This window comes from Microcoleus sp. AR_TQ3_B6, assembly GCF_036702785.1.
In the GTDB taxonomy this organism is placed as follows: domain Bacteria; phylum Cyanobacteriota; class Cyanobacteriia; order Cyanobacteriales; family Microcoleaceae; genus Microcoleus.
The window spans coordinates 63,505-119,398 of the sequence record NZ_JAUBVJ010000015.1 but is presented as its reverse complement, the minus strand read 5'-3'; the positions used below and the strand labels follow the sequence as shown (position 1 = coordinate 119,398).

General features: G+C 46.2%; 44 protein-coding genes, 1 tRNA gene and 2 pseudogenes. 22 read left to right on the top strand and 25 right to left on the bottom strand.

Annotated elements, in window-relative coordinates; translation table 11 throughout:
• The first annotated feature begins 60 nt into the window (after positions 1 to 60).
• The 3 genes and pseudogenes from QUB56_RS10525 to QUB56_RS10515 all read left to right on the top strand — a co-directional run bounded on the left by QUB56_RS10525 (position 61) and on the right by QUB56_RS10515 (position 2,208).
• Positions 61 to 702 (top strand): hypothetical protein, encoded by a 642-nt coding sequence (locus QUB56_RS10525; RefSeq protein ID WP_332955091.1) that lies wholly within the window; start codon positions 61 to 63, stop codon positions 700 to 702.
• Between the two features lie 391 nt (positions 703 to 1,093).
• Positions 1,094 to 1,264 (top strand): annotated as a pseudogene (locus QUB56_RS10520) (precorrin-6A/cobalt-precorrin-6A reductase); the annotation flags it as partial.
• Between the two features lie 164 nt (positions 1,265 to 1,428).
• A complete protein-coding gene (locus QUB56_RS10515; protein ID WP_332955090.1) occupies positions 1,429 to 2,208 on the top strand; it encodes a calcium-binding protein in 780 nt (259 codons plus the stop codon).
• Positions 2,209 to 2,322: 114 nt separating this feature from the next.
• Here the strand turns inward: QUB56_RS10515 and QUB56_RS10510 are convergent, their stop codons facing one another.
• Positions 2,323 to 3,540, bottom strand: coding sequence for a CapA family protein (locus tag QUB56_RS10510; protein ID WP_332955089.1), 1,218 nt, complete (start codon positions 3,538 to 3,540; stop codon positions 2,323 to 2,325).
• Positions 3,541 to 3,699: 159 nt separating this feature from the next.
• Between QUB56_RS10510 and QUB56_RS10505 the strand changes: the two genes are divergently transcribed.
• On the top strand, positions 3,700 to 4,701 hold the full coding sequence (locus QUB56_RS10505; RefSeq protein ID WP_332955088.1) for a hypothetical protein: 1,002 nt from the start codon (positions 3,700 to 3,702) through the stop codon (positions 4,699 to 4,701).
• An 18-nt stretch (positions 4,702 to 4,719) separates the two neighbouring features.
• Positions 4,720 to 5,269: pseudogene (locus tag QUB56_RS10500) on the top strand (Uma2 family endonuclease).
• Between the two features lie 450 nt (positions 5,270 to 5,719).
• Here the strand turns inward: QUB56_RS10500 and QUB56_RS10495 are convergent.
• The 3 genes from QUB56_RS10495 to QUB56_RS10485 all read right to left on the bottom strand — a co-directional run bounded on the left by QUB56_RS10495 (position 5,720) and on the right by QUB56_RS10485 (position 9,868).
• A complete protein-coding gene (locus tag QUB56_RS10495; RefSeq protein WP_332955087.1) occupies positions 5,720 to 6,115 on the bottom strand; it encodes an SH3 domain-containing protein in 396 nt (131 codons plus the stop codon).
• Positions 6,116 to 6,196: 81 nt separating this feature from the next.
• Positions 6,197 to 7,990, bottom strand: coding sequence for an N-acetylmuramoyl-L-alanine amidase (locus QUB56_RS10490; protein ID WP_332955086.1), 1,794 nt, complete (start codon positions 7,988 to 7,990; stop codon positions 6,197 to 6,199).
• Between the two features lie 192 nt (positions 7,991 to 8,182).
• Positions 8,183 to 9,868, bottom strand: coding sequence for an NAD(P)-binding protein (locus QUB56_RS10485; protein WP_332955085.1), 1,686 nt, complete (start codon positions 9,866 to 9,868; stop codon positions 8,183 to 8,185).
• 372 nt (positions 9,869 to 10,240) lie between these two features.
• Between QUB56_RS10485 and QUB56_RS10480 the strand changes: the two genes are divergently transcribed.
• Entirely contained in the window at positions 10,241 to 10,855 is a 615-nt protein-coding gene (locus tag QUB56_RS10480) for a COP23 domain-containing protein (RefSeq protein WP_332955084.1), read from the top strand.
• 372 nt (positions 10,856 to 11,227) lie between these two features.
• Here the strand turns inward: QUB56_RS10480 and bchH are convergent, their stop codons facing one another.
• The gene (gene bchH / locus QUB56_RS10475; protein ID WP_332955083.1) at positions 11,228 to 15,058 is read right to left on the bottom strand and encodes a magnesium chelatase subunit H; all 3,831 of its coding nucleotides are present in this window, start codon (positions 15,056 to 15,058) and stop codon (positions 11,228 to 11,230) included.
• Between the two features lie 232 nt (positions 15,059 to 15,290).
• Here bchH and cobJ point away from each other — a divergent pair, with 232 nt between their 5' ends.
• Together cobJ and QUB56_RS10465 are read left to right on the top strand one after the other, a co-directional pair.
• Complete coding sequence (gene cobJ, locus QUB56_RS10470) at positions 15,291 to 17,087, top strand: precorrin-3B C(17)-methyltransferase (RefSeq protein ID WP_332955082.1); 1,797 nt, start codon at positions 15,291 to 15,293, stop codon at positions 17,085 to 17,087.
• 525 nt (positions 17,088 to 17,612) lie between these two features.
• The gene (locus QUB56_RS10465) at positions 17,613 to 18,398 is read left to right on the top strand and encodes a hypothetical protein (protein ID WP_332955081.1); all 786 of its coding nucleotides are present in this window, start codon (positions 17,613 to 17,615) and stop codon (positions 18,396 to 18,398) included.
• Between the two features lie 262 nt (positions 18,399 to 18,660).
• Here the strand turns inward: QUB56_RS10465 and QUB56_RS10460 are convergent, their stop codons facing one another.
• Both QUB56_RS10460 and QUB56_RS10455 read right to left on the bottom strand, forming a co-directional pair.
• Positions 18,661 to 19,437 (bottom strand): nucleotidyltransferase domain-containing protein, encoded by a 777-nt coding sequence (locus QUB56_RS10460; protein ID WP_332955080.1) that lies wholly within the window; start codon positions 19,435 to 19,437, stop codon positions 18,661 to 18,663.
• A gap of 171 nt (positions 19,438 to 19,608) precedes the next feature.
• Complete coding sequence (locus tag QUB56_RS10455) at positions 19,609 to 20,568, bottom strand: DNA polymerase beta superfamily protein (protein WP_332955079.1); 960 nt, start codon at positions 20,566 to 20,568, stop codon at positions 19,609 to 19,611.
• Between the two features lie 417 nt (positions 20,569 to 20,985).
• Between QUB56_RS10455 and QUB56_RS10450 the strand changes: the two genes are divergently transcribed.
• The 3 genes from QUB56_RS10450 (at position 20,986) to QUB56_RS10440 (ending at position 23,561) form a co-directional block, all read left to right on the top strand.
• Positions 20,986 to 21,519, top strand: coding sequence for a hypothetical protein (locus QUB56_RS10450; protein ID WP_332955078.1), 534 nt, complete (start codon positions 20,986 to 20,988; stop codon positions 21,517 to 21,519).
• 69 nt (positions 21,520 to 21,588) lie between these two features.
• Positions 21,589 to 22,410, top strand: coding sequence for a hypothetical protein (locus QUB56_RS10445; protein ID WP_332955077.1), 822 nt, complete (start codon positions 21,589 to 21,591; stop codon positions 22,408 to 22,410).
• Positions 22,411 to 22,706: 296 nt separating this feature from the next.
• Positions 22,707 to 23,561: a hypothetical protein gene (locus QUB56_RS10440; RefSeq protein ID WP_332955076.1), complete on the top strand. Its 855-nt coding sequence runs from the start codon at positions 22,707 to 22,709 to the stop codon at positions 23,559 to 23,561.
• Between the two features lie 258 nt (positions 23,562 to 23,819).
• Here QUB56_RS10440 and QUB56_RS10435 read toward each other — a convergent pair.
• The 6 genes from QUB56_RS10435 to QUB56_RS10410 all read right to left on the bottom strand — a co-directional run bounded on the left by QUB56_RS10435 (position 23,820) and on the right by QUB56_RS10410 (position 30,656).
• Positions 23,820 to 23,891, bottom strand: a tRNA-Val gene (locus QUB56_RS10435).
• A 125-nt stretch (positions 23,892 to 24,016) separates the two neighbouring features.
• Positions 24,017 to 24,229, bottom strand: a complete 213-nt coding sequence (locus tag QUB56_RS10430; protein ID WP_332955075.1) for a DUF2839 domain-containing protein — start codon at positions 24,227 to 24,229, stop codon at positions 24,017 to 24,019.
• A gap of 65 nt (positions 24,230 to 24,294) precedes the next feature.
• A complete protein-coding gene (locus QUB56_RS10425; RefSeq protein ID WP_332955074.1) occupies positions 24,295 to 25,803 on the bottom strand; it encodes a helicase C-terminal domain-containing protein in 1,509 nt (502 codons plus the stop codon).
• Positions 25,804 to 25,825: 22 nt separating this feature from the next.
• Positions 25,826 to 27,355, bottom strand: coding sequence for a pentapeptide repeat-containing protein (locus QUB56_RS10420; protein WP_332955073.1), 1,530 nt, complete (start codon positions 27,353 to 27,355; stop codon positions 25,826 to 25,828).
• 79 nt (positions 27,356 to 27,434) lie between these two features.
• Positions 27,435 to 28,997 (bottom strand): pentapeptide repeat-containing protein, encoded by a 1,563-nt coding sequence (locus QUB56_RS10415; protein WP_332955072.1) that lies wholly within the window; start codon positions 28,995 to 28,997, stop codon positions 27,435 to 27,437.
• Positions 28,998 to 29,093: 96 nt separating this feature from the next.
• Positions 29,094 to 30,656, bottom strand: coding sequence for a pentapeptide repeat-containing protein (locus QUB56_RS10410; RefSeq protein WP_332955071.1), 1,563 nt, complete (start codon positions 30,654 to 30,656; stop codon positions 29,094 to 29,096).
• A 38-nt stretch (positions 30,657 to 30,694) separates the two neighbouring features.
• Between QUB56_RS10410 and QUB56_RS10405 the strand changes: the two genes are divergently transcribed.
• On the top strand, positions 30,695 to 31,534 hold the full coding sequence (locus tag QUB56_RS10405) for a prephenate/arogenate dehydrogenase (RefSeq protein WP_332955070.1): 840 nt from the start codon (positions 30,695 to 30,697) through the stop codon (positions 31,532 to 31,534).
• A 67-nt stretch (positions 31,535 to 31,601) separates the two neighbouring features.
• On the top strand, positions 31,602 to 33,437 hold the full coding sequence (locus QUB56_RS10400; protein WP_332955069.1) for an APC family permease: 1,836 nt from the start codon (positions 31,602 to 31,604) through the stop codon (positions 33,435 to 33,437).
• A gap of 13 nt (positions 33,438 to 33,450) precedes the next feature.
• Here the strand turns inward: QUB56_RS10400 and QUB56_RS10395 are convergent, their stop codons facing one another.
• The gene (locus QUB56_RS10395; RefSeq protein WP_332955068.1) at positions 33,451 to 34,728 is read right to left on the bottom strand and encodes a transposase; all 1,278 of its coding nucleotides are present in this window, start codon (positions 34,726 to 34,728) and stop codon (positions 33,451 to 33,453) included.
• Between the two features lie 40 nt (positions 34,729 to 34,768).
• A complete protein-coding gene (locus QUB56_RS10390) occupies positions 34,769 to 34,885 on the bottom strand; it encodes a helix-turn-helix domain-containing protein (RefSeq protein ID WP_332955067.1) in 117 nt (38 codons plus the stop codon).
• Between the two features lie 575 nt (positions 34,886 to 35,460).
• On the opposite strand from QUB56_RS10390, the gene QUB56_RS10385 reads away from it, so the two are divergent.
• From QUB56_RS10385 to ccmS, 5 genes are all read left to right on the top strand, one after another.
• Entirely contained in the window at positions 35,461 to 35,892 is a 432-nt protein-coding gene (locus tag QUB56_RS10385; RefSeq protein WP_332955066.1) for an RtcB family protein, read from the top strand.
• A 99-nt stretch (positions 35,893 to 35,991) separates the two neighbouring features.
• Positions 35,992 to 36,198 (top strand): hypothetical protein, encoded by a 207-nt coding sequence (locus QUB56_RS10380; protein WP_332955065.1) that lies wholly within the window; start codon positions 35,992 to 35,994, stop codon positions 36,196 to 36,198.
• Positions 36,199 to 36,423: 225 nt separating this feature from the next.
• Entirely contained in the window at positions 36,424 to 37,230 is an 807-nt protein-coding gene (locus QUB56_RS10375) for an RtcB family protein (protein ID WP_332955093.1), read from the top strand.
• Positions 37,231 to 37,331: 101 nt separating this feature from the next.
• A complete protein-coding gene (locus tag QUB56_RS10370; protein WP_332955064.1) occupies positions 37,332 to 39,128 on the top strand; it encodes an ABC transporter ATP-binding protein in 1,797 nt (598 codons plus the stop codon).
• Between the two features lie 454 nt (positions 39,129 to 39,582).
• Entirely contained in the window at positions 39,583 to 40,017 is a 435-nt protein-coding gene (ccmS, locus tag QUB56_RS10365; RefSeq protein WP_332955063.1) for a beta-carboxysome assembly chaperone CcmS, read from the top strand.
• Positions 40,018 to 40,221: 204 nt separating this feature from the next.
• On the opposite strand, the gene QUB56_RS10360 is transcribed toward ccmS, so the two are convergent.
• The 5 genes from QUB56_RS10360 to QUB56_RS10340 form a co-directional block, all read right to left on the bottom strand.
• Positions 40,222 to 40,443: a HEAT repeat domain-containing protein gene (locus QUB56_RS10360; RefSeq protein ID WP_332955062.1), complete on the bottom strand. Its 222-nt coding sequence runs from the start codon at positions 40,441 to 40,443 to the stop codon at positions 40,222 to 40,224.
• 298 nt (positions 40,444 to 40,741) lie between these two features.
• Positions 40,742 to 43,534 (bottom strand): HEAT repeat domain-containing protein, encoded by a 2,793-nt coding sequence (locus tag QUB56_RS10355; RefSeq protein WP_332955061.1) that lies wholly within the window; start codon positions 43,532 to 43,534, stop codon positions 40,742 to 40,744.
• A 228-nt stretch (positions 43,535 to 43,762) separates the two neighbouring features.
• Positions 43,763 to 44,698, bottom strand: coding sequence for a fused MFS/spermidine synthase (locus QUB56_RS10350; protein ID WP_332955060.1), 936 nt, complete (start codon positions 44,696 to 44,698; stop codon positions 43,763 to 43,765).
• A gap of 519 nt (positions 44,699 to 45,217) precedes the next feature.
• Positions 45,218 to 45,826 carry an adenylate/guanylate cyclase domain-containing protein gene (locus QUB56_RS10345; protein ID WP_332955059.1) on the bottom strand — a complete coding sequence of 203 codons (609 nt, stop codon included), beginning with the start codon at positions 45,824 to 45,826 and terminating at the stop codon, positions 45,218 to 45,220.
• 6 nt (positions 45,827 to 45,832) lie between these two features.
• Positions 45,833 to 46,561, bottom strand: coding sequence for a response regulator (locus QUB56_RS10340; RefSeq protein ID WP_332955058.1), 729 nt, complete (start codon positions 46,559 to 46,561; stop codon positions 45,833 to 45,835).
• A gap of 452 nt (positions 46,562 to 47,013) precedes the next feature.
• Here QUB56_RS10340 and QUB56_RS10335 point away from each other — a divergent pair, with 452 nt between their 5' ends.
• Positions 47,014 to 47,373 (top strand): hypothetical protein, encoded by a 360-nt coding sequence (locus QUB56_RS10335; protein WP_332955057.1) that lies wholly within the window; start codon positions 47,014 to 47,016, stop codon positions 47,371 to 47,373.
• Positions 47,374 to 47,571: 198 nt separating this feature from the next.
• On the opposite strand, the gene QUB56_RS10330 is transcribed toward QUB56_RS10335, so the two are convergent.
• From QUB56_RS10330 to QUB56_RS10315, 4 genes are all read right to left on the bottom strand, one after another.
• Complete coding sequence (locus QUB56_RS10330; protein WP_332955056.1) at positions 47,572 to 48,477, bottom strand: ABC transporter substrate-binding protein; 906 nt, start codon at positions 48,475 to 48,477, stop codon at positions 47,572 to 47,574.
• Positions 48,478 to 48,502: 25 nt separating this feature from the next.
• Positions 48,503 to 48,697 (bottom strand): hypothetical protein, encoded by a 195-nt coding sequence (locus tag QUB56_RS10325; protein WP_332955055.1) that lies wholly within the window; start codon positions 48,695 to 48,697, stop codon positions 48,503 to 48,505.
• A 313-nt stretch (positions 48,698 to 49,010) separates the two neighbouring features.
• On the bottom strand, positions 49,011 to 49,796 hold the full coding sequence (locus tag QUB56_RS10320) for an ABC transporter ATP-binding protein (protein ID WP_332955054.1): 786 nt from the start codon (positions 49,794 to 49,796) through the stop codon (positions 49,011 to 49,013).
• 132 nt (positions 49,797 to 49,928) lie between these two features.
• Entirely contained in the window at positions 49,929 to 50,927 is a 999-nt protein-coding gene (locus QUB56_RS10315; RefSeq protein ID WP_332955053.1) for an iron ABC transporter permease, read from the bottom strand.
• Between the two features lie 217 nt (positions 50,928 to 51,144).
• On the opposite strand from QUB56_RS10315, the gene QUB56_RS10310 reads away from it, so the two are divergent.
• The 3 genes from QUB56_RS10310 (at position 51,145) to QUB56_RS10300 (ending at position 53,535) form a co-directional block, all read left to right on the top strand.
• A complete protein-coding gene (locus QUB56_RS10310; RefSeq protein WP_332955052.1) occupies positions 51,145 to 51,591 on the top strand; it encodes a SufE family protein in 447 nt (148 codons plus the stop codon).
• Between the two features lie 14 nt (positions 51,592 to 51,605).
• Positions 51,606 to 52,511: an alpha/beta fold hydrolase gene (locus tag QUB56_RS10305; RefSeq protein ID WP_332955051.1), complete on the top strand. Its 906-nt coding sequence runs from the start codon at positions 51,606 to 51,608 to the stop codon at positions 52,509 to 52,511.
• Between the two features lie 67 nt (positions 52,512 to 52,578).
• Positions 52,579 to 53,535, top strand: a complete 957-nt coding sequence (locus QUB56_RS10300) for a DUF6282 family protein (protein WP_332955050.1) — start codon at positions 52,579 to 52,581, stop codon at positions 53,533 to 53,535.
• 100 nt (positions 53,536 to 53,635) lie between these two features.
• Here QUB56_RS10300 and QUB56_RS10295 read toward each other — a convergent pair.
• Positions 53,636 to 55,894, bottom strand: a 2,259-nt coding sequence (locus QUB56_RS10295) for a right-handed parallel beta-helix repeat-containing protein (RefSeq protein ID WP_332955049.1), incomplete at its 5' end; no start/stop codon positions are given.

Below are 55,894 nucleotides of genomic sequence, written 5' to 3'. Positions count from 1 at the left end.
CTTTCTTGATAGTTGACCTTCATAAAATATCCCTTATTTTTCTGGCATTGTAGCACTTATTTGGCAAAATGGTATTACTATCCGTTTATTGCAGAAGGAAAAATATTGCCCCACTGTGCAGAATTATCGGGTTTTTCAAAAGAAGCGGTAAAGTTGAAAAATGGTTGCGAGATTCCATGCGATTTAGTCGTTCTATCTTTGGGTGCGCAAACGCCGATTTTTCCATTTTTGCCTGATAAATATCGAAAAATGTTGGAAACCGAACCCGATGGCGTGCAGTTATATCGCCACTTGCTTCATCCTCGCATTCCTGGCATTGCCTTTGCCGGATTCAATCATGGATTTATGCACGTGGCAGGTGTCGAGGTCGCCGCACAATGGCTGTGTGCTTACTTGCGCGGTGAACTTGAGTTACCTTCCAGCGAGAATATGGAAAAAAGTATTGAATATATCCGCCAGTGGAAACGCGCAAATATTCCATTTGAACCTTCGCGCTCCTGTGGCAGCAACGCTCGCTTTCAACAATATATTGACATCCTGCTTAAAGATCTGGGTGTTTCTCCTTATCGAAAATTGCCTAACATTTTCGCTGAGATATTCGGCAGATATGAAGCATCAGATTATCTTGGGGTATCGGAAGAATTTAATCACAAAAAGAAAAGTCGCTCTACTCCACTACACCCTCTGCCGTTGGATACATGATTGCTTCCAAAGCTTACCAGGGGTCAATTGAACTCAATTCCGGTTGCACCGGAATTATTGTTGATTGTTGACTGTTAACGGGCGGGCCGAAAAACTGAATGATAGTTGAGTATTGACTGTTGATTCGATTTTACAATTCGATTCCAACCAAACTAACCCGGTTACAATTAATACTGTAAAAAATGTGAAAACTGAGCGCATCATCGTTGTTGGCAGTTTAAACTTTACTAAACATATTATTAACCGAATTTGGGGGCGTTGCTTGGATAGTACCAGTTTCAAAAACGGTTGCTAATTTTGGGGGGACGGGGGATGCTGCTTCTTTGGCGGCAAGAGCGTCTCAAATCGCTGAAATCGAGGTGGTATCTTCGCTAGCAGGACGCACCCAACTGTTAGCAAAAACAGCGGGGGCGGCGCTACTTATGCGAAAATTGTTACGGCTAGGGAACTGGGACTTCCGGTGGTGATGGTGCAGCGGCCGCCGATTCCCCATGTCGATCGGGTTGCTGATGTTGAAGGGGCAATTTGTTGGCTAATTCAGCAGTTGAGTTCCCTAAAATGAGTGTCACTCAAATAAGCGACTGGTAGAAAATTTTTAAAATAGTTAAAGTAAATATAAGTGATTAAGGGAGAGCGATCGCGCTCTTAGATTTGGCCATCCCACTTCGAGGGCAATTTCGCTCGCACGATTTGCGATCGCTACTAGCAATTTAAGGAACTAAAACAATGGTTATTACTGGAACTGAAGAAGCAGACAGCTTGAGAGGCACCATAGAAAGCGATGTCATCTATGGGTTGGCAGGGGATGATTCTCTAGTAGGCTTGGGCGGCAACGACTTTTTGTACGGTGGCGAAGATAACGATACAGTCTATGGGGGTTTTGGCGACGACCAACTATTTGGTGAAAATGGCGATGATTTTCTCGACGGCGGCTATGGATACGACCAATTAAATGGGGGTAGCGGTAACGACGAACTGCGGGGCGGGTATGCGGATGACATCCTAATTGGAGGTAGCGGAAACGATAAATTAGACGGCGAGTTTGGAGATGATTTTCTCATCGGCGGCACGGGAAATGATTCTCTTTACGGCGGCGATGGAAACGACATCTTAAGTGATAGTGGCGTAGGTCGCGATGGCAGCGACTCTTTAAACGGCGGTGCCGGAAATGACCGAATAATTGCTTACGGTTACGGGACGGAAATTGATGCAGATACGCTGATGGGCGGGACAGGATTGGATACCTTCGTTCTCGGTGTGCCCGGTCAGGCTTTCTACAATGTTGGCGGCGATTCTGACTACGCATTAATTACTGATTATCTGCCCTTGAAAGACACAATTCAACTGCAAGGAAGTGCGTCTAACTACCTTTTAGATGGCTCTCCAATTGAGGGAATTTCTGGCACTGCTATTTACCGCGAAGAAAATTCAAATTACGAGCTAATTGCCATTTTGCAGGACATATCTTTAACTCAGAGCGGTCTAGGTTTGTTCACTTACGTGTAGGCGACACTTCTCAAAAAGAAGTGGTAGGTGGTATGTGGAATAGACTAAGTATCCAACCTAAAACCTAAAAGCTAGATAGAGTGCTATCCAGTCCCCCCCTGCTTAAGGGGGGGATTACTTGTTATTTTGAGGTTTATTTAAAGAATTAAGATGATTGTTCATATCCTGCAAATCTCTTTTGAGAACCGGATACTCCGAAGTTGCTAATAGCGGCTCTTTTTTATCGGTAACTGTTTTTGCTAGTGGCAAAACGCGGTAGTTTAATTTGTTGTTCAAGCTGTAGCGGTGCACCCAAGTAGGATGTGTTTTTACCTCTGTAATTTCTGTGGTTTTTTCGGGAAATTTTTTGCGAATATTTACTTGCAAAATTACGCCTAAGTCTGTATATTTTTTATTCTGACCGGAAATGAAGTTTCCCATTGAATAAATTGCTACAGCTTTGCGGCTTTTCCCATTTTGGCCGGGAAAATTAAAAATTTTGTAAGGTTGGACGACGTGGGGATGGCTGCCGAGAATGATGTCTGCACCGGCTTTTAAGAGGTTTTCCACTAATTGTTTTTGTTCGCTGTTTGGCTGTCGCTGATATTCGTTGCCAAAATGCAGGGAAATTGCGATAATATCTGCTCCTTGTTTTCGGGCTTTGGCAATGTCTTTGATTATCTTTTTTTCGTCTATTAGGGAAACTAAGTAATCTTTGCCTTTGGGTATGGGAATGCCGTTGGTGCCGTAGGTGTAGGCTAGCATGGCTAGTGAAATGTTGTTTTTGGTGCTGATTAAAGTACGATCGCCCGCAGCTTTCGATTCGGCTGTTCCTGTGGACGCAATTTTGCGATCGCTCAGATTGGCGATCGTCCTAATTACCCCTTTTTCTCCACGGTCTAAAGCATGATTGTTGGCGGTTGTCAAGATATTAAATCCGGCTTTTTTAGCCGCATCCGCTAATTGAGCCGGTGCGTTAAATAGCGGATATCCCGTATATCCGCCCGCATCTTCCCCCGCTAAAGGTGTTTCGAGATTTCCCGTTACCCAATCGCCTGTTGATAGGATACTTTTAACTGGTGCGAAGAAACTGTCAAAATTGTATGTTTTCTTTTTTGCGTCGTAGCCCGATCGCGTTTGGGTACTGTGCATCATGATGTCGCCGACAGCAATTAGTGTTGCTTCTTTAATCTCAGACTTTGGTTGGGCGGGAACAGGGGTTGCTATTGGCGATGGCGTCCCGCCCCGCAAGCTACGACTTTCTTTCGGCTGTGTGTTGGTTTTTGGCGTTTGGATATTGCAGCTTGCGATCGAAAGCATGGCAATTACCGAGAGCAACCGACGAAAATTCATGATTTTTGAGAGTGATTTGTCGGCTTATATGGTATCATAATTAAAACTTAAGTCAATAACATAAGTTTGTCATTGCAAACCGTAGTGAAGCAATCGCAGCATCTATTTTTACTTGGTTCTACGTAAGTCCCGATCGCTAAATTAGTTGGTATTAAATAAATGACTAAAAAATATCTAATTATTGCCTTTATTGTTTTTGTATCAATTACGGGTATTGGTGTTCTGACTTACGCTCAAAGTTCGGGCGATTCTGTCCGGGATAGCTTCGTTTCACAACCTTTTGAATTTGCCTTGATTGGCGATTTGCCCTACAGTGCCGAACAGGAAGCAAAATTTCCGAATTTGATGGCAGATATCAATCGATCGCCCGCAGCGTTTGTTGTCCACGACGGCGACATTAAAAACGGTTCTAGTGTCTGCGATGATGCAACTTTTGTCAGCCGCAAGCAGTTATTTGACAAATTTGAGATGCCGTTTATTCTTGTTTATGGCGATAATGAATGGACGGATTGCCACCGTTCAAATAACGGCAGTTACGATCCAGTAGAAAGACTGGCTAAACTGCGAGAAATCTTCAGCCAGGGCAATCAAAGTTTGGGAAAGCGCACCTTAACTCTCACCCGTCAAAGCGAAAACCCGCAGTTTGCTAAATTCCCCGAAAATGTTCGCTGGATTTATCATGGCGTTGTGTTTTTCGCGATTAATATGCCGGGAAGCAACAACAATTTTGGGCGCACTCCCGAAGGAGATGCAGAATATGCCGATCGCAATTGGGCTAACTTAGCCTGGATCGAAGAATGTTTTGCTTTAGCCAAACGCAGCAACAGCAAAGGAATTGTGTTAGTTGCACAGGCCAATCCGGGATTTGAATTCGAGCCGACGGACAAAAGAAGAAGCGGCTACAACGATTTTATCGCAACTCTGGAAACAGAAACACGCAATTTCCCAGGGCAGGTTGTATTCGTCCACGGCGATACTCACTATTTCCGCATCGATAAACCTTTACCCCGTTTTACCGATGAGACTCAATTACCGAGAATGAAAAATTTTACTAGAGTTGAAACTTTTGGTTCTCCCAACGTGCATTGGTTGCGGGCTTCTTATGACCCAGAAAATCCTAATTTGTTTGAGTTTAAGCAGCAGATTGTTCCGGAAAATTAGGCTATATAGCAATCCTAAATGATTCTACTCGTTACCAGGCTCTGCCTGGTAACGAGTAAACTGCCCGAAACTAAACCGGCTAGCGAATACATTGAGGGGGATATTATCCAAAAACCGCTGCCGAAAATAAAGCACAGCCGATTGCAATTAAGAACCTGCCACGAAATTAATCAGGTGACGGAAACCCCAAAGATAGCTTATGCGTTTCTAGAGTTGCGGTGTACGTTTGGCGGTCGATCGATTGTTCCAGATATTGCGGTACTATTGTCGAAATTCAATTTGATGAGAGCGGTGAACCAGTAGATGATGTGCTAATTGCACCGTATTGGGCGATCGAAATTCTCTCGCCACAGCAAAGCTCAAATCGCGTAACTAGAAAAATTATTCACTGTCTGCAACATAATTGTCAGTTGGGGTGGCTAATCGATCCAGACGATCGATTTTAGCGTTTCTGGCGAACCAACAACCGCAATTATGCGAAGGTAGCGATGTCCTTCCCGTGCCCGAAAAGATTCCCCTGAATATCACCGCCGAACAGGTGTTTAGCTGGTTGAGAATGCAAGAATGAATCAGGGCGATAGTCTTTTTTTACATCATATCGTTTCCGGTTACACCGGAATGATGTTGACGGTTGACTGTTGACGGTTGACTGTTCACGGCGTCAACAGTCAACCGTCAACAGTCAACTCGAATTTACTATTGCGATGCTAACGGATTTGATATCACATCCGGTTTTAAATCTCCTTTTTTTTAAAGTCTCGCGTTGCGCAGAGGCAAGGCAAGTGTAGTTGCGGTTTCAACCGCCGAACGATCGTAGGGGCGGGTTTCACCGACAATAATTATTAATAATCGACAATATAGTAAACCCGCCCCCACCCAACGGTAAATTCCCATATATTTTTTTATGCTGCGATCGAAATCAAGGTTGATGTAGGTTATTGGTGGTGTGGGGGCGGGCTTATATAGATTGTTTGTACTCGTTATATATTGTCTGTAAAACCCGCCCCTACGAAATTCCCTATTTCCGCCACCTGTCAAATTGGTCTTCGGAACAGCCATTAATAAATTGATTGCTGACCCAACCGTCAAGGATTGTCAAAGTTTCATTAGGAGGATTACCCGAAAATCTAGCCGCAATTTTCACCCAATTACCTTGTCTGCTGAGGGCCCTAACTCCGTCTCCCCTTTTCAATTTAGCAACAACCGGGTACTTATTGCCTGGGCCTTTACGAATGTTAACAGCGCCACCTTCACCTGTAATAAACGAGCATTGAGTTTGCTTTTTTAAAGCTTCGGCTTTTTTGGGAGCAAGACTTTGCTGCTTGCCGAAAACAGGAAAGCTGTAAAGTGAGAAGCTAAAAGTTGCAACGACTGCTGCAATAAAAAAGGCTTTTGATTGAGTAAAAATTAGCATTATTTCATTTCCTTGGATTGACCGAACTGAAGTTTTGACTGTGATTTTTTTGAGCAGGGCTTCAGTCCTTACTACTAACTGTTATTTGACAGAGGCAAACCATTCGGTAACACCTTGGGCAATCGCCTCGGCTAACTTCTTCTGTTCTGTCGGATTCACAATCCATTCAAACTCTTCGGGATTGATCATAAATCCCAATTCCATTAAAACAGATGGAGCAACGGCAGGACGAGTCATGGCTAAGTTGTTCCAGAATACACCATAGCTCGGACGGTTCAACTTGGCAACTAAATAATTGTGCAAAAACATTGCCAAACTGTGGGCTTGCGGGTGAAACCAGAAAGCGCCGACACCTTTAGTATTAATCGCATCGCCGTTATCCGGCAAAGCATTGTAGTGAATTGAAATTGCGATCGCAGGTTCTTCTTTTTGAATCATTTCCACCCTCGGCGGCAAATCCAAATCGACATCTTCCACCCGGGTCATTACCACATTCGCGCCCCGATTTACCAATTCCTCTCGCACCAATTTAGACACCGTTAAAGCTACTGTTTTTTCCCTAATTCCCGCTGGACCCACAGCACCTGAATCCTCCGGGCCGCCGTGTCCCGCATCGATGAGAATCTTAATTCCCGCCAGCGGTTTTGCTTGCGACACAGGCATCATGCTTGTATTCGCAGGCGGGTGTTTTAAAGACAGGACTAAAGTGGTGCCGTCGTATCTCAATTTATAGCCCCACTGCTGGGCAGATTTGAGATTAAAAGTATATTGTACTTGCAGCGGCGATATTTGTTGCCATGCCAAACGCGAAATTACCGGGTCATCGTCGAGGCGAATAATGTCAGTTTGAGCGGTGGTATTGTACAGCGTTAAAGTGAAAGTGCGTTCTCCTTCCTGCACGGTGACTGGGACGGGTATTTCTAAGGGAAATAAGACCTCTGTCCAGCCGGAAACTTGACGCGATCGCGCGCTGCGAATAATCGATCGCGGAGGCACTGCATCCTTGACAACTTGCACTTCCGATGATTTAATCCAAGCACCGTAATCTAGGCGAATCCATTCTCCCTCCCGGCCGATAACTGTTGCTCGCGTGCCCTTCGGCAGCGGTGTCATCCGAGAAAAATCCGTACTCGCCCCGGTTCTGGCAACGCCCGGATCTGCTGTGACTTCTGCTATTTCTAAGTCAGCGGGAGAAAGAATAGAAATCTTGCCAGTACCTTGTTGGCTGATAGTTCGATCGTTCATTGTTAGCTCAAACGAGGGTACGCCTAAATCCACTTTTTCTCCCTTAGATGAGAGGGAGTTTTCAGGGGTTTTCCCGCAGCCTTGATACTGTTGGCTGCCGCCTTTTTGGATCGGGGAGTTTTCACCTAACAGTACAGATTTGTTGTCGGGTAGTTCGACTTGCGATCGCACTTTTAAAGGAATAGTAACGCCCGCCAATTTTACCGAAACTTGAGCATTGGCTGGTGCGATCGCCCCAAAGCAAATATATTCCCCCGGCAAACTCGCCACATCGCCTTTGGGCCTCAGGGAATCTTTAGCAAAAGCCAATCCTACAGGGGCTTCCGGCTGATTTGACTGGCGCGTCACCTTAATTTTGACTTCCTGATTTTCGTAACGCAAGGTAAAGACATTTTCGCCGAGTTGCAGGGGAAAAGTCGGCGCGAAATGGCCGGCGGCGGTGCGCGAAATTTGGTTGCCATTTACCGATACTTGTCCAGGTGGGGGCGCTGTGCCGATTAAAAAGATGCGATCGGCTGTAGTTTTGTGGTTGGTGGGAGGATAAGCGAGGAACAAAGGTTGAGCGGCGACAGCCACAGAGGCGATCGCCACGATCAGCCCAAACACAACTAATCCTAAAAATTTTCTCATTCTAAATCGCAACTAATTGAGAGCCTGTTGGTTATTTATACTAGGACTTGCGCTCAGAAATCCGGGATAAATCTGGGAATAAATCGGGTTTCTGAGGATTAGCCGTAAGTCCTATTTACTATACAGGGCTCATTTTATCAGGTTTGTAGTTGCCATTGAGCGAGCTGCCACATAAATTCCCGCGTAAAACCATTAAGTTTTAATTAATTCCGAAGTTGTTCTCCACAGTAGATCCAACCGATTCGCCGGCATCGTCAAATACAAAACATCCCCCGCACTCAGACAACAATTCAGCAAATCCCAGCCGTGAATAGTTTGACACTTAGTTTCCGCATAAAGAGGCACAAAATCAGCAGACTTAGCAGCATCTTGAATGCGGTGGCCGCAGAAAGGATGTTTTGGGGTAATCAATGTTGCCAAGCAAACCCATAGACTATCAGCAGTCATTCCGTTGCCCAAAATTCTGCCTCCAATCGCCGCCGCCGCGAAAGCAGGAGCAGCCAATTCCGTCGGGTTCAAAACTCCTTCAAACTCAAAAACTTCCTGCACCATCAAAGCAAAATGTGGGTCTTGATTGCGGACAATAACTGATAGTTTAGGTGCCAATCCTTTAGCGGTTAAAGCAATTTCGACATTAGACATATCGCTGCTAGTCACAGCCAAAAGTGCTGCCGCTTGCTTAATATTAGCAGCTTCCAGAGTTGCGGCCAAACTGGCACTTCCCTGAATTACCGGAATTTTCATTGAGCGAGCCGTGCTTAGAAACCGGCAGTTCGGATCTTGCTCGATCGCCACAATATCGTAACCGTTAGTGTGCAATTCTTTAGCAATTTGGATACCCATTCCTCCGAGCCCGCAAATAATGTAATGATTGCGCTGCGGAACTCGCGCCACATCCCAATATTCGGTAAAGCGAGTTCCCAATACATAATCGTTGAGGAGTGCGTAGCAGATGCCGATGATGCCGGCTCCAACTAACATCATCACAACTGTAAATAGTTTAATGCTGTCGGGAGCTTGTTCTGCCACTTTTTCATGGCCTCCGGCTCCGGTAATCATCCCTACTGAAAAATAGAGAGAATCGACAATTGAGATCTGCTCGTCAACAGAAATATAGGTAGCAGTAGCAACAGCAATCATTGACAGCAGCGTCAGTACAACAATTACTGCTGCTTGGCTGTGCTGCTGAAATCTGTGCAGCCTAGTTAATATTTTGAGCAGTTTTTGAGTTAAAGTTTTTTGGGGACTGTGGATAGTCGGCTGAGTGGCAACAATTAGCCGATCGCCCTGCTGACACTGCCGATCGGCAAGCACCGCCGATACTAAATCAGTTTTGTTAGCAGCCGGGAGATAATAAATCAACATTCGCGATCGATCGTCCCACAATTCGCTGAGTTTTCGATTTTTCCAAGGATGTGTTTCATCGATATATTCTTCGTGAATCGGCCAAGTGCGATCGAACAAACGCAACTGTCCTATCGCCTGACTTCCGAGAGCCGCAAAAGCAAAAACCGGAGCCGCCAACGATGAAACGCTCATGGAAGTGTGCTCGGGCAAAGTGTGGTCAATTCTGTCGCCCAAGCTAGTATTGAACAATCTGTTGATAATGCGAATCTGAGGATTGAGAATCCTCGCCTGCATCAAAACTGCCAAATTCACAGCATCATCGTCTCCTGTAATTACTAAAGTGTGAGCGTTTTGAATGCCAGCCGCCAACAAGGTAGAAGCTGCTTGCAAATTGCCGACAACCACCTCAGAAGTTTCGCCGCGAATTGGGCGATCGCTAATACCAACCACAATCGCTCCTTGCTGTCTCAACAAACAAAAAATCTTGTATCCCGTGTGGCCCAACCCGCAAACAATGATTCGAGGTTTCATAAAAATTTATTTGCCCGCCGATTTCCGAGCTGTGCTTTGTAGTTTTACTTACCATTGTTGACTGCTCTGGCTTTGAAGAATGTAGCTAAAAACACTATCTAGGATGCTTGTGCCGCAGTCGTCTCGAAGTTTTGGAACAAGGAAAGGACAGTGCCGTGTCTCTACAGCCGCGTTCGCAAGTTTTGAAACAAGGACACAGCAGTGGGCTGTACCTAAAGATATGAGGTGCAACTAACCTAATTTAATATTTGAAAAATATCCGGGTGCGACAGCCAACCAGCAGAATCTCAATAAGTAGGGAGAGGACACTGCCCTGTCCCTACAACTATGACATCCGACATAAATTTAACTGCCTTAGCGGCAGGAGTGATTATGAAATTGACTGCGCCTTTATTAGCATCTGCTTTAGTTTTCGCCGGTACTGTCGCCTTTGCCAGCCAGGTGCAAGCAGCTCCAGCCAGCAACTCTTTGAATAACACTAAAACAACATTTCAGTGCGTTACTTCCGGTCGTAATATTGCCACAATTGCGCGGCGGGGAAATGTCACGACAGATCCAATGATTATTTGGAAAACTACCGAGTTCGGCAGCGAATATACACCTTGGCAGCGCTGTCAAATTGTTTCCAATAGATTGACACAAGCTGTTGCCCAGAATGGCGGAAGATTGAGCAACTTGCAGTTAACAACAGGAATTATTAATAACTTACCAGTAGTTTGTTACGTGAACGGACGGGGGCGCTGCAACTCTCAAAATCTGCTGTTCACCCTAGACAAGCGAAATGCTAAAAATCCCGGTGATGCTTTAACGAGATTGATTAATTTTTCCCAAGACGGCGGCGGGCCAGTTACAACGCTCAGAGGCGGAAGTCAATCGTCTGCACCGCAGTTTGTTCCCTTTGGAGATATGGTCGATCGAGCTCTTAACTCTCCAAACAATAAACCGTCAGCTCCTGTAACAAAACCGCAGGGCGATCGAGGTATTTAATCTCCCATTCTACTCGTTATCTACTCGTTACCAGGCAGAGCCTGGTAACCAGTTAAAGTGAAGCGCGAGGCAGAGCAAGAGTGATATCGGTTCCCAGGCTCTGCCTAGGAACCAGTTAAACTTGCAATTTCTACTCGTTACCAGGCTCTACCTGGTAAAGCAGATCCGGAGGCTCTGCCTCCAATTTTCCTGAAAGCTGGCGAGGCAGAGCAAGAGTGATATCGGTTCCCAGGCTCTGCCTAGGAACCAGTTAAACTTGCAATTTCTACTCGTTACCAGGCTCTGCCTGGTAAAGCATATCTGGAGGCTCTGCCTCCTTTTTTCATGGAAGCGCGAGGCAGAGCAAGAGTGATATCGGTTCCCAGGCTCTGCCTAGGAACCAGTTAATTCATAGTTCGCAACCCCTTCAATTTTCTCATCAGTCAACTCGTACAACTCGCGCAACTGCTGCAACTTATCCGCATCCGGCTGCCAAAAACCCCGCCCGTTAGCCTCCAACATTCTGCCGACAATATTGCGAAAAGCTTCAGGATTTGCCTCCCGCAACTTCCGCGCCATCTCTTCATCCAAAGCATAAGTATCAGCCGCCTGATCGTAAACCCAACCATCAGTAAAATCAGCCGTTCCGCCCCAACCAATTAACGCCGTCATGCGCTGCGAAATTTCATAAGCGCCGCCAGAACCTTGATTTGCCATCGCGTTAGCCCACTTAGGATTTAGCAACTTAGTGCGATATTCCAAGCGCAGCAAATCTTCTAAATTGCGCGGAGTGGTATCCTGAGAAAAACTTTCTACAAAACTCGTGTTAACCTTTTTGCCGCGCTGCTTTTCTGCGGCTTTCTTCAAACCGCCAGTATTCGCATAATACTCTTGAATATCAGTCAAACCGTATTCAACCGAATCAATTTCTTGAATTATGCGATCGCACTTTTGCAACAACTGAGTCAAAACCTCCGGTCTCGCTTCCCCCTTATCCTTCCTCCCGTAACTAAAAACATTGCGACTTTCCCAAGTTTTCCCCAACTCATCCCCCGATTCCCAACTGCCATCAACAACCCTATCATTAACCAAAGAACCAAAATCCCCAGCCGGATTAGAAAACAACCTTGCCGAATAATTCTGCACACCTTGTCCCTGCAAAATTAAAGCGTGTTTGCGAATAAAATTCTCCGATTCCGGTTCATCAGCATCTGCCGCCCGCACGAACAAATCATCCAACAACTCAATAATATTCACAAAGCTATCTCGAAAAATCCCAGAAAGATTTCCCAACACATCAATCCGGGGATGACCGACATCAGCTAACGGTTTTAACTCATAGCGAACAATGCGTCCCGTACCTTCTTTAAGAGGTTCAGCACCCACCAATTCCAGCAGAATTCCAATAGACTCGCCCCGCGTTTTAATCGCATCCAAACCCCACAGCATCACCGCCACAGTCTCAGGATAATTCCCATGTTCCTCAACGTGCTTCTCAATAATTTTCCGAGCAATTTCGCGCCCCCTTTCATAAGCAGCCGGAGAAGGCATCCGATAAGGGTCTAAAGCGTGAATATTCCTGCCAGTTGGCAACACCCCAGCCCCATCCCGCAACAAATCCCCACCCGGTGCAGGCAGAATATATTCCCCATTCAAACCCCGCAAAAGATTAGTCAACTCATCCGTCGTTTGCGACAACAAATCCCGCACCAACAAACCCTCCTCAAAAACCCCACCAAACCCATCTTGTGGCACAGGCATCTTGCCTGTGCTTGCTTGCGAAACAATTGTTTTCACCTGTTCCTGTGATAACCTATCCCCAAAATAAGCCTCAAGATAAGAAGTCATTTCCTCAGAACTAGGCGGTTCTCCGAGAACGTGCAAACCAGAAGAAAACAAGCGACATTCCACCACCTGCAAATACTCGTAAAGCTTCACCAGATAGCGGTTAAAAGCATCAGCACTGAACATTCCCACATTCTCAAAACTAAAAGCAATCCCCAACTTTCGAGCCTCATCAAACGGACAATCAGCCTCCAAACCGCTCTCTAAAACTTTCTTGCAAATAGCCTCTTTCAGCACATAATTTTTTGCAGTATCTTCTCGATATTCCGCAATCAAATCCCGCAAAGCCATCAATTCCTTGTACAAGCCAGCGCGGCCGTAGGGAGGCACGTTGTGAGAAATCAAAACACCGTAACCGCGCCGTTTTGCCAACATCGATTCCGAGGGATTGTTAGCAGCATAGATATAAAGATTCGGCAAACTTCCCAACAAAATATCCGACCAAGAATAGCCAGTATTTCCCAGAGGAGAACCCGGCAACCATTCAACAGTGCCGTGCATTCCGAAGTGAACCACAGCATCAGCTTGCAAATCATTTTGCAGCCACTTGTAAAAAGCAGCATATTGAGGGTGAGGCGTCAAATCGCGATCGAACATCAAGCGCATCGGATCGCCCGAAATTCCCAGCGGCGGCTGCAAACCTATCCAAACATTCCCCAGTTGAATGCCACCGATATGGAACTCATCGCCGTCAGTCTTAATCCCAGTACCAGTCAAAGATTTCCACTGTTTTTCAATACGACTTGTTGACAAATACCCCAGCCACTTCTCCAGAGTTTTAACATTAACAGTATTGCCAAACCCTCCCCTCCCATCTGCGTTCATCCGCGTTAATCCGCCCCCATCTGCGGTTGCAGCATCATCCGCCTCCTTCACCCTGCGAATTAACTCCTCCCCGTCAGCCGGAATTTCTCCAACTGTATAACCTGCGGCTTGAAGTTTGTGCAGGAAATTTAGCAGAGATTTCGGTACATTTAATAAAGCAGCCGTACCCGCCGCCCCGTAACCGGGAGGAAACCCGTAGAGAATAATCGCAATTTTCCTTTCAAATGGCGGAGTTCGACCGAGTTTCACCCAATTGTTAATTCTACTTGTCAGGCGTTTCGCGCGATCGGGCACCAGATAAATATCCTCACCCACCAAACCGCCCAGAGGAACAGGATCGATCGCGCCATCCAACTCAGGCAAAGCATACAATACCACACTTTGCAAACCTCCAATCCCCTGACGAGTCCAAGAATGGATATCCTGAATCAGCAGAGGTGCGGACACAAAATAAGGTACATTTTTAGCAGTTAAAATGCGCTTAGCAACTTCCACCTGCCGTCCACCCTCCATCGAACCAGCAGGCCCGCCAACCAAAGGAAAGCCAATAGTAGAAACAATCGCATCAACTTCCACAGCATCTTTAGAAAGCGAAAGAGTTTCAATATTGCCTTGTTTTCGGCGCGCAGTTTCATCAGCAGTCGTCATCCAATCCCGCACCGCCACATGGCCCTCAACGCCATTGATAAAAATCGGCAAAGGCACAATTCCCGCATCTTCAAAATAGCGAATCAATTGAGGAATATAAGGCTGCTTGGTGATAACGTGCTTGCGGTAAAGCAAGATGCCCACAACAGGGGATTTTTCTCCCTCCGATTTTTGAGACCAATTGGTCTCAAATTTTGTGGGGTGGGCATCTTGCCCGCCCCTAGCACTTTGATTCCCGAGATACCAATCCAAATATTGCCGAGGCGATTCAAAATAACCCTTATAATCGGGATGCAATAAACCCATATTGGGAGTTTCCACAGGCGGCGGAATTTCTGCTACTTTCAGCCCCAAATACTTTTCGGCAATAATCCAAAACATCGAGACAACATTATCCGCACCGCCCGCATTCCAGTAACCATAAATAATCAGCCAGTTGCGCAAATCTTGCACTTTTTGCACAGGCACATATTTTAATAATTTCGGCCCCACCTTCAAAAAGCTGATATAACCGGCCAGCTTATCTTCTTCTCGCCCATTGCTGAACTTATCCAGAATAAACTTAACAGGTTTCGGCATTCCCTTGGGTTTGTCGCCAATTTTAAAAGCACCGATTTGAGTAAGACTCATCAATTCCAAAGCCGACTCAAAAACCAGGCGAATCGGAATATTTTGCACCCTTGGACGCAGCCACATTACCGCATCGTAATCAAACAGCAAACTCCCGAAAAACACATCAGCATTCAAGAGGGCAGCCGCTACAGCGTCCGGTTCCTCTGCGAGGGCGCGATCGCTAAAAACCCGCACTTCCAATCCCTGACACCCAGAAACAGCCAACTCGGCAGCTTTGCGGTACAAATCGGCATTAAAAGATTCAAACCCTGCAATTAAGACAATGCGTTTCACAACAAAACCTCGAAATATTTATTGATTGTAGCCTGTTTGAATTAGGTTATATTATATTAGATAGCATCCTCGGCGGGGGTGGGGCGGGTTTAGTAGATTTCTGGTGTTGTATTGCAGATGTTGTATTGCAGACCTTGGCGAAACCGCCCCTACATTACCAATTATCAATTATCAATTCCTAATTTCCGTCGCAACTCTCATAAAATCTAAAATCTAAAATCTAAAATCTAAAATGGTTCGAGTACCTCCCGCAATAGTTATATTAGGTCAAAACAGCCAGCCGATCGCCAAAAAAATCTCCGCACATTTCCCCGGTTCCCAGATTTACGGTTTAATCGATCGCACTTCCAACACAGACATCAACTTTAGCAACTTCGGCGAAACATTGCGGGAATTATTTGCAACAGAAACCCCAATCATCAGCATCTGCGCCGCCGGAATCATCATCCGCACCCTCGCCCCGCTGCTGTCAGACAAACGTGCCGAACCGCCAGTTTTAGCCGTCGCCGAAGACGGAAGCGCCGTCGTACCGCTGCTGGGCGGTTTGCACGGCGTTAATGATTTGGCCAGAGAGATTGCAGCAGCCCTCGGCGTACAACCTGCAATTACCACCACCGGAGATATCCGGTTTCGCACCGCGCTGCTGAGTCCTCCCCAAGGCTATTATTTAGCGAATCCAGAGGACGCGAAGACTTTTATTTCAAATTTGCTCGCCGGGGCAAAAGTACGCCTAGAAGGGGCTGCAAGCTGGCTTTCCGAGAGCAATTTGCCGTTAGCGCAGCCCGCCCCTACGGGGGCTACGCCAACGGAGAGGATCGCCCCCGACGCACAATTGACGATCCGCGTCACCGAAAAAGCAATTGCGCCAACGCCCGATTGTTTAGTTTACCATCCGCAAATTGCAGCAGTTGCACTGACAAAGCTATCGAATATTGAGCCGGAAATAGCGGTTTCATTAGTGCAGCAAGTCTTGCAAAAAGCAGGTTTAGCAGCAGCTTCCGTTGCTGGATTTTTTGCATTAAAAGAGGAGATGGGAAATCCGGCACTTGAAGCAGTTTCACAATATTTTAAAGTCCCCGTCCGCTTTTTCAATCTCTCCGAACTTGTCGAATTAGACTTAATTGAATTCAGCGAAAATAAGGCCGCACAAATTGCCCTGACAGCAGCCGGTGCCAACAGTCACTTAATCGAGTCCGATCGCCCAAACTCCGTGAATTGCGCGATCGCCCTGGCCGCCCAACCCTTTGATGCTGGGGCGATCGGCATTAGCCGCGGCAAACTGGCGATCGTCGGTACCGGCCCCGGAGGCGCGGCCTGGATGTCCCCGGAAGTTAAGGAAATTCTGCGCGAAGCCACAGATTGGGTGGGTTACAAGTTCTATCTCGACTTAGCTGGAACCCTGCGCGAAGGACAAAAGCGGCACGATTCCGACAACCGCGAAGAGATCGATCGGGCCCGTTTTGCCCTAGATTTAGCAGCATCAGGAAAATCTGTCGCCGTGGTTTCATCGGGAGATCCGGGTATTTTTGCGATGGCTGCAGCGGTGTTTGAGGCGATCGACTTGGATGCCAAACCCGAATGGCAAGGCATCGATATTCGGGTGGCACCGGGCATTTCAGCCATGCAGGCGGCCGCGGCTGCGATCGGAGCACCCCTCGGACACGATTTTTGCGTGATTTCGCTTTCAGATATTCTCAAGCCTTGGGAGGTCATAGAACAGCGGATTGCCGCGGCGGCTGCTGCCGATTTAGTTATGGCATTTTACAATCCCATCTCGAAACAGCGGATTTGGCAACTCGCAAGGGCGATCGAGATTTTGTTGCAAAGTCGCGATCCTAAAACCCCCGTCATATTGGGGCGAAACCTGGGCCGGCCCGGTCAATCTGTGCGGGTTTGCACCCTCGGCGAATTCCAGCCGCAAGATGCAGACATGAGAACTTTAGTTATTGTCGGTTCGAGTCAGACTCGGATTATTCCCCGCAAATATGGAGATGTTTGGGTTTACACGCCGCGCAGGTACGAAAAATAAGTAAAGCAGCAAAAACTTAGGAAATAAGCAAATTACGGAAAGCTAATTGACTTTGACAAGGAGATTTTTTGATTTCGCTGGGGGAAGTCTAGGTTAAGAAATGGCGGCCAATCACTCGATCGCGATCGGCCTGTTATTTCATCTCATGGTTTTCACTCTCTATTGATGAGCGATCGTCTTTGATTACAGAAATCCTCGGTAATAAGGGCTTTCGATTTCCTGAAGCCGAGTTTTTCTGGCAGATATCGATCGAATTTAGATATCGAATCAACCTTAGTAAGGATTTCATCTTCATTTTGGGAGATATTCTATTTACATTTCACTAAATAAAAAAAGTTTTATATAGCCAAAATAAAATTAAGGGCGATCGAGGTTTGTTAAATTACTTAATCCGAGGATAATCCTACGGTTACAAAAAGAGGGTCTTCACCAGGAGGAGTCTTCTCTGTCTGTGGGTAGACGGACTTTTTTTTGTTCTTTTGATAAGCTTCCCTTAGCCAAAGCTTAAGAAAACGGTTAAAAAAAATGAAATTCCAAATTCCTCTAACTCCCGGAGTTGTAACCCAATTTCTGCTTCGAGTGGTGGCTTTTGTAGTTGTACTATCTTCCTTAAGTGACATCACTAAGCACTTCTTCCCGGATGCCCGGTTTGCAAAACGCCTTGTAGCGGTATTCAACCTTAATGAGGAGATGAACATTCCAACCTTCTACTCATGTTTGGCATTACTGTTTAGTGCTATCTTGCTGGGTACGATCGCCTATGCGAAAAATTTGGATAGTTCCCCCTACAAGCAGCACTGGAAAATTTTATCATTCATATTTTTATATCTATCTTTAGACGAAGTTTGTCAATTGCACGAAAGGCTTACTGAGCCGATGCGAAGCCTGGTAAATGGCACAGGATTTCTTTTCTATACTTGGGTTGTGCCGGTCGGTTTTATAGTAGTGATATTTCTGTTATCCTACACTAAGTTCCTGTTTCACCTTCCTGTTTCTACAAGAAAATTGTTTGTGGCAGCATGCGCTATTTATATTGCAGGATCAATTGGCGCGGAAGTGGTAGGGGGATACCTAGCTAGTACAACGGGGAGTAACCCTCTATTATACGCGATAGCAGCGACCCTTGAAGAGTCATTAGAAATGCTGGGCATCGTTGTATTTATCCACGCCTTGATTTCATATATCAAGACATATGTAGGCGGGGTAAGTTGGAATATTTACATACCCGGAAAAAACCAACAAGTTACCGAGCTTCAAAATATCGGCATACCTGCCCTGCACGAACCAGCCCACACAAATCTATTAAGGTAAATCATATCATTTCCGGTTACACCGGAATGATGTTGACGGTTGACGGTTCACTGTTCACAGTCAACTCGAATTTACTATTCCGATGCTAACGGATTTGATATCAGTTAAAAGCGGGTTTAATGGACGACGAAAATACTGCATTCGCGCCTTTAATCAGGATAAAAAACCCGCTTTCTTTGGTACTAATACGTCCTGAACCGAAGGTGCTGCGCTCTTCGGCGCACCTACAACTAATATGTAGGGTGCTTGCTGCCCCAAACTACTAATTAGACGTGGAACATCTTAGAGATGACATCCTCACCTTTACCAGAAAATCGTTAAGAGCAACCTTTGCATTAGGATTTGACGGCAAATGGCTTGTAAAACTTGCCTCTTCTAATATATTAATTAGCCGATCGCGCTCTTGCTGATAAAATTCTAAATCTGTATCTTCCAGCACAGATTGTTCCTCCCCAGCCAGCTTGCGGGCGATCAAATCAGGAATATACGACAACTGGAACTTATCGTTAAGTTTCACCAAATTCGCCTCGACTTCGCCCGTTTGCATCAAGTGAATCCCAGCCAGCAACACCCGGTAAACGTACAGCAGCGGCTTAACCCGACGCGGGCGTTCTTTCTCAAACAATTTCCATTGAGTTTTAGCAAAACCGAGATAGTGGTGGCTGTGGTGCTTGGTAATGCAGTCAGAGGCAATAGCCTTTAATTCCTCGTGTTCCTTTGTAGTGTAAACTATGAGCGGCGAATACAGTTGTTCTAGCACGTAGCCGTTGCGCTTCAACAGCAACTCAAAAAATTTCTTGATGTCGTGAGTTACTAAATCGAGTTGCATTCCATCCCGAACTTCAGAAACTTCGATTGTTTCTTCGTAAGAAATCAGCCCAATTACTTTCGGTAGCGGCAAAATGTGTACTCCCCGCAAGTCGAAGTCAGAATCTGCCGAAGGAAAGCCGTATAAGTGCGAACCGCTGACAGTCGCAAACAGCAGCGGATAAGGTTGAACTGAGATAATTTGGGCGAGATTCGAGATATATTCTGTCATTTTTTCAACATTTTATCAATGCTAATTTCAATTCCGGTTAAACAATCGCAAATACCTGTAGGGGCGGGTTTTACCAACCATATATAGCGGTTCTCAAGCGTGGTGAGGTATGGGGGCAAGTCCTATGCCCCATGCCCTATGCCCTATGCCCTATGCCCCATGCCCTATGCCCTATGCCCTATGCCCTATGCCCGCGATCGCACCTCTACGCGCTTCAATCAAAAACAGATTCGCTTTCTCGTAATTAGGACGTTCCGGTAAGGAAGTTGTAGCAAAAGCGCGATCGAACTCTGCGTGCAAGCTCAACCGCCAGCGATTCACCTCATCCCAGGATATTTCTTGGTTGCGGATAGATAAAAGTTGCGATCGATAATCCTGGACGCGAACGGGTACAAACCCCTCCTTGAGGACAGTAATTCCGGACAGCAACAAGCGAATTAAGTGCATCGCGTGCTTCCAACGAATTTCCCCAGTATTGCGGAGGTCTTGCTCCATTTTTTTAAATTGAGACAAAACGTAGCTATTGTAAGTTTGATAAACCAATTGAGAAAGAAAGATTTCCCGAATTTCCAGCAATTCTTGTGCTACAGGAGAAAGTGTTTCTACTAAAGGCGTGTACAAACATTCTAGCACATTTGGATTAGCTTTTAGTGCCAAAACTATAAACTTTTGCAGTTCCCAATAGCATTCCTGATTTTCCTTGTTTTCCAATTGTTCTGGGATGCCGTAAAGCGACCAATGAAGTATTGCCGGCGGCAGGTAAATCCCGCGTCTGTCTGTATCGGATTGCTCGTTATCTAGACCGTAGGCTCTCGAACCAAGAATGCAGCGGTAAATTACAGAATCATAGAGGTTGTATTCTGCGAGAAAATCTCCTCTTGAGTGCAACCCTTCGCTCTGAAACTGCTTGCGGATGCTGAGTTCGTGCCGCCGCAGACTAACTTTTGTTCCGTCTGGGAGTTTGACTAAATATGCGTGGGAATTGTCGGTAGGCGATTGAACGATGACGCCTACTAATCCCTGTTTCCAAGATTCGTTAGTTGCAGGATTTTTGACTTCAATTTTGGTGACAATTTGGGTTCCTGCGGGTAGGATTAAGTTGAAATTTTGAGGAAGATTGGCATTTGCCATGAGGGAACCTCCTGCGGGGGCACGAGCTACGATGTTATTGTAGCATATATGTAGTATAGAAGGGAAGTTTTGGGCGATCGGGGATTTGGTCTTGTTGAACATAGCCTAATTCACGATCGATTCTGCAAAAACAGAAAAAGAAATAATTAAAGAATCTCCCTCCTCAAATAGAATGCGCTGGCTTTTAATGCAAGGTGGGGCTGGATGAGATTTATAATCTGTTATAGGGAAAAATATAGGAGTGAAGCGATTCCCTTCGGGATAGCTTCGCTTCACGCACGCTCTAGAAAAAGGGTTGGTAAACGATATCGTAATGTCTCGTAACGAAGCGAACACCCGAAAAGAATTAATAGATAAAGCCATACAGACAGCGGGGATGAGTCTCATCGCTCGATTTACAACCAGTTCAGCCAGGTTGTGGATTATTTCGATGGGCGGATTATCGGGCTAACGGCAACGCTAGCAGCTTTTATTGAGCGCAATACGTTCCAGCTTTTTCGCTCGGATGGTATTCCGAGTTTTAATTATCCTTATCGGGATGCGGTTAATGAAGGCGATTGGGTAGATTACAGCCTTCCTCAAGCACAGACTCGCTTTCAACGGGAGGGGATTCGGGGGGCAAATTTTTCTGAAGAAGACCGCAATACCTTGATTGAGCAAGGGTTAGACCCCGATGAGATTGATTGCGAGGGGACGGGATTAGAGCGCACTCTCAGCAATCGGGATACGCTGCGGAGACAGTGGGAATATCTTATGCAGGTTTGCCACAAGGATGAATCGGGGCAGTATCCCGGCAAGATGATTGTATTTGCAGTAATTGAAGACCATGCTCTGCGGTGGGCAAGCCTGTTTGAAAAGACCTCCACGAAGATACGGTTACTCAAAATCTTTTTTACCGGTACTCCTAAAAGCCTATTGCTTGCCTTAAGGAAGAGGTTCTCAAAAAATTAATGCGGCTACTTGTTTTTTTTTCTTTTATCGCGCTACAGTAAAGGAGAGGTTTTTAATTCTGAAGCTGATATGCCTATCGATGATTCCCAGACGCCATATAATCAAAGCCAACTAGAGCAATTATACCCAAACAGTCAGGCTTCAAAAATGATGAAGCTGGATGCTAGCATCTTTTGGGAGATAAGTAGTTCAAAGCATTACCAGAACATGATCGCCAAACTCCTACAGGAGGAGTTTGTCGAAGCGAAAGATTTAGCCGATGTATCGGGTTTATCTCGATCGGCAGCTCTAAACCGTGCTGACGATCTAGTTCAGAAAGGGGTGGTACACAGGAGCATAAAGCCTGGTACTGAAAATAGGCACAAGCCTCCTTACATATTTTCCCTTTACCCTGAAGTCAAGTCACAGCTTGCTGCATTGCTAGGGGAGAAAGGTGTTGAATGGCACGATCGGCTTAAACAAGATGAGATTAAGGAAAGCGATCAAGACTTGCAACTAAATAAGGTACAACTCTCACCGACTAAGCAAGAGTCACAGCAGCTAGACTTTTCAGATGAGCTCGTTAAAGAAGAGCTAGAAAATCCAGTAGTCGTGTCCTCTGTCAAAACCAACGGCACTTCAGGGCAAGTACCTAGAACCGAACAACTATTAGATAACGCAGCAGAACGAAAACAAGAACCAACGAGCAAATTTGATGAAGAAAGCCAAAGCCTTGAGAAGCAAATAGGCATAGTTCTCACTAAAATGGCAAAAGAGATAGAAGCCCTTAGAAACCGAGTAGCCTCTTTAGAGCGCAAATTGGAACAAAAGACACAAGATACAGATGGCTTTGATTTTGGTCAAGTCTTAAGTATTTTGGAGCGAAAACAAAACGACAAGGACACACAATAGAAAGCTGACCTTGCCGTTTTGTCATACATAAGCGGGGTAAAACCCCAATACGTTTAGGAGCGATACAAGAAATGGGCGGCGCTTGGTGCCAGGTGGGCCTCGTAAACTCGACGCTGAGGGGTTCAATTCCCCTGCCGCCCACAAGCAATCAACTCGCTCTGTATCTGCTAGGAGACCAAACTGGAAGCCCAAAATTAGGTTTTTGCGCCCAGATTACTTAGTGTATGCATCATTTTAGCATATCACGGTCTCTTGGAAGTACAGGATAAACCTACAAAAGTCAAGAGAAATTTCCAATGTCAAAAAGTCAAGATTTTTCCAAGTCCCTGCTTCGGCGTATTGAACATGACGGTGAATACTTCACAGTGAAAAAGACAGGTCGATCCGGAATGTCCATGCGTGGTTTAGGCCGTTTTGTCGGCAAGACTTCAACAGCAATTAGTTATTGGGTTAAGAAAGTCAAGGAGGCCGATCCAATAAACAACAGCCTGCCTGAACCGCTAAAACCCTTTGCGGGCAAATCTTTGACCCTAGAGGGCTATACTGACCATCAAGGACGACGTGACATTCTGGAGGACAGATTTTGCTCTGCCATTGTTGAGTATTACGCTTCAGAGGCACATGATGCTGAGATTAACGTGATTGCCAAAGCACGTTTAGCTCTAATTCGCGATCTTGGTATGCGACTGTTTCTACACATGAAAACAGGTTGGCATCCAAACTGTGAAGCAGAAGAATTCAACCGAGACATTCGGGATAAGCCAAAGCTCCTGAAAGCAGAAATCCGAAACAATCACAGAATTACGTATAGTCGTCGCCGAGAGGTTCTAAAAGATCATGGGGTCAAGCTTTGCTCCCAAGGTTGGATTACTTGCCAGGACTACGAAATTCTCCTGAAAATGAACCCAAAAGAGTTACGAGAACTCCACGGAATATCAAAAGAGGATTTAATTGTCGATCACCTAGAAGCTTCTGACCAAGCTACACTGTCATTTGCACACATGATGCAATCAGAAAGCTTGGAAGCAAAAGACATTCATGGCTACTATCCGGTGAAAGGTGAGTGTGCCACTGTAATGCAGAAGGTCGTTGATTTTCGTGATTCGTTGCGATCTGAATCTCAAAAACAACTCCCAGGGGAAAGCAACTAACACTTTAGGCGCTCATTTCTAACCTCTCTAAGGGTGAACTTGATCACCCTTTCTTTTTTTTGTAAACTATCTTTTGCGAAAAAGTCTTTCCTTGGTTGCGGACGAGGGGAACTCGCTGTTAGTTGGGGACTTACTCAGTGACGAAGAAAAAGAGTTTTTTGCAAAAGCAAGTGTTTATTGCCTTTGACAATACGAGGAATGGAATTCTAGGTCTGACGAGAAACCAGAAACCCTTAACGGATGAGATAATAAATTCGATGGGCAATGCAGGATTTGAACCTGCGACCCCTTCCGTGTGAAGGAAGTGCGCTACCACTGTGCTAATTGCCCGCAGATAATTAAGATACCATACCAAGTCCAAATTCGCAACTAAAATTTTCCTAAAAATTCAGCAGCTTGTTTCCGAGTGAAACTCGACACAATGCCAAGAATACAGGCATTTGTCGAGTCTGGCATCAGTTAACCACCCACCAACCCGCCGCAGGGCCCACAAATCGCACTACAATCCACCAAGCCACCAAAAGGCTAATCCCGATCCAGCTTCCGCGACTTGTCCACTTGACAAAATCTTCGCTTTGGGTTTTCGTGATTGGCAGCCAGGGAAGGATGCGTTCTTCTTTACCGTATTCGTCGCCGATCGACTCTTTGCGACGCTTAGCTTCACCCATAATCTTTGTCTGCTAAATTAGATTTCAACTGGATACCCAACCAAATTATACGCCAACAGGTCATCTCAAGCCTGCGTCAGCCAAGTCGTATCCAAATAATCAATCCTCGCAAAAGGACTCAAAGCCGCTAAAACCTGCTGTCCGTAACTGCGGTGAATCACCCTGCTGTCGAAAATCGCCACCACCCCTTGACGTTCTCGCACCGGCGCGATCGCCCGCTGCAACTCATTCAGCGCCGCCGGCAGCAAATACAACCGAAACCAATCCCGGCGCTGCTCCTTATAATAAGCCACACGCGCCGTCACCAAAGGATTTTCCAAAGAAGGCAATGGCAAAGTTGCGATCGCCAGCAAGTGAGGCGCCCTCAATTCCCCCTGATGTTCCCGCCAAAACTCCCACCCCGTCACCAAAATCGCATTCTCGCCCACATCAGTCTTTTCTAGCTGCACCCGAGAACCGAACTCAGAAGCCAAAATCGCCGCCAGCCTAGCCTTCAGCGGTACATCACCCACAATCAACACCGTTAAACCCGCCACCGACGCGCTCATCAACAGCAAAGTCCGAATTTCTTCAATTAAAACACCCTGAAATTCCGGCGTATTTGGCAGCGGCAGCCAGTTGGGAATGTACAGTTGAATTAATTCGCTTTGTCGATCGGGCGAAAACTTAACGCTCGTCAATTCTGGCAGTCCCAGCATTTGCCGGAAGATCGGAGCCTTCGGTTCCACATCCACCGCCCCCCCAATCAACACCACAGGCTGACAATCCCAAATTTTGCTCAAAACCTCAGCCACCTGAACCGGCGCGCAGAAAAGAGAAAATGAGCCAGCCTCCCGATGAATTTGCGCCCACCGCAGTTTTCCGTTTGCTTCCCACCGCTGCCAAAAATTGCTCCAAGCAGCCGGAATCAGCGAATTTGGCTCGATCCTTTCCCACAGCCCCTCCAAAATATTTTGCTCTGCAGTTTCCAGCAAATAGCACTCCTCAGGTTTCGCCGGATGCTGAAAGAAAGCCCGCGTTAGCATTACCCGCCCTTGGAGGATTGCATCGGCTTCCAAAGGCACAGATTGCATTAAATCATTCCAGTCAGCAGGTTGCAAACACGCCGTCAATTGCTGGCGCGTCCACACTTCCAAATCATCCACACCGTCGATAATTGTCGGAATATTGCTCGGAAGTGGCGAATCAGCAGCCAAGCGAGCCGCCAGCCAAGACTCGGGATCTGCTAGCATCAATCCTCGTCCACTGGCATTATCCGAATAAATCTCGATCGGCCGCTCAGTTTGCAGCCACTCTTGCAAGCGCGGAATTTCCACCGCCTGCAAATGTTCCAGCAGCGGTATCGGCGCCACCAAAATCACAGGATCCGGCCACATCAAAATCGGCATCAAATAGCTGACTCGATACCGCTGTCGGTAAGCTCCAGCCGGAAGCCCCGTTTGGATCAGAGCGCTGCGCCCCAAGCGCAAAGCCCGCGCCACGAGCCGCGCCATCGTTAAATGGTGGGGCCAGTGCGGCTCGGAGTTCGATCGCAGGAAACGGAGCAGCGAGTTGTGGACTTCTACCTCAATCAATCGATTGTACTGTTAACATTCCTCAATCAACATAATCAAAACTGGCGATAAAATCAACTACTTTTTGACCCACAGGCAAACTGAATTTACTCTGGTGATTATTTCCACCTCGCTGACCAAAATTCGGGTGAGACTGCACGGTCAAAATCTCCTGCCCCGAACTAATTAAAATAGTTTGGGTAGGTGAATGAAAAAACCTTGTTTGCTGGTGGGCATTTAGTACTCCTTGCAGGTGGTTTTTCAACTCATTTAAATTCTCCACCGCTGCATTTAATGCTTTAGACAACTGCACTCTTCGTTTTTTTGCCAAATCTTGACTTTCGATATTTTTGCTAACAGCCATAATATTTTTCTGAGTTTGTACAGCATCCTTAAAAGGAAGAATCGCTACAAAAGCTGCTGGCAATAAATGCTCGTCGCTATCAAATCTAAAAGTGAGAGTTGTCCGGCGGTAGCCGACTTCAATATTGGGAGGACAGCTCAGTGGTGGGTAATGCTGAGCTATTTCGCTGTAAGCGATTGCTAAAGCGCTGTTGGCTGAGTGGTCTAAAAGTGCATCAACCACAATTCGCACCAACCCGGGCGTGTGATTTAAAAATTTTCTCGATTCTGACGACGACTTAAATTTTTGAATCTGAGTGCCATCGCCGGCGGGGCTGATGTCAACCCACTGGCAAGTAATATCATCTGCGATGATGCCAAACCGGGGAACCAAATACACTTTTGCCCCTGTTAAAGTTGCTCCCCTCAAATCAGCGCCCACCCAATCTGCATTAATCAAATTTGTTTCTGTCAAATCAGCGTGAACCAAACTAGCATTTGCTAAATTAGTATTTCTTAAATCTGCTCCGTTGAGGTTGGCTCCGCTGAATTTAGAATCGCTCAGATCGGCACCGTTGAGGTTAGCTCCGCTCAAATCAGCCCATTTGAGATTAGCTCCGCTCAAATCGGCACCGCACAGATCCACCTGCTGCAAACAAGCTTGTCTCAGATCCGCTTTGCTGAAATTGACGCCGCTAAGTTCTGCTTTCGTCAAATCCGCGCCGTGCAAGTTAGCTCCTTGAAAGTTAGCTGAAGCAGCGGAAGCACCTCTAAGATTTGCACCGGAAAGATTAGCACCGCACAAGTTAGCTTGCGTCAGTTTTACCTCTCTTAAATCTGCTTCAGTCAGGTTGGCGCCGCTGAAGTTAGCTTTGCTGAGTTCGCAGCGGACTAACTCGCTTCTAATCAGGGATGCTCCGATTAATTGAGCGGCAGTTAAATCGGCTCTCACTAAGTTTGCTACGTTGAGAGTAGCCCCGTTTAAGATTGCCCGCGAGAGATTGCTACTGCTGAGTCTAGCAACATTCAGGTTAGCTTCGCTCAAGTTAGCTTCGCTCAAGTTAGCGCCGCTGATGTTGGTGACAAATAAGCTAGCCCCCCTTAAAATAGATTGGCTGAGGTTGATGCGGCTGAGATTAGCTTCATTCAGGTTGATTCCTGTGAAATCTCTGTCGCCTTCTGTGTATCTTTTGACGAGTGCAAATCGTTTGAGAAGTTCTTCAGCTTCCATTTTTTTACCTAACTGAAAGGGCAATCGGCTAACTTTTATAGGGCATGAATAGAAATTATTTCAAATAAATTTATAGTATTTACTCACCGATCTGATAAAAGCTTTTGACAAACTCAACGACCGTATTTAGCGGCGGGGTTGTGAATCTTTGGGCTTTAATTGCAGGGCTGATAGAGGTTTTGTTGACTCCCGGCACATTTGTTAAGTTTCGGCCAAAGTCTGGGTGATAGTGAATCATCAAACTTTCGGCGCTGGAGTTAGCCAGTACAGTTTGGGTAGGCGATTGGAAAAAATTTGACTCTGGTTCGCGATCGAGGCGAATCGGCTGAATTTTCATTTCCCCTATTTTTCTCATTGTTTTGGTCAGGGTCACGTTCAATTGCACTACCATATTTGAGACTCTGACGCCCAGGTTATTGCCACTTTGGGGTTGAATCATTTTGATCAGAGTAATGAGATTTTTCTGAGTAAATGCCGCGTCGCTAAAGGGAATAATGGCAACAAAAGCTGTGGAAAATAGTTGCTCGTCTTGGTCTATTCTAAATGAGATGATTGTGCGTCGCGAATTTACTTCTATGCTGGGAGGATTGCTCAAACCCGAGTATTGACGGGCAATTTGACGGTAGGTAGCCGCGAGGATAAAGTTAGCGTCGGGGTCTAGGGGTCGATCGACAATAATTTGAACTGTCGGCGGTGTAGCATTGAAAAACCTTTGAGATTCTTCTGGGGTAAAGCGCTGAATGTGGCTGCGATCGCCGTTAGGGCTCATATCAACCCAATCGCAGGTAATGTCATCTGCTTTCACACCAAACCTGGACACCGCGTAAATTTTTGCCCCCGTCAGAGCCGCCCCCGTCAAATCTGCCCCCACCCAATCAGCGTGAATCAAATTGGCTTGAGTCAAATCCGCGTGTACCAGAGTAGCGTTCAACAGGTTGACATTGCTCAAATTTGCCCCGTACAAGTTAGCCCCGCTCAATCTCGCTTCGTCGAGGTCAGCGCCGGTCAAGTTCGCCCCGCTGAGGTCAGCCCACCGCAGATTAGCGCCTCGCAAGTCAGCGCCGCTGAGGTTGGCTTGAGACAGATTAGCTTGTCTGAGTTCGGCATTGCAGAGGTTGACTCCTCGCAAGTCTGCCCTACTGAGGTCGGCCCTGTGCAAGTTAGCCCGTTCCAAGTTTGCCGCTGTTAGGGAAGCGCCTCTGAGGTGAGCCCCGCTGAGGTCGGCTTGTTCTAGATTGGCTTCTCTGAGGGTTGCTTCTCTCAAATCTGCTTCGCTGAGGTTTGCACCGCTCAAGTTTGCACTGCTGAGGTTGGCTCGGATAAGTTCGGATCTGATCATTGTAGCTTCGACGAGTTGGGCTTCGCGGAGGTCGGCTCGAATCAAGTTAGCCACGTTGAGGATAGCGCCGCTGAGGTTGGCTTTATTGAGATTGGCACCGCTGAGTCTGGCAACATTGAGTTTGGCTTTTCTCATGTTGGCGTTTGACAGATTGGTGCCGCTCATGTTGGTGAGGCTCAAGATTGCCTCACTGAAATTAGCCCCGCTGAGATCGATCCTGCTGAGATTTGCCTCGCAAAGGAGGATGGCAGTAAAGTCTCTTTCTCCTGCTACATATTTGGTGATGAGTTCTTCGGCATCCATGCTTTTCAATTTCCCTGATGTGTTAGCTAGAACAAAGCTTTGTAGTGCCAACCTTTAAACTAGAATAAGCATTTTTTGTAACTTGATGCAATATGCCTAGACATCTATATTGTGGAAGCCTTTTATAAAATCCAAAAAGGTACTGATATTAGCTTGAGCCAATTTTGTGCTTTCGGCTAACTTGGCGGAGGTTGAGTTGGTCTGGTCGTATTTTTTAATCAGCCGCTTGCCGAAGGCTGGGTGGTGATAGACGCTGAGTCTTTGGTCGCGGGAATTAATTAAGATCATCTGTGTAGGAATTTGAAAAAAATTGATGCTTTCGCCGATTTTTGGAAAAGAACTCGAAATTTTGATTTGGTCTACTTTACTGATAGCTTGATTGAGAGCTTTGCTGCATAACTGGACGTGTTTGGATTCTTTGACGTTAAGTTTGCCTGAATCGTGAGATTGAATCATTTTCATCAAAGCGATCAGGTTTTTTTGAGTTGTGGCGGCGTCGTTAAAAGGAATGATGGCAACGTAAGCGGTGGCAAATAATTTATCGTCGCTGTCCATTTTAAAAGCGAGTACGGTGCGCCGGGAGCTGACTTCGATCGTGGGCGGCTGACTTAAAGTCGGGTATTGTTGGGCAATTTGGTAATAAGTGGCAGCCAGGGCAAAATGAGCGCCTTGGTCTAAGGGCGAGTCAATCACAATCCGAACTGTGGGCAAGGTTTCGTGAAAAAATTCGTGGGTTCCTCCGGAGTTTAACCAGTAAATTTGGCTGTGGTCGCCGTTTGGACTCAGATCCACCCACTTGCAGGTCATGCCTTCGGTTTTGATGCCCAGCCGCGAAACGCCGTGGAGTTTGGCTCCGGTTAAGGTGGCTCCGGTTAAGTCGGCTCCAATCCAGTCGGCGCGGATCAGATAGGCATTTGACAGGTCGGCGTGAACTAAACTGGCTTTCAATAAGTTGGCGTGGCAGAGGTCGGCTCGGCTGAGGTCGGCACCGCTTAATTTAGCTTCGCTGAGGTCTGCCCAGCGCAGATTGCAGCCGCTGAGAATGGCCCAGCGCAGATTGACGCCGCTGAGGTCGGCGCCGCTGAGTACGGCTTGAGTGAGGTTGGCTTGTCGCAGTTCTGTGCCTCGCAAATCGGCGCCGCTGAGGTCGGCTCGGCTGAGGTCGGCGCCTTGGAGGTTGGCTTGTTCGAGGTTGGCTTCTGTCAAGCACGCGCCGCTGAGGTGAGCGCCTCGAAGGTTGGCTTGAGCGAGGTTGGCTCCTCGGAGAGTGGCTTCGGTGAGCGTGGCGCCGCTGAGGTTGGCTCTGCAGAGGTTGGCTCCGCTGAGCTCGGCTCGAATGAGCTCGGCTCTGATCAGTTTTGCTCCTGTGAGTGTGGCTCTTTTGAGGTCAACTCGCACGAGGTAGGCGACGTTGAGGTCTGCGTCAGTGAGGTTGGCGCCGCCGAGATGGGCGCCGCTGAGTCTGGCGATGTTGAGTTTGGCACCGGTGAGGTTGGTTTTGCTGAGGTTGGCTCCGCTCAGGTTTGCTACACTCAGATTCGCACCCTTGAGGTTGGCTCCGCTCAAGTTGACGCCGCTGAGGTTGGCCTCAGTCAGGTTGATTCCGGCAAAGTTTCTTTCTCCGGCGGCATATTTTTTCAGGAGTTCCTCGACTGTCATGGGGGCGGTACCGTATCAAATATCCCCATTTTATTGCTATGAATATCGGTATTGTAGGACTGGGTTTAATTGGTGGCTCGATCGGGCTGGATTTGCGATCGCGCGGGTGTGATGTTTTTGGCGTCTCGAGTCGGCAGCAAACTTGCGATCGGGCGCAAGCTCGCGGTGTTGTCAATGATGCCAGCATACACCTGTCTCTGATGGCAGCAGCCGATGTGGTTTTTATTTGCACCCCTTTGGGGTCGATCGAGCCGATCGTCCGAGATTTGGTACCCCATCTTTCCCCTAATACTATTGTAACGGATGTCGGTTCTGTAAAAACACCCATAGTGCAGGCTGTGTCTTCTCTGTGGCCGAATTTTGTGGGGGGACACCCGATGGCGGGGACTGCTGAAAGCGGAATCGACGCGGCGGTGCCGGATTTGTTTGTGGGCAGACCTTACGTGCTGACGCCGCAGCCTCAGACGCCGGCGGCTGCGGTGGACCGGGTTGAGGAAATTGCACGGTTGCTGGGTGCCTCAGTTTACCGATGTTCCCCTCTCGATCACGATCGAGCTGTGGCTTGGATTTCTCATTTGCCGCTCGTGGCGAGCGCGACGCTGGTTGCAGCAGGAGTTCGGGAGGGCGATCGGGATATTGTTAATTTAGCCCAACATTTGGCGAGTTCTGGTTTTCGGGACACGAGCCGCGTAGGCGGCGGCAATCCCGAGCTGGGAGTGATGGTGGCAAAGTACAATCGAGAGGAATTGTTGCGATCGCTCTCTATTTACCGCGACTGTCTCGACGAGTTCATCAGCGATATCGCAGCGGAAAATTGGCAAGCTCTCGAACACAAGCTGAAGCTGACTCAACAAGCGAGACAGAATTACAAATTGTGAGCCAAAAATTACTTAAAACGGTTCCCGTCTAGATTATGATTTGTGGACGCCTATATATTGAGTTTCCATGTACACTTATTCTCGACTCAAGCGATTTTTACTGGGTGAATCTCTTCCGACTAGCGCATCTATTCACGAACGGCTGAGTAACGCTACTGGACTAGCTGTTCTGGCTTCCGATGCACTTTCGTCTGTTGCCTACGCTACTCAAGAAACTCTGCTCGTGCTATTACTAGCGGGGAGTAGCAGTTTGAGTTTATCGCTGCCTATTTCTGGAATTATTATTTTACTGTTGGCGATCGTGGCGCTGTCTTACCGACAGACAATTAAAGCGTACCCCAACGGCGGTGGCGCTTACATTGTAGCGCGAGAAAACTTGGGTATTTATCCCGGTTTGATCGCAGCGGCTTCGTTGATGATTGACTACATTTTAACTGTAACTGTAAGTATTTCGGCTGGCGTTGCGGCCTTAACTTCAGCAGTTCCCTCGCTGCACCCCTACACAGTTGAACTGTGCTTATTTTTTATTGTCCTAATCATGTTTGCCAATCTCAGGGGATTGCGGGAATCGGGCAATATATTTATGGTTCCCACCTATGGGTTTCTCATTGGCATTTTTATTTTGATTGGCTGCGGTTTATTCCAACAGGCAACAGGTCATGTTTTTCCGACCGTACAAAATATTCCAGCTCAGGAACCTTTGGGATTATTTCTGCTGGCGCGCGCCTTTGCGGCGGGCTGTACTGCCCTGACTGGAGTTGAAGCCATATCAGACGGGGTGTTGGCTTTTAAGCCTCCTGAATGGAAAAATGCGCGCCTGACTTTGACCTATATGGGGGGAATTCTGGGAGCGATGTTTTTGGGGATTAGTTACTTGGCTCATATTTATCAGGTGATTCCTACAGAACATGAAACCCTCCTTTCTGTATTGGGAAAACAGATTTTTGGTGTCGGTATATTTTATTACTATTTGCAGGCAGCAACTCTATTAATTTTGCTGTTGGCGGCAAATACGAGCTATGCTGATTTTCCGCGACTTTGTTATTTTTTGGCGCGGGACGGGTACTTGCCCCGGCAGTTGTCGCTGTTGGGCGATCGACTGGTTTATTCTAATGGCATTAATCTGCTCAGCTTCTGCGCTGCTCTTTTAATTATCATCTTTCGAGGCAATACGAGCGCGGTGCTTCCCCTGTATGCGGTTGGAGTTTTCACTTCTTTTACTCTCTCCCAATCGGGAATGGTAATTCACTGGTTTAAGGAACGAGGTAGAGGTTGGCAAGTTAGTGCTGTGATGAACGGTATTGGTGCAGTGGCAACAATGGGAGTTTTGGCTGTAATTCTCGCTACAAAATTCCTTTTGGGAGCTTGGGTTGTCGTAGTAACTATTCCGATCGTAGTCAGTCTATTTTTAGCTATTCACCGACACTATCGGTATGTCGCGGCTCGCTTGAGCATTCAGGGAATAGAACCGAGGTCTTATCTTCCCAGACCTAAAGTTAAGACGGTGACACATCCGGCAGTAGTGTTAGTCGGGCAGTTGCACCGGGGTACTTTCGAGGCCCTTGATTACGCTCGTTTAATTGCTGATGAAGTTGTGGCAGTTCACGTAGATATTGGTTTGACCGATCGAGAAAAATTACAATTAGCTTGGAAAGATTTGCAGTCAGATATTCCTTTGGAAATTCTGGAATCTCCTTACCGTTCTGTTAGTTCGGCTTTGACACACTTTTTGACTTTGTTTGAAGAGCAGCGACCGGGAGTGTATTTAACACTGATAATTCCGGCTTTTGTGACGCGAAATTGGTGGGAGGGACTGCTGCACAATCAAACTGCTTTCTTTTTGAAAGCTACTTTGCGGGCTAAAAAAAGTCGGGTTGTCACAACGGTTAGATATTATCTGTGAACTAACCTGACCGTCAACGGATTACCGTTAGACCGCAGGCTTCTTTTTCCTTTTTTGCAAAGGCTTTTTTGAGTGACGGAGTTCCCCCGCCACTTTCGTAGCTTAGACCAATCTTCTTTATAAGTTTGGCTGAATTTTCATCTCGCTCCAAAGATTCTCCACACTGACAAGAATGCCATCGATCTGACAATTCTTTCGGTACTTTGTTAAGGCAATTCCAGCAATGCTGAGAAGTTCCTTTGGGGTCAATAAATAGAACCGTTTTACCTAACTTCCAAGCGACATACTTGAGGACGCTGGCGAATTGCCCGTGAGCAACATCAAGCATTGATTTATTTAAGCCACTTTTAGCTGACTGACCGTTTGGCAAATAAACCAAATGGCTATCCTCTATATCGGTCTTGGGCTTGGCACGTCTAGTCAGATTTTTGACACTCAAGTCTTCAATAACTAAAACATCACATTTGCCAAATAGCTCATGTGCCGTTTTGAATTGAAAATCCAGTCTAGCTCTAGCTATAAACTGATGGAGTTTGGAAGTCCTGTCCTTGATAACTTTCCAAGGCTTGTCACCCTTGATTTTTTTAGCTAACTTCGCTTGAAGTCTTGCCAGTTTCTGGGCCGACTTCCTTAAGAATCTAGGATTTTCAACTCTTTCCCCATTAGAAAGATAAACGTAATTAGTGATTCCTAAGTCGATACCAACAGTATTTTTGTCAGTCGGTTGAATTTCTGCAACCGTTACGGGAACCGTCTTATCTTCTAGCGTCAGGGAAATATACCACCCATCCGCTTCTTTGACGACTGTACCCGTCTTAACCTTAAATCCTGTTGGTATTGAACGATGGAAAACCATAGGCACTTGACCTATTTTTGCCAGGTTAATACAAATCCTATTTTGCTCATCCTTAGCAATATCTAAGTTGTCTAATTGAGAGTAAGTGAAAGATTTGTAGTAGTGAAACCCTTTGAACTTGGGTTTGCCTCTACGATTGCCATTTTTGTCCGGCGTGGTGAAATTTGAAAAGGAAGTTTCCACCCTGTTTACAACATCCTGCAAAACCTGCGAATCCAACACTTTGTAATCAGGAAATAGTTTTTTAGTGTTTTTCAGGTCAGCAAGCTGTATGGTTTGCCACTGGACGTAACCGCCTTCAATATTTGAGAAAATGTCACCTTTTCTGGTCAAAGGATTGCCTAACTCATCCTTTTTTCTACCATCCCTAGTCTGCACCCTAGTTAAGGGAATATTTTGATAAATCTCCTCAACAGGGACTAGAGAAACAATCAAGGGGCAGGCATTGATAGGTGTTCTCGTGGCTTCCCACCACCTAAATCTTTCGCGCCCGTCGGTAGTTGTACTGCCGACGACAGAGTTCTAAATGAGCCACAATTGTTGCTAGTTGGGCTTTTGTGGGTTTGAGGCGGTATTTGTATGTCACTTGCATTGGAAACTTCCTTTTTTCGACCTACTTTAATGTACCATTTTTTAACTTTAATGTTTAGAAAGTACATTAAAGTTAAAGGTACTTGCAATGTCTAATTGTCGCCTTCCGTCCCTCCATTCGACGCTTCTGGACATCCCTGCGGTAATTTATTCGGGGTACTTCGCGCAGCGCTCAGATTAATCCCCTTTAAATATACCGAGGGACTTGCCGGCTGATAGTTAAGTGGGGATGGTCAACCACGGGGGATTGCCCCTACTTCCTCGCAATAAAGACTGGAATGCGGTCGGACGCGCTGGCCCAAGAAACCCGGTTTCTTCGCAAAATCTTTGGTTTGGATGCGATTTTGCTAGGCAGAAACCGGGTTTCTGACACCGCTGGGTAAATCATATATATTTATTAAAAATTCAATGAAAGGGTTGACATATCAAAAATGATATGTTAGAAGTTGAGTCATTAGAAAAGTTGCCTTTCAACTTATCTTGAAAAAGATTGCGGCTGCTGAACCCAAGTCTTTTGTTCCCTAAAAAATCTCTTCAACTTTTGGGGGTTGCTATGCAACCCGCAACAGACTATTTATGCAGCAGCCAAAAAACTTGAACAGGCTTTTGCGAGCTTTGTCTCGGCAAGGTCTTGATGTTAGTTACAGCAACAAAGTTTACTCCATTTCTCTCAATAGTTCTTTGAAAGAACACTGGCAAGATGCCAGTGCTCCAACAGCAGAAGTTTTGCTCCCAGAGGATTTTCCTGTGGAAGCAAAGGCGCTCAAACAGTTAGCAAATTTGGCGAATGTTCGACACCCTCAAGGCGGCTGCGTTTGCCGCGCCTGCGCTACTCCTGACTTCCATCCGGGGGATGCGGGGGTGGCGATCGGCTCTATTGTAGAAACAGCAGGAATGGTGATTCCGGCGGCTACCGGTTCTGATATCAATTGCGGGATGCGGTTACACGTTGCGGATTTGTCGATCGAACAATTCCTCAGTCAATCGATTTTAGATTTTAGATTTTAGATTTTAGATTGACCCCACGGATAAATGCGGGGACTTGAGGATTTTCGATTTGAGATTTTGGATTGATTCCACGGATAAATCACGTGGCGGGTACCACCTTTGAAATTCACTTGTCAGCGCGATCGATTTGTAGAATTGCTCAAAGGCGATTATTTCTTCGGTACTCGCGATGTCAGCATGACTGCAAAAACTGCTCGCGCCATGTTCCAACACGGGATTCCCGGATGGCTGGATGCTATGCCAGACGAGGCAACCGGCAGCGCGGCTAATTCGGATTTCCAGCAGTTGGCTACAGAGTGCGATTAAGAGCGGGATAGCTTGGCACGCGCGTACTTTCCTCGGCGGTTCCATGAATGGCGATGTCAAATGGGCGCCCGAAGAATTAGTCCCAAATGACCAAGAATTTCAAAGGTGGTACCCGCCACGTGATTTATCCGTGGAATCAATCCAAAATCTCAAATCGAAAATCCTCAAGAAAGAGCATTTATCCGTGGGGTCAATCTAAAATCTAAAATCTAAAATCTAAAATCGATTGACGGCTTAGTCAGGGATGGCGGGTTAGCTACCATCGGTGGCGGCAATCACTTTGTCGAAATTCAAGTGGTTGAGGAAGTTATCGATCGAGCTACGGCTTATACTTGGGGAGTTCGATCGGGACAAATCGCTTTTATGATTCACTCGGGGTCGCGGAATGTCGGCAAATATATCGGCGGAATGTGGCGCGATCGAGCTTGCGAGGCCTGGCCGAAAACTCTGAAACATCCTGAATCCGCGCTTTTCCCGCTGTCTGCTGCTGCAAATCCCGAACTTGTGAACAGCTACCTGCAAGCGGAAGCAACCGCCGCTAACTACGGTTTTATCAACCGTTTGCTGCTAGCAGAACTTTTGCGCTGGCGTTTGCGGCAAGTTTTCGGCGATGTGGAAGCTCCCTTAGTATACGATTTGCCTCACAATATCACCTTAGCTGAAGGTGCCGGCTGGGTAACGCGCAAAGGCGCTTGTCCCGCACATTCCGGCCAGCCTGTAATTGTACCGGGTTCGATGGGCGCGCCGTCTTTTTTACTGGTTGGTTCGGGGAACGATCGATTTTTGCGATCGGCTTCTCACGGTGCAGGTAGGGCGCGATCGCGCTTCGATATGAGCCGCCAAGGTGCTGACAAAACTGAGTCGACTTTGGGATTAACGGGCGTAGATTGCATTACCTGGCGCGAAGAACGCAGAATCGAAGAAGCACCGGCCGCTTACAAGCCTATTCAACCAGTAATTGACGTCCAGGTTGAGGCGCAAATAGTTGGTGTTGTCGCTAAAATGAAGCCAGTGTTAACGTTTAAAGCCTAGGAACGGGGCATTTGAGAATTAAAAATTGAACAAGGGTAAGGTGCGCGCCGAGCACCCTACTAATTTTTAATTCTCGACCCTATTTCCGATACCGATGCCCTATGAATGATTCTCAAGTATCACCAAATCAATCAAAACCTGTCCATCCCCTAAAGCGGCTGCTGAGGTACGGGCGCCGCTACCGCGTGAAAGCTTGGCTGGCAAGTATCTGTTCGCTGCTGAATAAATTCTTTGATTTAGCGCCGCCAGCATTAATCGGTATTGCCGTTGATGTGGTGGTGAAACAGCAAGATTCTCTCCTCGCTCAGTGGGGCATAAAAGATGTCTTTTGGCAACTGGCAATTATCACTATTTTGAGCGCGGTTGTTTGGGCGTTGGAATCTCTTTTTGAATATGCCTATGATTATTTGTGGCGCAATTTGGCTCAGGATATTGAGCACGATTTGCGTCTGGAAGCTTACAGCCATTTGCAGGAATTAGAATTAGCTTATTTTGAAGAACGCAGCACGGGCGGTTTGATTTCTATTCTCAATGATGATATCAATCAACTCGAACGTTTTTTGGACGACGGCGCTAATGAGGTGATTCAGGTATTTACAACGGTTGTTGTGATTGGCGCGGCTTTTTTTGCTGCTTCTCCTGGTGTGGCTGGGCTGTCTATGCTGCCGATACCTTTTATTATTTGGGGTTCGATCGCTTTTCAAGAGCGCCTCGCTCCTCTCTATGCTGATGTGCGGGAAAAGGTGAGTTTTCTCAACGGGCAACTGTCGAATAATTTGATGGGAATTACTACTATTAAAAGTTTTACTTCCGAAGATTATGAGATTCAGCGCATCGAAACACAAAGCCAAGCTTACCGCGAAAGCAACCGACGGGCGATCGTACTTTCGGCTGCTTTTATTCCGCTGATTCGGGTTGTGATTTTCTTGGGGTTTATTGCAACGCTATTTATGGGCGGTTTGGAGGTGGTGGCGGGTCGGTTGTCTGTGGGAACTTACAGCGTTTTGGTGTTTATGACGCAGCGGTTGCTGTGGCCGCTGACTCGCCTGGGAGATACTCTGGATCAATACCAGCGCGCTATGGCTTCTACTAATCGGGTGATGAATTTGTTGGATACTCCGATCGCTATTCGCACGGGTGATATTCGGCTGCCGGTTAGTTCGATTAAGGGTGAGTTGGAATTTAAAAATGTTACCTTTTCTTACAATCAAAGAAAACCGATTTTGCAGTATTTTTCTATGACTCTGCCGGCGGGGAAAACTACTGCGATTGTTGGGGCGACTGGTTCGGGAAAAAGTACGCTGGTGAAACTAATTTTGAGGCTGTACGAGGTACAGTACGGGAATATTTATCTCGACGGTATAGAGTTAAATAATCTGAATTTAAAAGATTTGCGGAGAGCGATCGGATTGGTGAGTCAAGATGTGTTTTTGTTTCACGGTACGGTGGCAGAAAATATTGCTTACGGCAGTTTTGAGGTAAGTAATCGAGAGATAGTAAATGCTGCTAAAATTGCTGAAGCGCACGAGTTTATAGTCCAATTGCCGGACGGTTACAAGACTATTGTAGGGGAACGCGGTCAAAAATTGTCGGGGGGACAGCGGCAGCGCATTGCAATTGCGAGGGCTGTTTTGAAGAATCCGCCGATTTTGATCCTTGATGAAGCTACTTCAGCGGTGGATAACGAGACGGAAGCTGCAATTCAGCGATCGCTCGAACGAATTACTAAGAATCGCACTACAATTGCGATCGCCCACCGTCTTTCTACTGTCCGCAATGCTGACTGCATTTTTGTGATGGATGAGGGGATAGTGGTAGAATCGGGGCAGCACGAACAACTTGTCGAACTGGACGGAGTTTATGCGTCGCTCTGGCGCGTGCAATCTGGTCTAAAATAGACACGCAGCGCTTTTTGGGAATTGGGAATTGGTAATTGGCAATTGGCAATTGGTAATTGGTAATTGGTAATTGGTAATATCGTGTCTGGTATAGCAATCCTAAATCATTTGTGAATTTCTTACTCCCTTCCCTTGCTAAGGGGAGGGCTGGGGTGGGGTAAAAAATTTACGGCTCCTGCAAGGATTGGTATAGCATCATCAGTATATGGGCGGGGCGGGTTTATGAGATAATTAACTTCCAGGTTCTGCCTGGGAACCGATGTCCAGAGGCTCTGCCTCGGCCCAGACTATGGAGGCAGAGCCTCCGGATATGCATTACCAGGCAGAGCCTGGTAACGAGTATAATCATTTAGGATTGCTATAGTTGGTAATTTCACTCCTAACTAATGACAACTGCCAACTGACTGCTGACTGCTGACTGTAAAATATTAGTTTATACAAACAAGAAGAGAAAATGTTTCTATTTGATAGCCCTGAGTCCAAACCCAACGAAAATAGCTGGAGCCGCAAGTTAGATAAATTTGTGAAAGCTAATCAAAATGAATTGGCTGCTTTGGCTTGGGGGCTATTCCTGGAAAGAGGAGAGGAAAGCGAGGAGATTTTGGCAATTGATATTGCAGAAACTGCGCGTTTTGTGTATTGTAAGAAAGAGGCGGTTGAGGAGTTGAACCGTCAAGTGAGAAGTCATATTCAGGAAGTTGTAGGTGTGTTGAACGCTCACAAGCCTGAGAAGGAAGTGGCGATTTTGGCGATCGGTGAAGGTCAAATTAAGTTGATTCTTTTTGAACCTAAGCCTGAACCTCCTGTTTGTTTTGAGGAAGCGGCAACAGATGTTGATACATTGTTGGCTAAGCTGGAACAGCAGATGGTTGAATGTATGAAAGGATAAGATTACTCGGATCTTGAAATCGCGTCTGCACAAAGGAAGTCCGAGCAGAGGGGGACTAAGAAATGATATCATGTCCGATCGATCGACCGCGATTTTTGTAGGGGCCCGTGAGCCAACAATACCTGCCAATAATTGACTATCTCAAAAACCCGCCCCGGCCGGGATATTATGGTTAATCGATCGGACATGATATGAAAGGAGTATTTAAGCCTCATTTAGTATCAGTTGTTTGAGGGCTTGGATGACGCTGGAACGGACTTCGGGTGAGGTGTCTTTGAAGGCTTTAACTAATATGGGCACCATCGCGACATCTCCCATTTTTCCCAGTGCTTCTGCAGCTTTCGCCCTGACAGCGGGGCGGGCATCCTCTAGGGCGGTGCAAAAGGTGTCTAGCACCATCTGATAGTATGCCGGGTTTTGAATCATGCTGTTAGCCTCGGGTTGGGACAGCGCTTACTTTTGTTTTATTTTACATCTTGCATCCCTTTTAGGAACAGGCAAGATGCCTGTTCCACAAAGAGTAAATTCTCTTGTGGGGTGGGCGTCTCGCCCGCCCTGAAAGCCTTATTAAAAATGTTGCAATATTTCAGCAAACTTTTCGTCAGGAACAGGCAAGATGCCTGTTCCACAAAGAGTAAATTCTCTTGTGGGGTGGGCCTCTCGCCCGCCCTGAAAGCCTTATTAAAAATGTTGCAATATTTCAGCAAACTTTTGGGTTAGTTGGCTAGTTCACGTCTTCGGATATGCCTTCGATGAAGCCAACGCCTGCTTTGCCCCAGACACTTGATTCGGCGAAGTGTTCGCCAACTTTCACCGCTGCATTTTTGCCACCGTTGTAAAGCCGTTGGAGGCTGATTAGGTTTTGCCACTCTATACGTTTTTGCTCTTTGATTTCCTTAAATTTTGCATCAATAATAATGCGTGCTTGTTGCTCGTCTTGCACATTAGTATATTTTTTTTCTAATGCCTGGATGATTTGCACCACTGCATTGAGTGCAGCTTCAGGGGAGGATTGCTGGGCGGCGATGTGGAGGTGGTGGGCTTGGTACCCGTGGTTGGTGCCGAAGATGACGGGGGATTGGAAGGTTGCATGGGAGAAGTCTTGGGTGGGTTGGTCAGCCATTTGTTTTGTTCTTTTGTGGATTTGCTGGGTGGTTTGGTCAATGTTAGCAAGGAGTTCGGTTGGTTGGGGTGGTTTGGCTGGGTGCGGTGCTAGGGATAACTGATGTATCGGGTAGTTGTAGTATTTGCAGGCGGCTTGGATGGCGAGGATGGCGCGGTGAACTTCTTTGCCGGATTCGGAGGGAATTAAGTTGAGGAGCTCGGGGAGATGGAGGGCGACTTTCTCTGTGTGGTGCTTAGCGATGTTGCCTAAGGCATCTGCCGCGCTCCAACGCACACCAGAGTCTGAATCTTCAACGAGTTTAAGCAATCCCGGAATCGCCTTCTCGTCACCGATTTTGCCTAAGGCATCTGCCGCGCTACTACGCACATCCGAGTCTGAATCTTCAACGAGTTTAAGTAATCCTGGAATCGCCTGATCGTCACCGATTTTGCCTAAGGCATCTGCCGCGCTCCAACGCACAAAATAGTCTGAATGTTCAACGAGTTTAAGTAATTCCGGAATCGCCTGATCGCCACCGATTTTGCCTAAGACATCTGCCGCGCTACTACGCACATCCGAGTCTGGATCTTCCAGGAGTTTAAGTAATCCCGGAATCGCCTTTTCGTCACCGATTTTGAAGGCATATGCCGCGCTCCAACGCACAAAATAGTCTGGCTCTTCAACGAGTTCAACTAATCCCGGAATCGCCTGATCGTCACCGATATTGCCTAAGGCATCTGCCGCGCTCCAACGCACAAAATAGTCTGGCTCTTCAACGAGTTTAAGTAATCCCGGAATCGCCTGATCGTCACCGATATTGCCTAAGGCATATGCCGCGCTCCTACGCACAAAATCGTCTGAATGTTCAAGGAGTTTAAGTAATCCCGGAATCGCCTTTTCGTCACCAAATTTGCCTAACGCAGATACCGCCCTCCAACGCACAAAATCGTCTGAATGTTCAAGGAGTTTAAGTAATCTCGCAATCGCCTCATCCGATCGCACTTCCCCCAAAAGCCCACCCTTTAACCACCCCGGCACATCCAACCCATCCACCAACCCAACCGTGCGCTTCTGAATGTCCCGCTGCACCTCCCCCGCCAGCCGCGCCCCCAACCTCAAATCCACATCGAATGCCAGCCGCACAACCCGCACCGCCTGCGCCTCATCCCGCAACAACGACAGCATGAACGCCAGAGGCTCCGTCCATTTAAAATAATTCAAATAGAAATGCTGCAACCGTTCATCCTCGATCGCATCAATAGGCCTTTCAACCAACAGTTTCAGCAACGCCCGCCCCGCATAATACTCCTGAAATAATTGGTGATGAAACTCAATTTCCTCCGGCTTTGCCGCCACCTGCAACAGATGGTGCTCCAGCAAATCCTCCAGCCACTCCTTCGCCTTCGTTGGCGCATCCACCACCCCCCGATCGCGCAACCAGCACTCCAAAATCCCCTCAGCCCGATCGCGAGAAATCGCCACCCAACCATCCGTGGGGCGCTGCGAGTCGCCCTGCAACATCACAAAAGCCAACTGCTGCAAAACCTCCGACTTGAAGCGCCGAAAATCATCCGAAACCGACGCACCGCCCTTAAACTCGTCATACTGGCGATCGAACTCCTGAAACAACTCGCCCTTACTCTGGGGAATTTTCCCGCTATTTTTAAACACCTTACACATCATTTCCAGCAGTAACGGCGTTTCGGCAATCTCTCGCAGGCGATCGCGCAACTGCCCCAGCAGCAAATCCCCATGTTGTGGCAAATGCTTGTGCACAAACTCCCGCATCTGCGCTTCCGTCAGCGCGCACATCTCCAGCTTCTTCTCAATCCCCAAAGATCCGCCCAGCGCCAAATCCCGCGTCGTGAAAATCATCGGCGTATCGGGATTGTCGTCGTGGAATAGCTGCAATTCCTGCCGCCGTTGTTGCGATGGCATCTCATTCACGCCATCCAGCAACAGCAGTAACTTGCCATCAAACAGCAAATCATCCACCTCTTCCCGGCTAACCCTCAGCTTTGCTTGTCGAAATTCGGCATAGATTGCTTCTGGAATCGAGCGATCGCTCCTCAACTGCACCAACACCGGAATCGGTCGATCGCCCTCATTGAGCGCTTTTAGTGCCAATTCCCACCGAAAACGCTGCAAAACCGTCGATTTTCCCGAACCGGGCTTGCCCACTAGCAGCACATTTCCCTGCTGCACGTACTTGCGGAGTCCCGCCAGCACTTCCAGCCGCTCGATTTTCGTTTCTGGTTTATTTTCTGGGGATGGAGGTTGCGATCGATCCTCCGGTGGCTTTTCCACCCGCACCTCCACCTGTAAATCCGTCAGCGTGTAGAGATGCTGTTGTTTTTTATAAGACTCAACCAGGGATTGCAGATATTTAGGAAAATCAACTGGTGTCCCCATTTGATTGTAGATTTTAGAATATGGATTTATTATAGATTTTTTCTCGATCGGCGATCGGCGCTGAAAATTTGGGAAAAAAGTAGCATCAATATTCTGTGTGAGCAACCATCATCTCGATCCCCCCTAGCCCCCCTTAAAAAGGGGGGGACAAGAACTTACTCAAAGTCCCCCTTATTAAGGGGGATTTAGGGGGATCGAAACTTCCATAAAAGCGAGATATTATCAATATCAAAGCAACCAAGAATCAAAATAACCAACAGGCGGCGCATCGTCATGCAAAATTTGAGCTTTCTCTAAATTAGGTACAGCTTCCGCCAATTCAGTACCTAATATTACTTCCCGTGCTCTGTCTGTTAATGGAAATGAAAATTGATAGCCATCTTGCAAAGATTTTGCCCTAGCCACAATCTCGTCTTTCTCTAAAATAGCGCTGTTACTCCCAATCAAAACGCTGTTAATGTCCTTCCAAGGACACACGCACACCTGAGAAAACACGCTTTGAAAAGTCTTGATTTTTTCCGCATAAAACTCATCTCTTTGCAGCAGATTTACCAGCACAACTCCCTCGCTTGACAAGCGTTTTTCGCAGAGTTGATAAAATTCTTGGGTGGCCAGCCTGTGCGGAAAGTAGCCGTTGCCAAAAAATACGTCCGTCATGATGATATCGTACTGCATATCGGGATTATGCTGTTCCAGATACTCTCGGCCGTCTTGAATTGCTACCGTCAGCCGATCGTCCAACTGCACGCCAAAACACCGCGTAGCTGCTTCAAGTGCGATCGGATCCACATCCGCACACTCTATAACAGTTTCCGGGAAATAGTGGTGCAAAACTAAGGGAATTCTGCCGCCCCCAAAACCAGCAATGTAGATTCTTTGAGGTTGGCTTTGCCACACTAAACCTAACAGCATTGCCTGAGTATATTCAGACACTAGATGTAAAGGATTGTTGATATCGAAAACAGATTGCAGTAAATCTGTATACAAATTAACTTTTTCTACTAAAGCTAGCTTAATTTTGTATTTGTCTTTTCTGACTACAACATAGTGTACTCCCGAAGCTTTGCAAAAAATGATTCCATCCGGCTGTTGTTGCAGCCAAGCAAGCCGCTGCTGAATCGCAGCTAAATTCATAGGTTGCCAACTTTTTGGGCGATCCATCATCTGATTTTAAATTTTATGAAGACTAAGGCAAGCGTGTCAAAATTAGTAGGGTGCGTCAGTTCAAAACTCTCAATAATTACTTGATAACGCCAGTCTGACGCACCCTACAAGTCTTATTTCTTAAGTTTGCGCCGGGACGAAAGTTTGTGTAGACGGGGTTTCAATCGCCTAGTGTTCAAAGATATACAGCACATTTCACGTTGATGAAGTACACCCGTCAAGCGCTGTAGGGAAACGGCACTGCCCATTGGTGTCAACTTAAGCTTTTTGTCCGCCAGTCCTCCCGCCCACCCGGCAGTCCGCCAGGGAATGAATTCCACGGGGCTTATAGCTAAAGTCCTCTCAAAGAGGACTGAAGAACTCATTAGTCCTCTTTGAGAGGACTTTAGCTTTGAGGCAGGGGTTTCAACCCCTGCCGGACTATCGGTTTTACGTTAAGTTGACACGCCTTGGGCACTCCCGTGTCCTCTATCTTTGCGATGTACCTCACTTACCTAAAAAATGCTATAACCAGAAAAATTAAGTTGATTCCAGCCGCTTGTACGCCACCAATTCCAAACCTGAAATCGAAAGTTCCACTCTTTCCCAATCTTGCTTGTCACCTTCCAACTGTTCAAAGGCTGCTGAGGTGAGCAAAATCTCTCCCCGTTCCGCCAAATCCTCTCCCAGCTTGGATGCCAGATTAAATTCCGATCCGTACATATCCTCTCCTTCCAGCATCAAAACATCGCCACAGCCAATACCAATGCAGAGGTAAATATCCATCTCCGGTGGCAAAGTCGTGTTGACAGCCGCCGTTTGCTTGAGAGAGTCGATCGCAGCTTCCACCGCCGATTTTACATCCGGAAAAACGGCAAAAATATTGTCTGCTTCCTCCTTAACAACAGTGCCGCCGCATTCGGAAATAATTGGTTTGACAATTCCGTGCATCCGGTGAATCATTGCCAAAAAATGAATAATTCCGTAGCGGACTGTAGTGCGCGAAAATCCCGACATATCCATTACTAAAATAGCGTAAGTTTGGCGAAAAGTTTCATTAATTTTCGCATCAATTTCCGCCATTCTTTCGGGATGTTCGTTTCTTTCTTGCAGCAAGCTTTCCAAGTAAGCGCGGTTATTTGTTTTCATTTTAGTTTAATTAAATTCCCAATCGCGACACAGTTCTTGAGGGCGGCCAGCAGGATGCACCGCACAATTGATGCCGTCCTTGCCGTAATAATAATCGCAGACTTTGCAAGGTTTAGTTTGCTCTAGTTTTTTCATCAAAATTGCCCGGATTGTCTGCACTCGGTTTCGATACTTGTTTGCATTCGAGTGACTCGGTTCAATTGCCAAAGCTTGCTCGAAAGCTGCTAAGCTAACCTGGTACAATTTAATAATTTGGGCGCTGTATTTTGTCCAAGCATCGGCGCGACTTTGATACAGTTCGACAGTAGTTAAGTTTAAAATTCCGTATTCTGTCCAAGCGTCCGCTGAAGCTCGATCGAACTTAATATTGGCATTGAGCAAAACTTTTTTGATCGTTGCCAAAAGTTCCCTGGGCTGCCAAGGTTTGCTAACATAAGCCTCGGCGCGATCGATCGCCCTAGACAATAAACCTAACTGCTGTCCCTTTCCTGTTAAAAATACGACTGGTATGTTCCTCGTTTCGGGATTAGCTTTAATTAAACGGCAAACACCGTAGCCGTCCATGCGGGGCATTACGATATCTAATAATACTAAATCCGGGTAAATCTTCTCAATTTTATCCAGCGCTTCCACCCCGTCAGATGCTTGAATTACATTCAATCCGCTGCACCTCAACTGATGTGAAATGCACTCCCGCTGGCTGCGGGAATCTTCCACCACTAAAACTGTACTCATCACTCCCCACCTGCTTTTTGAGGTAAACTTGTTCGCTGCTTCGAGTAGCCGTTGCTGAAATAAGTTTACCCACATTGGAAGAGTTTATTATCACTGGCAATCCGGAGTTACTAAAATTGCAACAAATCTTAAACAGGGAAGCAAAAGTGATACTTATCAGAAAATGCAGGTTGCTAATAGGCGGAAAATTATATCATTCCGGTTACACCGTCCGTGATGTTGACGGTTGACGGTTGACTGTTCACTGTCAATCGTCAACGGTCAAAAGTCAACAGTGAACTCGAATTTACTATTCCGATGATAACGGATTTGATATTATTCGAGGTTGAGGCGGTAAATATTCGGCTTTTAAGCCTTAATAGCGGCAAAATGTACTGATTTCGGGCGAAAACCTTGTTGAATTGCAACAGATAATCGGCTACTGTATACGTTGAACTTCTCCAGGACGACAAATGAATCGATTGCTCCTCACTTTACTTGTAAGTCCGACGCTGTTTGGATCTTTGATGTCTTTGAGTGCGATCGCAAATCCCGCTCAAATTGGCGAAACACCAAGCCAATCGACTGATTCGCCCAAGTGTGTGCGATCGCCCCACACTCAGCGTCTGAGTTGCGTGCGCGTCCCCGTCAAAACCGCTGCTGCTAATTCTCAACCAAAAATCAGTTGGCAGCGCCCTGCTGACGAAGAGGTGGCAATGCTGGACTTTACGGAAGAAGAAAGCGATGCCGCCGTGGCGATGTTTGGCTGTGACTGCCCGGTTTGCATCAATTCCCTGCGCCAGTTGCGCGGTGTGCCCCTGTTACCCGTGTAAGGGCGATCGATCTCATATATTGCACCATTATCAATTAACCTGTTATGAACAGGCAAGATGCCTGTTCCACAAGAAAATTGATCTTTTGTGGAACAGGCATCTTGCCTGTTGCTGACAGTGGTGCAAGATCTCGGAGAGAAATTGCAGTCAATTTGTTCCATGATTTCTAGAGATTTTTAATCTCTAGAAATCATGGCTCTACTTTTTAGCTAGAACTTGTTTAAGTTGAGCAGTTGCTTGCTCAATTTTTTCGATACTACCTGGGTTGACCAATCCGTAGTAGTCAAAAACGTAAACTCGATTATTTTTTATGGCTGTTAGTTGATTCCAAAATGAATCAGATTTAAATTCGTCTAAAATTCCTTCTCCCCGATCGACAATAATGATTATTTCCGGATTAGCCTCTAAAATCTTTTCCGCTGAAAGCGTCACGTAGCCTCGAAGGGGGCTATTTCCTTGCAATTGGGCTGCGACATTTTTCACGTTAAACTTACCCAGCAAATCTCCCGCCCAACTGCTTTGATTGGGCGATAAAATCGGTTGTCTGCTTACCAACACTAAAGTGGCGGCGCTTTGATTCGGGATGTCTGCTAAAAATGTTTGGTAGCGTTTTAAAAGAGGTTCGGGATTTGTATTGAGGGATTTAGCTAAAGTTGTTGTTAACTCTTCTAGGGATTTCCAGCTATCAACTTGAGTGAGTAAAGTTTTTATTCCTAGCTGCTGCAATTTTTGCACTGTTTGGTCATGAAATCCCGACGCACCTACCACCAAATCCGGTTTCAATGCGATGATTTTTTCTAAATTAGGAGGGGTGCGTTCGGCAGTGACTTGGGTAATCCCTGTAAATTTGGGGTTGTTGCTGACTAATGTGCTGCCGGGAATTCCTACAAGTTTGGTTGGGTCGAGTTGATAAATAATATCGGCGGTTAAAGGTGTTAAAGCTACAACTTTTTGTGCTGATTCGCTGTTAGTTGTTTGTGGTTGATTAACTGGCGAACCAGCAGGAGTTGATTGCTGAATTTGGGGTGAAGTGGCGGCGGAGCAAGCGGTAAATGCTAAACTCACCAACAGGATAGCGATACGAGAAAAAAAAGTTTTGTACATAGTTTAGGCGGGAGTTACAGCGAGTTTAGAGCAGGTTGAGACAGAATTGACGGGAAGTGCGATCGCACGAGTAAAATGATTGTTGACTGTTGACTGTTGACTGTTGACTGTTGACTGTGTTGTTTGACTCATTCCCAGGCTCTACCTGATAACGCAGATTCGGAGGCTGTGCCTTGAATTTTCCTCCGTAAGCCGAGGCTGTTCCTCGCTTATATCGCATAGCGAGGCTCTGCCTAGGAACCAGTTCAATCTAAAATCTAAAATCTCCAATCTAAAATCGATTGACTGTTGGATGATTTAAATATCAATAGTTTACGGTAGATTTTGTATAAAAAACCGCCTTTATTGCCTGAATTCGGATTTTTTAAGTATCTCTTAACTTTTATTCGACCCTTTGAAACCAATACTAGGCAATAGGTTAAAGCCTTTTGCACTCATATCCAACAGCGAATTTTTGCAATAAGTTAATAGAAATAATTATCAAGAAATTGAAAACTGAGTGCGAGGGCAAGGTTATACTGCTCATAAAAATATTAATTGTGAAGAGTGGGAGCGATCGCACAAATCTGCAAGCCTACAGAAGTTTCTAAAATGATAGCTTCTACGCCAAAAATCTCAGCTAAATTATCAGGAGTTAAAACTTCTGCGGGAGTTCCTACACAAAAAAGTTCTCCTTTATTTAACATAGCAATCCGCGAACTGTACCTAGCAGCTAAATTAATTTCATGCAGCACCGTAATAATCGTCAATTTGTGTTGTATATTTAGTTTTTTAAGTAGTTCTAACAATTGCAATTGATAGCAAATATCTAAATAAGTAGTAGGTTCATCTAATAGCAAAACTTGCGGATTTTGAGCCAAAGCTAAGGCGAGGAAAGCGCGCTGGCGTTCGCCTCCTGAGAGTTGTTCCACAGGGCGATCGCGAAATTCCTCAATCCCAGTTTGACCGATCGCAACGTCCACCTTTTGGGCATCTTCCTTGCTCAATTCCCACTGCCACCAACCCTGATGAGGAGAACGCCCCAAACTAACTAATTGCCTTACCGTCAAACCTTCCGGTACTGTTTGCTGCTGCGGCAAAATCGCTAATTTTTGAGCGACAACAGCCGCCGGTTGAGTATGAATTGCTTTGCCATCAAGCAACACACTTCCTTGCTGCGGAGTTAGGATGCGACTAACTAACTTCAAAAAAGTAGACTTACCAGAACCGTTGGCACCGATGAGACTCAACCACTCACCAGGTTGTAAAGATAAAGTGATGTTGTGGGCGATCGCAACTTCGCCATAACCACCAGTTAAATTTTGAATTTCTAAAGACATTAGATTTTGTTATTGGTTATTGGTTATTGGTAATCGGTAATCGGTAATTAATTTTGCGTCTTCCTTCTTCCTCTTCCCTCTTCCTTGTTCCCTCTTCCTTCTTCCTTCTTCCTTCTTCCCTCTTCTTTCTTTTTAAGAACTAGAACGCCGATAAAGCAGCCAGACAAACAGGGGAGAACCCAACAAAGCCGTAACCGTACCCACAGGCAATTCTACCGCACCCAAACGAGCCAAAAAATCAGCAAAAGTCAACACCCAAGCACCGCCGATCGCACTCAGCGGCAACACAAACCGATAATCATTACCAACCAACAAACGCACCCCGTGAGGCACAACCAATCCCACAAAACCAATCAATCCGCCGATGCTGACAGCACTCGCAGCTAGCAAAGTAGCAACACCCCCAATCAGCAAGCGCGATCGTACCAGCGAAACCCCCAAACCAACAGCTAAATCGTCGCCCAAAGCCAGCAAATTTATCCATCGACCCAAAAAACATCCTAACAGCAAAGCAGCCAAAATATAAGGTGCCGCCACCTGCAAATCCGACCAACCGCGACCGTTTAAACTACCGATCAACCAATTCAAAGCAGCTTGCAAACGGCTGTCTTCAGCTAACAGCAGCAGTGTAGTTTGTATTGCCCCAAACAGAGAACTTACAGCCACACCAGCTAAAACCAAACGTTCCACAGAAATTCCCGTTTTAGTTTTTCCCAAAAAGTAGACCAGCATCGAAGTTAAAATAGCACCTATCCAAGCCGCCAAAGGCACCCAAGTTTGAAATATTCCCAAAGTCAGCATGGTAATCGCAACCAACCCTGCACCAGCCGAAATTCCTAATACAAAAGGATCGGCTAAACCGTTGCGGAGCAACCCTTGCAGCAAAGCTCCCGACATTCCCAAAGCCGCACCAACCGTCAGCGCTGCCGCAACCCTGGGCAAACGCAATTCCCAGAAAATAGTTTGATTGACAGCATCGCCTCGGTGCAGAAATGCTTGCCACAATTGAGCTGAGTTCATGGGTACCGCACCAAAAGAAAGCGAAAGGGCGATGGTTAACAGCAAACCCAATCCTAAGAATACAACTGCCTGAAAAACTCGATATTTTAGCCAGATTTTTTGCAGATTCACTACATTACACCACAATCTTCCTTAACAGCACTAAATACCATATTTCCTCGATTTTGAACCCTCGAACTCGTTAACTACAATAACAATAACTCATTCACCTGAAGACGGCTTCAGTGCGAACACATGAATGCAGCTCGACGCCGATGTTGCAAATCGAGTACACCTGCTGCTACAATAAAAATTATAATATTAGCAAAATAAACTACTACTTAGAATCATGTCCGCAAACACCGCCCTACCCGCAGCCTTAGCTAAAATCGTCCAGCGCTTTCAGCGACATTCCGATCCGAAACAGCGCTACGAGCAACTTCTGTGGTATGCCAAGCGACTTCCAGCATTTCCAGAAAGCGACAAATTGCCGGAAAACAAAGTTTCTGGCTGCGTGTCGCAAGTTTATATTACCGCAAATTTGGTAGACGGAAAAGTTTTGTATCAAGGCGATTCAGACGCTCAGCTAGTCAAAGGATTAGTGGGCTTGTTGGTGGAAGGTTTGAGCGGATTAACGCCTGCTGAAATTGTCACCATTACCCCAGATTTTATTCAAGACACGGGATTGAATGTGAGTCTGACACCTTCCCGCGCTAACGGCTTTTACAACATTTTTCAAATGATGAAAAATAAGGCACTTGCTTGTGAATTGAGCAAGCAAGCCGAAGCAAATTAAAAGAATAAACAGCCATGACTCAAACTACAAATTTAACAAAATCAAATTCGGGCAACTATCCCGCCGCAGTTCAAGAATATCTGTGGAATTGGAAAGAAACCCAAATCAAAGTTATTTACGAAACTAGAGGACAGGGACATCCTGTATTGTTGCTGCCTGCGTTCAGTACGGTTTCTACACGAGAAGAAATGCGTCCTTTAGCAGAATTGTTAGCTTCTAATTTTCAAGTTGTCAGTTTAGATTGGCCGGGCTTTGGCGAATCGGATCGCCCGCGAATCGACTATCAGCCGCAATTATACCATCAATTTCTCAAGGATTTTGTTGAGTCCATTTTTAATAGTCCTGTGGCTGTAGTTGCGGCTGGTCACGCTGCGGGTTATGCGATGCAGTTAGCGCAATCAAAGCCCAATGTATGGTCAAAGATTGTGTTGGCTGCACCGACTTGGCGCGGGCCTTTGCCGACGATGAGCAAACAGCAAAGCGGGTGGCATGGAGTCGTGAGAGAATTAGTACGATCGCCCTTACTGGGACAATTCCTATACAAACTAAACACTGCGCCGTCATTCCTCAGTCTCATGTACCGTCGCCACGTCTATGTGGATGCCGCTAAAGTCACGCCGGATTTCATCCAAAGCAAATGGCAAGTGACGCAAAAACCCGGTGCTCGATACGGTTCCGCTGCCTTTGTGACTGGTGGTTTAGATCCGGCAAAAGTGCGATCGGAATTTACAGATAACTTTCAACAGTTAGCAGTGCCGGTCATGGTTGTAATTGCTGAAAATGCGCCTCCCAAATCCAAGGCTGAAATGGAAGCATTAACGGAATTACCGGGTGTTGAATCGCGAGTTATTCCCGGTTCTTTGGGTATGCACGAAGAGAATGCAGCAGCTTTGGCAAATGCGGTTAAATCTTTTATTTGAGAGAATTAAGAGGAATGAACCGCAGAGGGCGCAGAGAACGCAGAGGGGAGAAGGTTCGAGGGGATGAATGCAAGCTGTTTTTTTTACGTTAGTTTGGATTGTTTGCTATTGGTTTTGTCTGCCAGTTTATGCTGTCCCAGAGTCGCAGATAATCAATTTGCCCAAGAGTACGATCGAAAGTGCGATCGACTTTCACATTCATTATTCTCCTGATGTGATTCCCCGCAGCTTAGATGATTTTGAAGTAGGGAAATTAGCTGCTAGGGCGAAGATTAAAGGTGTGGTATTGAAAAATCATTATGCCAGCACAGCAGCGCGGGCTGTTTTGGTTAATAAAATAGTACCACAAATCCAAGTTTTCGGGGGAGTGGTTCTCAATCATGCTGTCGGTGGTATTAATCCTGACGCTGTAGAGGCCATGCACCGCATCTGCGGCAAATACGGTAAAGTAGTGTGGCTGCCAACGGTTGATGCTGAGCATCACTTGCAGGTTTTTCACAAGTCGGGAAGTGGTATTAAAGTTGCGGAAAATGGCAAGGTTTTACCGGAAACATCAGCGGTGTTGAAGATTGTAGCAAAAGAGAATTTGGTATGGGAAACCGGTCATATTTCCTCAGAAGAATTGATGGCGGTTGTCGGTGCAGCCAAGCTTCTCAAGATTAAGAACATCCTGATTACCCACGCAATGACAGATGTACCCGGCTTGTCCCTAGAAAATATGCAAAGAGCTGCCCAGATGGGAGCTTTTCTAGAACTAGCATTTGTCAACGATTTGATGGGAGAAAATGCCGCTGATGATAGACACAAAAACTGGCATCAAGTTTCTATTAGTAAGATGGCAGCAGCGATTAAACTAATCGGAGCCGAGCATTTTGTTCTCAGTACAGATTTGGGAAGAAAACCCGATCCTTTACCTGCAGAAGGCTACAAGTTATTTGTGGAAAAATTGATAAATGAAGGCATTTCTCAACCTGAAATTGATTTAATGATTAAACACAATCCAGCTCTCTTGTTAGGCATTTAGAATTGGTAATTGGTAATTGGGTATTGGCCATCGGGGATTGGGAATCGCTAATTGGAAATTCTCTTCCCTCTTCCTTCTTCCCTCTTCCTTCTTCCTTCTTCTATTCTTGATTGCCTTTGACGCGCAGGTATCCGTTATCTGCAATGCGCCAAGCACCCCCAGCATTGCCCGTTAAATCGCTATTTTCCACGGTAGCAATGCCATCTCTGTAAATGCCAATCGCCTCACCTTCATTACCATTAATCCGACACCGGCGCACGATCAATTTTCCTCCCAATCCGACACCTATTCCTAAACTGCCGTTGTCAAAAATACTGCAATCTTCCACCGTTGCTTTCCCATTATCCGATATAAAAATTCCGTTCCATACCCCATCATGAATTTGACTGCGGCGGAGGATAGAACTTGCGTCAGAACCGCAAATTCCCACCACAGAATAGTCTGCAGAAGTGATATCGCTGTCTTCTATGATTAACTCGCCTTTGCGAATATCTACAGCGTAATATTTCCCAGTTGCGCTCAGCGTTAAACCCCGCACTAAAGCACTGTCAGTTGCCATTTTAATGCAGTTTGAGCTGATACTTTCAACAACAATGCGATCGACCTCTCCGCTACCGATAATTTCTACCGGTTTGTCGAGAATTAGACTTTCGCGATAAACGCCTGGATGCACCTCAATCCGCGTGCCCGGTGCTGCATTTTTCAGCGCTTCGCTAATAGTAGTATAATCGCCTTGACCCTCCTGAGAAACAACAAATTCTTTACTCCTCAAAACTTTGGTATCTGAAGTAGATGCTTCAATTTTCCCTGACTCCGAGTCAAAATGCTCAGATTGTCGATCGCCCGCTTCGGAAAGTTGCGATGTTAGCAGCAAGCGTTCTTGATAAACTGTCTCTAGCTGATGTTCTAACTCGGATACTTGAGATTGAAGTTGAGCTTGATTCTGGTTGGCTGTCTCGATTTGACTTTGAGTTTCCGAGAGTTGAGAATAAAGGTGCGATCGTTCTCTATTAGCAGTTTCTAGCCGAGATGCCAATTCAGAGCGACTTTGACGCACACTCTCTAACTGATTTTCTAACTCGGATATTTGAGATTGAAGTTGATTTTGATTCTGGTTTGCTGTCTCGGTTTGACTTTGCAATTGGGAGATGTGAGAAGTGAGCTGATATTCCAATTCAGAGCGACTTTGACGCACACTTTCTAACTCTAGTTCTAAGTCAGCTACTTGATATTGAAGTTGATTTTGATTCTGGTTTGCTGTTTTTATTTGACTTTGAATTTCCGAGAGTTGAGAAGAAAGTTGCGAACGTTCTGTGTTAGCAGTTTCTAGCTGAGCCTCCAATTCAGAGCGACTTTGACGCACACTTGCTAACTGATTTTCTAACTCGGAGATTTGAGATTGAAGTTGATTTTGATTCTGGTTTGCTGTCTCAGTTTGACTTTGGAATTCTGAGATTTGAGAATAAAGTCGCGAGCGTTCTGTGTTAGCCGTTTCTAGCTGAGCTTCCAATTCAGAGCGGCTTTGACGCACACTTTCTAAGTGATGTTCTAACTCCGAGATTTGAGATTGAAGTTGATTTTGATTCTGGTTTGCTGTTTCGATTTGACTTTGAATTTCCGAGACTTGAGAAGAAAGTTGCGAGCGTTCTGTGTTAGAAGCTTCTAGCTGAGATTCCAATTCAGAGCGACTTTGACGCCCACTTTCTAACTGATGTTCTAACTCCGAGATTTGAGATTGAAGTTGATTTTGATTCTGGTTTGCTATTTCGATTTGACTTTGAATTTCCGAGAGTTGAGAAGAAAGTTGCGAGCGTTCTGTGTTAGCAGTTTCTAGCTGAGCTTCTAATTCCGAGCGAGTTTGACGGCCACTTTCTAACTGATTTTCTAACTCGGCTACTTGAGACTGAAGTTGAGCTTGATTTTGATTTGCTGTTTCGATTTGACTTTGGAATCCCGAGATTTGAGAAGTGAGCTGAGCTTCTAATTCCGAGCGACTTTGACGCACACTTTCTAACTGATTTTCTAACTCGGAGATTTGAGATTGAAGTTGATTTTGATTCTGATTTGCTGTTTCGATTTGACTTTGGAGTTCCGAGAGTTGAGAAGTGAGCTGAGCTTCTAATTCCGAGCGACTTTGACGCACACTTTCTAACTGATTTTCTAACTCGGAGATTTGAGAGTGAAGTTGATTTTGATCCTGGTTTGCTGTCTCAGTTTGACTTTGGAATTCCGAGATTTGAGAAGAAAGTTGCGAGCGTTCTGTGTTAGAAGCTTCTAGCTGAGCTTCCAAGTCAGAGCGACTTTGACGCACACTTGCTAACTCATTTTCTAACTCGGAGATTTGAGATTGAAGTTGATT

Bases quoted from the DNA above. Each gene is read 5' to 3' on its own strand.
- QUB56_RS10515 (WP_332955090.1), top strand. From the start codon at position 1,429: ATGGTTATTACTGGAACTGAAGAAGCAGACAGCTTGAGAGGCACCATA.
- QUB56_RS10510 (WP_332955089.1), bottom strand. From the start codon at position 3,540: ATGAATTTTCGTCGGTTGCTCTCGGTAATTGCCATGCTTTCGATCGCA.
- QUB56_RS10505 (WP_332955088.1), top strand. From the start codon at position 3,700: ATGACTAAAAAATATCTAATTATTGCCTTTATTGTTTTTGTATCAATT.
- QUB56_RS10495 (WP_332955087.1), bottom strand. From the start codon at position 6,115: ATGCTAATTTTTACTCAATCAAAAGCCTTTTTTATTGCAGCAGTCGTT.
- QUB56_RS10490 (WP_332955086.1), bottom strand. From the start codon at position 7,990: ATGAGAAAATTTTTAGGATTAGTTGTGTTTGGGCTGATCGTGGCGATC.
- QUB56_RS10485 (WP_332955085.1), bottom strand. From the start codon at position 9,868: ATGAAACCTCGAATCATTGTTTGCGGGTTGGGCCACACGGGATACAAG.
- QUB56_RS10480 (WP_332955084.1), top strand. From the start codon at position 10,241: ATGAAATTGACTGCGCCTTTATTAGCATCTGCTTTAGTTTTCGCCGGT.
- cobJ (WP_332955082.1), top strand. From the start codon at position 15,291: ATGGTTCGAGTACCTCCCGCAATAGTTATATTAGGTCAAAACAGCCAG.
- QUB56_RS10465 (WP_332955081.1), top strand. From the start codon at position 17,613: ATGAAATTCCAAATTCCTCTAACTCCCGGAGTTGTAACCCAATTTCTG.
- QUB56_RS10460 (WP_332955080.1), bottom strand. From the start codon at position 19,437: ATGACAGAATATATCTCGAATCTCGCCCAAATTATCTCAGTTCAACCT.
- QUB56_RS10455 (WP_332955079.1), bottom strand. From the start codon at position 20,568: ATGGCAAATGCCAATCTTCCTCAAAATTTCAACTTAATCCTACCCGCA.
- QUB56_RS10445 (WP_332955077.1), top strand. From the start codon at position 21,589: ATGCCTATCGATGATTCCCAGACGCCATATAATCAAAGCCAACTAGAG.
- QUB56_RS10440 (WP_332955076.1), top strand. From the start codon at position 22,707: ATGTCAAAAAGTCAAGATTTTTCCAAGTCCCTGCTTCGGCGTATTGAA.
- QUB56_RS10430 (WP_332955075.1), bottom strand. From the start codon at position 24,229: ATGGGTGAAGCTAAGCGTCGCAAAGAGTCGATCGGCGACGAATACGGT.
- QUB56_RS10420 (WP_332955073.1), bottom strand. From the start codon at position 27,355: ATGGAAGCTGAAGAACTTCTCAAACGATTTGCACTCGTCAAAAGATAC.
- QUB56_RS10415 (WP_332955072.1), bottom strand. From the start codon at position 28,997: ATGGATGCCGAAGAACTCATCACCAAATATGTAGCAGGAGAAAGAGAC.
- QUB56_RS10410 (WP_332955071.1), bottom strand. From the start codon at position 30,656: ATGACAGTCGAGGAACTCCTGAAAAAATATGCCGCCGGAGAAAGAAAC.
- QUB56_RS10405 (WP_332955070.1), top strand. From the start codon at position 30,695: ATGAATATCGGTATTGTAGGACTGGGTTTAATTGGTGGCTCGATCGGG.
- QUB56_RS10400 (WP_332955069.1), top strand. From the start codon at position 31,602: ATGTACACTTATTCTCGACTCAAGCGATTTTTACTGGGTGAATCTCTT.
- QUB56_RS10390 (WP_332955067.1), bottom strand. From the start codon at position 34,885: ATGCAAGTGACATACAAATACCGCCTCAAACCCACAAAAGCCCAACTA.
- QUB56_RS10385 (WP_332955066.1), top strand. From the start codon at position 35,461: ATGCAGCAGCCAAAAAACTTGAACAGGCTTTTGCGAGCTTTGTCTCGG.
- QUB56_RS10370 (WP_332955064.1), top strand. From the start codon at position 37,332: ATGAATGATTCTCAAGTATCACCAAATCAATCAAAACCTGTCCATCCC.
- ccmS (WP_332955063.1), top strand. From the start codon at position 39,583: ATGTTTCTATTTGATAGCCCTGAGTCCAAACCCAACGAAAATAGCTGG.
- QUB56_RS10360 (WP_332955062.1), bottom strand. From the start codon at position 40,443: ATGATTCAAAACCCGGCATACTATCAGATGGTGCTAGACACCTTTTGC.
- QUB56_RS10355 (WP_332955061.1), bottom strand. From the start codon at position 43,534: ATGGGGACACCAGTTGATTTTCCTAAATATCTGCAATCCCTGGTTGAG.
- QUB56_RS10350 (WP_332955060.1), bottom strand. From the start codon at position 44,698: ATGATGGATCGCCCAAAAAGTTGGCAACCTATGAATTTAGCTGCGATT.
- QUB56_RS10345 (WP_332955059.1), bottom strand. From the start codon at position 45,826: ATGAAAACAAATAACCGCGCTTACTTGGAAAGCTTGCTGCAAGAAAGA.
- QUB56_RS10340 (WP_332955058.1), bottom strand. From the start codon at position 46,561: ATGAGTACAGTTTTAGTGGTGGAAGATTCCCGCAGCCAGCGGGAGTGC.
- QUB56_RS10335 (WP_332955057.1), top strand. From the start codon at position 47,014: ATGAATCGATTGCTCCTCACTTTACTTGTAAGTCCGACGCTGTTTGGA.
- QUB56_RS10330 (WP_332955056.1), bottom strand. From the start codon at position 48,477: ATGTACAAAACTTTTTTTTCTCGTATCGCTATCCTGTTGGTGAGTTTA.
- QUB56_RS10325 (WP_332955055.1), bottom strand. From the start codon at position 48,697: ATGCGATATAAGCGAGGAACAGCCTCGGCTTACGGAGGAAAATTCAAG.
- QUB56_RS10320 (WP_332955054.1), bottom strand. From the start codon at position 49,796: ATGTCTTTAGAAATTCAAAATTTAACTGGTGGTTATGGCGAAGTTGCG.
- QUB56_RS10310 (WP_332955052.1), top strand. From the start codon at position 51,145: ATGTCCGCAAACACCGCCCTACCCGCAGCCTTAGCTAAAATCGTCCAG.
- QUB56_RS10305 (WP_332955051.1), top strand. From the start codon at position 51,606: ATGACTCAAACTACAAATTTAACAAAATCAAATTCGGGCAACTATCCC.
- QUB56_RS10300 (WP_332955050.1), top strand. From the start codon at position 52,579: ATGCAAGCTGTTTTTTTTACGTTAGTTTGGATTGTTTGCTATTGGTTT.